General features: G+C 34.0%; 31 protein-coding genes and 4 pseudogenes (1 of these 35 only partly in view). 16 read left to right on the top strand and 19 right to left on the bottom strand.

All coding sequences use genetic code 11. The features are described 5' to 3' along the window. The 5 genes and pseudogenes from F6K23_RS22635 to F6K23_RS22615 form a co-directional block, all read left to right on the top strand. Positions 1–342: pseudogene (locus F6K23_RS22635) on the top strand (hybrid sensor histidine kinase/response regulator); the annotation flags it as partial. Positions 343–420: 78 nt separating this feature from the next. After that, a complete protein-coding gene (locus tag F6K23_RS22630; RefSeq protein WP_293160024.1) occupies positions 421–3,171 on the top strand; it encodes a hybrid sensor histidine kinase/response regulator in 2,751 nt (916 codons plus the stop codon). Positions 3,172–3,239: 68 nt separating this feature from the next. Then, positions 3,240–6,038: an ATP-binding protein gene (locus F6K23_RS22625; protein WP_293160023.1), complete on the top strand. Its 2,799-nt coding sequence runs from the start codon at positions 3,240–3,242 to the stop codon at positions 6,036–6,038. A gap of 229 nt (positions 6,039–6,267) precedes the next feature. Continuing rightward, complete coding sequence (locus tag F6K23_RS22620) at positions 6,268–7,896, top strand: response regulator (RefSeq protein ID WP_293160021.1); 1,629 nt, start codon at positions 6,268–6,270, stop codon at positions 7,894–7,896. 215 nt (positions 7,897–8,111) lie between these two features. Beyond that, a complete protein-coding gene (locus F6K23_RS22615) occupies positions 8,112–8,474 on the top strand; it encodes an STAS/SEC14 domain-containing protein (protein WP_293160019.1) in 363 nt (120 codons plus the stop codon). A gap of 465 nt (positions 8,475–8,939) precedes the next feature. Here the strand turns inward: F6K23_RS22615 and F6K23_RS22610 are convergent, their stop codons facing one another. The 10 genes and pseudogenes from F6K23_RS22610 to F6K23_RS22565 all read right to left on the bottom strand — a co-directional run bounded on the left by F6K23_RS22610 (position 8,940) and on the right by F6K23_RS22565 (position 20,615). Further along, complete coding sequence (locus tag F6K23_RS22610; RefSeq protein WP_293160034.1) at positions 8,940–9,212, bottom strand: hypothetical protein; 273 nt, start codon at positions 9,210–9,212, stop codon at positions 8,940–8,942. A 40-nt stretch (positions 9,213–9,252) separates the two neighbouring features. Further along, positions 9,253–9,628, bottom strand: a pseudogene (locus F6K23_RS22605) (Rpn family recombination-promoting nuclease/putative transposase); the annotation flags it as partial. Between the two features lie 154 nt (positions 9,629–9,782). Then, the gene (locus F6K23_RS22600; RefSeq protein WP_293160017.1) at positions 9,783–10,631 is read right to left on the bottom strand and encodes an ABC transporter permease; all 849 of its coding nucleotides are present in this window, start codon (positions 10,629–10,631) and stop codon (positions 9,783–9,785) included. A gap of 406 nt (positions 10,632–11,037) precedes the next feature. Continuing rightward, positions 11,038–11,952: an ABC transporter permease gene (locus tag F6K23_RS22595; protein WP_293160015.1), complete on the bottom strand. Its 915-nt coding sequence runs from the start codon at positions 11,950–11,952 to the stop codon at positions 11,038–11,040. A gap of 291 nt (positions 11,953–12,243) precedes the next feature. Next, positions 12,244–13,362 carry a PotD/PotF family extracellular solute-binding protein gene (locus F6K23_RS22590; RefSeq protein ID WP_293160032.1) on the bottom strand — a complete coding sequence of 373 codons (1,119 nt, stop codon included), beginning with the start codon at positions 13,360–13,362 and terminating at the stop codon, positions 12,244–12,246. A gap of 244 nt (positions 13,363–13,606) precedes the next feature. After that, positions 13,607–14,755 carry an ABC transporter ATP-binding protein gene (locus tag F6K23_RS22585; protein ID WP_293160013.1) on the bottom strand — a complete coding sequence of 383 codons (1,149 nt, stop codon included), beginning with the start codon at positions 14,753–14,755 and terminating at the stop codon, positions 13,607–13,609. Between the two features lie 240 nt (positions 14,756–14,995). Then, complete coding sequence (locus F6K23_RS42010) at positions 14,996–15,124, bottom strand: hypothetical protein (RefSeq protein WP_367267778.1); 129 nt, start codon at positions 15,122–15,124, stop codon at positions 14,996–14,998. 1,230 nt (positions 15,125–16,354) lie between these two features. Continuing rightward, positions 16,355–17,116: a DUF4340 domain-containing protein gene (locus F6K23_RS22575; protein ID WP_293160011.1), complete on the bottom strand. Its 762-nt coding sequence runs from the start codon at positions 17,114–17,116 to the stop codon at positions 16,355–16,357. Positions 17,117–17,483: 367 nt separating this feature from the next. Continuing rightward, complete coding sequence (locus tag F6K23_RS22570) at positions 17,484–19,226, bottom strand: Gldg family protein (protein WP_293160009.1); 1,743 nt, start codon at positions 19,224–19,226, stop codon at positions 17,484–17,486. 771 nt (positions 19,227–19,997) lie between these two features. Beyond that, positions 19,998–20,615 carry a hypothetical protein gene (locus F6K23_RS22565; RefSeq protein WP_293160007.1) on the bottom strand — a complete coding sequence of 206 codons (618 nt, stop codon included), beginning with the start codon at positions 20,613–20,615 and terminating at the stop codon, positions 19,998–20,000. 761 nt (positions 20,616–21,376) lie between these two features. Here F6K23_RS22565 and F6K23_RS22560 point away from each other — a divergent pair. Next, positions 21,377–23,548 (top strand): dynamin family protein, encoded by a 2,172-nt coding sequence (locus tag F6K23_RS22560; protein ID WP_293160005.1) that lies wholly within the window; start codon positions 21,377–21,379, stop codon positions 23,546–23,548. A 161-nt stretch (positions 23,549–23,709) separates the two neighbouring features. On the opposite strand, the gene F6K23_RS22555 is transcribed toward F6K23_RS22560, so the two are convergent. Beyond that, positions 23,710–23,931 (bottom strand): hypothetical protein, encoded by a 222-nt coding sequence (locus F6K23_RS22555; RefSeq protein ID WP_293160003.1) that lies wholly within the window; start codon positions 23,929–23,931, stop codon positions 23,710–23,712. Positions 23,932–24,016: 85 nt separating this feature from the next. Here F6K23_RS22555 and F6K23_RS22550 point away from each other — a divergent pair, with 85 nt between their 5' ends. The 6 genes from F6K23_RS22550 (at position 24,017) to F6K23_RS22525 (ending at position 31,699) form a co-directional block, all read left to right on the top strand. After that, a complete protein-coding gene (locus F6K23_RS22550) occupies positions 24,017–24,655 on the top strand; it encodes a hypothetical protein (RefSeq protein ID WP_293160001.1) in 639 nt (212 codons plus the stop codon). 23 nt (positions 24,656–24,678) lie between these two features. After that, the gene (locus F6K23_RS22545; RefSeq protein WP_293159999.1) at positions 24,679–25,158 is read left to right on the top strand and encodes a hypothetical protein; all 480 of its coding nucleotides are present in this window, start codon (positions 24,679–24,681) and stop codon (positions 25,156–25,158) included. A 30-nt stretch (positions 25,159–25,188) separates the two neighbouring features. Then, positions 25,189–27,981 carry a hypothetical protein gene (locus F6K23_RS22540; protein WP_293159997.1) on the top strand — a complete coding sequence of 931 codons (2,793 nt, stop codon included), beginning with the start codon at positions 25,189–25,191 and terminating at the stop codon, positions 27,979–27,981. Between the two features lie 228 nt (positions 27,982–28,209). Next, positions 28,210–28,386: a hypothetical protein gene (locus F6K23_RS22535; RefSeq protein ID WP_293159995.1), complete on the top strand. Its 177-nt coding sequence runs from the start codon at positions 28,210–28,212 to the stop codon at positions 28,384–28,386. Between the two features lie 29 nt (positions 28,387–28,415). Next, positions 28,416–30,068, top strand: a complete 1,653-nt coding sequence (locus tag F6K23_RS22530; RefSeq protein ID WP_293159993.1) for a hypothetical protein — start codon at positions 28,416–28,418, stop codon at positions 30,066–30,068. A gap of 128 nt (positions 30,069–30,196) precedes the next feature. Next, entirely contained in the window at positions 30,197–31,699 is a 1,503-nt protein-coding gene (locus F6K23_RS22525) for a hypothetical protein (protein ID WP_293159991.1), read from the top strand. A gap of 211 nt (positions 31,700–31,910) precedes the next feature. On the opposite strand, the gene F6K23_RS22520 is transcribed toward F6K23_RS22525, so the two are convergent. The 5 genes from F6K23_RS22520 to F6K23_RS22500 all read right to left on the bottom strand — a co-directional run bounded on the left by F6K23_RS22520 (position 31,911) and on the right by F6K23_RS22500 (position 35,797). After that, the gene (locus F6K23_RS22520) at positions 31,911–32,711 is read right to left on the bottom strand and encodes an ABC transporter permease (RefSeq protein ID WP_293159989.1); all 801 of its coding nucleotides are present in this window, start codon (positions 32,709–32,711) and stop codon (positions 31,911–31,913) included. Between the two features lie 398 nt (positions 32,712–33,109). Then, positions 33,110–34,189, bottom strand: a complete 1,080-nt coding sequence (locus F6K23_RS22515) for an ABC transporter ATP-binding protein (protein ID WP_293159988.1) — start codon at positions 34,187–34,189, stop codon at positions 33,110–33,112. Between the two features lie 182 nt (positions 34,190–34,371). Beyond that, complete coding sequence (locus F6K23_RS42005) at positions 34,372–34,512, bottom strand: zinc ribbon domain-containing protein (protein WP_367267777.1); 141 nt, start codon at positions 34,510–34,512, stop codon at positions 34,372–34,374. Between the two features lie 257 nt (positions 34,513–34,769). Then, complete coding sequence (locus F6K23_RS42000) at positions 34,770–34,982, bottom strand: transposase (RefSeq protein WP_367267776.1); 213 nt, start codon at positions 34,980–34,982, stop codon at positions 34,770–34,772. Positions 34,983–35,551: 569 nt separating this feature from the next. Next, complete coding sequence (locus F6K23_RS22500; RefSeq protein ID WP_367267775.1) at positions 35,552–35,797, bottom strand: helix-turn-helix domain-containing protein; 246 nt, start codon at positions 35,795–35,797, stop codon at positions 35,552–35,554. Between the two features lie 417 nt (positions 35,798–36,214). Between F6K23_RS22500 and F6K23_RS22495 the strand changes: the two genes are divergently transcribed. From F6K23_RS22495 to F6K23_RS22480, 4 genes are all read left to right on the top strand, one after another. Then, positions 36,215–37,231, top strand: coding sequence for a M48 family metallopeptidase (locus tag F6K23_RS22495; protein ID WP_293159986.1), 1,017 nt, complete (start codon positions 36,215–36,217; stop codon positions 37,229–37,231). Between the two features lie 653 nt (positions 37,232–37,884). Beyond that, the gene (gene psb28 / locus F6K23_RS22490) at positions 37,885–38,220 is read left to right on the top strand and encodes a photosystem II reaction center protein Psb28 (protein ID WP_293159984.1); all 336 of its coding nucleotides are present in this window, start codon (positions 37,885–37,887) and stop codon (positions 38,218–38,220) included. Between the two features lie 304 nt (positions 38,221–38,524). Continuing rightward, positions 38,525–39,220 carry a hypothetical protein gene (locus tag F6K23_RS22485; RefSeq protein ID WP_293159982.1) on the top strand — a complete coding sequence of 232 codons (696 nt, stop codon included), beginning with the start codon at positions 38,525–38,527 and terminating at the stop codon, positions 39,218–39,220. A 100-nt stretch (positions 39,221–39,320) separates the two neighbouring features. Beyond that, positions 39,321–39,842: a molybdenum cofactor biosynthesis protein B gene (locus F6K23_RS22480; protein ID WP_293159980.1), complete on the top strand. Its 522-nt coding sequence runs from the start codon at positions 39,321–39,323 to the stop codon at positions 39,840–39,842. A gap of 498 nt (positions 39,843–40,340) precedes the next feature. Here F6K23_RS22480 and F6K23_RS42895 read toward each other — a convergent pair. The 3 genes and pseudogenes from F6K23_RS42895 to ctpB all read right to left on the bottom strand — a co-directional run. Further along, positions 40,341–40,460: pseudogene (locus F6K23_RS42895) on the bottom strand (zinc ribbon domain-containing protein); the annotation flags it as partial. Positions 40,461–40,564: 104 nt separating this feature from the next. Beyond that, positions 40,565–41,526, bottom strand: a pseudogene (locus F6K23_RS22475) (RNA-guided endonuclease InsQ/TnpB family protein); the annotation flags it as partial. 394 nt (positions 41,527–41,920) lie between these two features. After that, positions 41,921–42,131: the end of a carboxyl-terminal processing protease CtpB gene (gene ctpB, locus F6K23_RS22470; RefSeq protein WP_293159978.1), read on the bottom strand. Its footprint extends 1,097 nt past the window's final position; only the last 211 of its 1,308 coding nucleotides appear in the window; the start codon falls outside the window, past its right edge; the stop codon is at positions 41,921–41,923.

Below are 42,131 nucleotides of genomic sequence, written 5' to 3'. Positions count from 1 at the left end.
GGATGTGATGATTTTGTCAGAAAACCATTTCGAGAATCAATAATTTTTGAGACAATGAAAAAGCATTTAGGAGTGGAATATATTTACGAACAAGAAACTCCAGCTCCAACTGCCAGTGAATTGCCAAATTTAACAGTAGAAGATTTGGAAAAAATGCCTAGTGAATGGTTAGAAAAACTGTATGATGGAGTTAAAGCTTTAGATGATGATACAGTCTTAGAATTAATAGAACAAATTCCGGTTGCACAATCTTTATTAGCGGAAAAGTTAAGTAATTTAGTCAATGATTTTCAATTTAAGACTATCAGACAACTAATTGAATCCATTTCTGAAAAAAAATAATTTCTAATAATCCTATTGCTGATGAAGAATAAATTTTTCAAAATACTTTGTCTCATTATATTGTTTAGCTTATGTTTATTGATTTCTGCATCTAAAATTTATGCTCAAAATAATCAGAACTTAAAGCATATCAATAATCCTGTTATTTTAACCGATGAAAATACCAAATATCCTTTAGGATTACATTTAGAAATATTTGAAGATCAAACTAGGGAATTAACTATTGAAGATGTTGTCAATCAAGAATTTACTCCTAGTAATCAAAATATCCCAAATTTAGGTGTAAAAACATCAGCAATCTGGGTTCGCTTTCGAGTTAAGAATCAAGCAAGTTTGACACAAAAATGGATATTAAGTTTAAACGATGCTCGTGTAGGTACAGTAGATTTTTATTATTCTCAAAGAAACAAAAAAGAATTTAAGATAATTAAAACAGGTAGATTTTTACCTTTTAAGACTAGAGAATTTAACCATCGTTTTTTTATCTTTAGTTTGCCTTTTACTGAAGATAATGAAAAAACTATTTATCTACGTTTAACTTCAAAAGCTGGTTTAGCTATTCCTTTAAATATTTATTCTCTAGAAACATTTTTCCAGGAAGATCAAAATAATATTTTATTTTTAGGAATAGGTTATGGAGCTATTTTAATAATGATTGGTTATAACTTATTTTTATTTATTTCTTTAAAAGACAAAAGTTATCTAGATTTTGTCTTGTTTCTTGCAGGTTATTTATGGTTTAAATTGTGTCTAGAGGGAATAGGACATCAATTCTTGTGGAATAATTTTCCTAACTATTATGAGATTCAAGTATTGGGATCATTATTACTTTTGTTTTTCTGGATAAAATTCACCCAATCTTTCTTAAAAACTAAAAAATATGTTCCTCAAATGGATAGATTTTTATTTATTATATCTTTATTTATAGTTATGACAATTATTATATCTACACCAACAAAATGGATTGGTTTTATGCTAAATTTTCATTCTATATTTATTCGTGTAATAGTATTAATAACTGCTTTGATAAGATGGAGACAAGGATATAAGCCAACTAAATATTTTTTATTAGCTATTTTTGTCCCTACTGTAGTAGAAATTCTTATTGGTTTTAGTATTTTGGGTTTTATACCTTATAATATCCATCTAAGTAAACTTTGGGATGTAAATTTTAATTTATTGGTATTATTATTTTCCTTTGCTTTAGCAGATAGAATTAATCTGATTCAAGATGAAAGAGAAAAAGCACAAAATCAAGCCTTGAAAAATGCCGAACTTAATCAAAAATTAATTCAAGAACAAAATATTGTTTTAGAAAAAAAAGTTGTAGAAAGAACAGAACAATTATCCATTGCCAAAGAAAAAGCGGAAGTAGCAAATCAAGCAAAAAGCAGTTTTATCGCCAATATGAGCCATGAATTACGCACTCCATTAAATGCCATTTTAGGCTTTTCGCAAATTATGATGCGTTCTCCAACCTTATCTCCAGAAGAAAAAGAAAATACAGCAATTATTAATAAAAGTGGCAACTATTTATTAACCTTGATTAATAATATTTTAGACTTATCTAAAATTGAAGCAGGGAAAATGACCCTCAATGCTAAAACCTTTGACTTTTATTCTTTTTTAAACGAACTGGAAGACTTATTACATATAACCGCAGAAAATAAAGGCTTAACATTAATATTTGACCATCAGAATGATGTACCTCAATATATCTATACCGATGAAACAAAACTCAGGCAAGTATTAATTAACTTAATTAATAATGGAATTAAATTTACATCTGAAGGAGGTGTGAGTGTCACAGTTGCTACTCAAAAAGAATCCCCTCTTAATTCCCCCTTAGCAAGAGGGGAAAGTTCTGGAAAAAATCCGTCATTTGAAAGGGGGAAAAGTCATCAAAAAGCAACTCTTATTTTTGAAGTCAGAGATACAGGAGCAGGAATAGCTGAAGATGAAACTCCTAAATTATTTGAAGCATTCACTCAAACAGAAACAGGTAAAAATAGTCAAGAAGGTACAGGATTAGGATTACCAATTAGTCGTAAATTTGTGCAGTTAATGGGAGGAGATATTACCGTTAACTCTCAAGTAGGCAAAGGTACAACCTTTAGATTTCAAATTCAAGTAAATGTTGCCAATAAAACAGATATAGAAATTGAACAAAACCCACGTCATGTCATAGCTTTAAAACCCCATCAACCTCGTTATAAAATATTAATAGTAGATGACCGCCCTACTAATCGTTTATTATTAATTAAGCTACTACAACCATTAGGATTTGAATTAAAAGAAGCAGAAAATGGAAAACAAGGAATAGAAATCTGGGAGAAATGGCAACCTCATTTAATTTGGATGGATATGAGAATGCCAGTAATGGATGGTTACGAAGCAACCCAAATAATCAAAGGCACAACCAAAGGAAATGCCACAGCAATAATTGCCTTAACAGCAAGTGTATTAGAAGAACAAAAAGCAATTATATTATCAGCAGGATGTGATGATTTTGTCAGAAAACCATTTCGAGAATCAATAATTTTTGAGACAATGAAAAAGCATTTAGGAGTGGAATATATTTACGAACAAGAAACTCCAGCTCCAACTGCCAGTGAATTGCCAAGTTTAACAGTAGAAGATTTGCAGGTAATGCCGAGTGAATGGTTAGAAGAACTGTATGATGCAACGAAAGCTTTAGATGACGATAGTATCTTAGAATTAATAGAAAAAATTCCGGTTGAACAATCTTTATTAGCGGAAAAATTAAGTAATTTAGTGGATGATTTTCAATTTAAGACTATTAGAAAATTATTAGAATATTTTTTATAAATTTTTGGCAAAATGAAATAAATTAACAAATTGAATTAAACTAATCTCGAACATTAATTATCTGTTTTATGAGAATTAATTTTTTCACCACCATTATTAATAAATTACCTTTACGAATAGTTTTGATTGTGCCATTCGTGTTTCAAATTTTCGGAACAGTAGGTTTGGTAGGTTATTTATCCTTTAAAAACGGACAAAAAGCTGTTAATAATTTAGCCAATCAATTAATAGCAGAAACAACAGATCGCATTGAAGAAAATTTAGATAATTATTTAACTATTCCTGAAAATATTAATTATAGTAACGCCGCAGCTGTAAAACTAGGTATTTTAAATCCAGATAATTTAGACCAGATTCAGCAATTTTTTTGGCAACAAATACAAATTTTTTCCCAAGCTAGTGATGTAATGATTACTACTGAAAATAAAGATTTTTTAGCAATTGCGCGTAGTAATGATAATTTAATTTTACGTATTTATAGCAAATCAACGGCAGGTATTCAGTATAACTATTTACTGGACGAAGAAGGGCAAAAAGTTAAAGTGATTGCGAGTCATACTTACGATCCTCACAACGATCCACAAGGAAATCCTTGGTACTTAGCTACTAAAAAAGCAGGTAAATCAATTTGGAAATCTGTAGTTTCAGTATCCGAAGGCCATAACAATCCCATAGTTATGTTAGCTAATTTAATGCCTTTTTACGATCGAGAAAATAACTTTGGTGGTGTAGTAGGTTCCACATTTTATCTTTCACAAATGGGTGATTTTTTAGAAGCCTTAGATATTGGCAAAACAGGAGAAGCTTATATTATAGATTCTCAGGGTTTTCTAATTGCAACTTCTACGGGAGAAACTCCTTTTCATAAACAAGTTAAATCCGATAAGATTCAAAATATCGACCCCAAAAAACGCAGAAAAAAAGCTCTAAATAGTGAAAACCTACTTACCAAAAATTCTGCTAAATTTATTCAAAATCAGTTTGCCGACTTCAAAAAAATTACCAATTATGAAAAGCTGATTTTTAGGCTTAATAACCAACGTTACTTTTTGCAAATTAAACCAATTCAATCTGAAAGAGAATTAAATTGGTTGGTAGTAATTGCTATTCCTGAATCAGATTTTATGGCAGAAATTAATGTGAATAATAGAAATACTATTTTACTATCAATCCTAACATTATTAATTGCTATTGTTTTAGGAATAATTACAGCTCGTTGGATTACACAACCGATATTAAAATTAAACCAAGCAGCAAAAAGTATGGGTCAAGGACAATGGCATCAACAGACAAAACTACAGAGCGATCGCTGTGATGAAGTAGGAGAGTTAGCTCAGTCTTTCAAACGTATGGCAACAGAATTACAAGCTTCCTTTGAAACCTTAGAACAACGAGTGGAAGAGCGAACAATTGAACTGATTGAGTCGAATCAACAATTAGTTGTTGCGAAACAAAAAGCGGAAGTTGCAAATCAAGCAAAAAGCAGTTTTATTGCTAATATGAGTCACGAACTACGCACTCCTTTAAATGCCATTTTAGGCTTTTCTCAAATTATGATGCGTTCTCAAACTTTATCTCCAGAAGAGAAAGAAAATACAACTATTATTAATAAAAGTGGCAACTACTTATTAACCTTAATTAACAATATTTTAGACCTATCTAAAATTGAAGCCGGAAAAATGACCCTCAATGCTAAAACCTTTGACTTTTATTCATTATTGAACGAACTGGAAGACTTATTACATATAACCGCAGAAAATAAAGGATTAGCATTAATATTTGACCATCAAGATGATGTACCTCGATATATCTATACTGACGAAACAAAACTCAGGCAAGTATTAATTAATTTAATCAATAACGGTATTAAATTTACATCTCAAGGAGGAGTAAGTGTCACAGTTGCCAGTAAAATTTTGCCAGAAAATGGAGGGAAAAAAGCTGCTAATGCCACTATTGTTTTTGAAGTGAGAGATACAGGATCAGGAATAGCTGAAGATGAAATGAGTAAATTATTTGAAGCATTTGCTCAAACTGAAACAGGTAAAAATAGTCAAGAAGGAACAGGATTAGGCTTACCCATTAGTCGTAAATTTGTCAACTTAATGGGAGGAGATATTACTGTTAAAAGTAAAGTGGGAATAGGTACAACTTTTCGATTTGATATCCAAGTTGATCTGGTCAATCAAGAAGATATAGAAACTCAAGAACATCCTCATCATGTTATTGCTTTAAAACCCAATCAACCCCGTTATAAAATCTTAATAGTGGATGACCGCCCCACAAATCGGTTATTATTAATTAAATTATTACAACCATTAGGATTTGAATTAAAAGAAGCAGAAAATGGAAAACAAGCAATAGAAATTTGGTCCGAATGGCAACCTCATTTAATTTGGATGGATATGAGAATGCCAGTAATGGATGGTTACGAAGCAACTCAAATAATTAAAGGCACAACCAAAGGAAATGCCACAGCAATAATTGCCTTAACAGCAAGTGTATTAGAAGAACAGAAAGCAATTATTTTATCAGCAGGATGTGATGATTTTGTCAGAAAACCCTTCCGAGAATCAATTATTTTTGAGACAATGAAAAAGCATTTAGGAGTGGAATATATTTACGAACAAGAAACTCCAGCTCAAACTCCCAGTGAATTAGCAAGTTTAACAGCAGAAGATTTGCAGGCAATGCCTACAGAATGGTTAGAAGAACTGTATGATGCAACCAAAGCTTTAGATGACGATCTAAGCTTAGAATTAATAGAACAAATTCCGGTTGAACAATCTTTATTAGCTGAAAAATTAACTAATTTAGTCAATGATTTTCAATTTAAGACTATTAGACAATTAATTGAATCTCTGTAAACATCCAGCTATTAGCGGTCAGCTCTTCCTACAGAATGCTGCGCAAACAGCTTTTTAATAAATGAAGCAAGCATTTACTTAACTTCTACGACATTTTTAAACAAAGAATTGAAGCACAAGAACAGCAAGCTTAAATTGTCCACTAAAATTAATAAAGCTGATAGCTGAATGCTGAATGCTGAATGCTGAATACTTACGAATCTCTTAAATCAGGATAAAACATAAAAATATGAATAATATATCAGAAAAAAAATCAGAAGGAACTATTTTAATCGTTGACGATCAACTTTCTAATTTGAAAATTTTAGCTACTCTTTTAAAAGATAATAATTATAAGGTAAAAAAAGCCATTGATGGAGAGAGTGCATTAATTTCTATAGAAACGGACAGTCCCGACCTAATTTTACTAGATATAAAAATGCCCGATATGAATGGCTATGAAGTTTGTGAACGTTTAAAAAATAATCCTAAAACTAAGGATCTTCCAGTGATTTTTATTAGCGCTTTAAATGAAGTTTTTGATAAAGTAAAAGCATTTGAAGTAGGGGGAATAGACTATATTACTAAGCCTTTTCAAGAAGAAGAAGTTTTAGCAAGAGTCAAAAGTCAGTTAACCATTCAAAAACAAAAAAAACTATTAGAAAAAGAAAGAGAAACTCTGAAACAAGAAATTAAACAACGCCAAGAAGCAGAAGCTATTTTATATCAATCTAGGGCATTGATTTCTGGTATTTTAAATTCTTCTCTTGATGGTATTGCAGCGATGGAAGCATTAAGAGACCGGAGAACAGGAAATATTATTGATTTTTCTTGTTTAGTTGTTAATCCAGTTATTGCTAGAGCTTTTAATCAAGAACCACAAGATTTAATTGGTAAATTAGTGCTGAAAAAGTTTTTACATAGAATTCATTATGATTTATTTACAGATTTAGTTAATGTGGTAGAAACTGGAAAATCTTTAGAGCAGGATATTTATTATAATGACCAAGAAGAAGGAAAATGGTATCATTTCATCGCCGTTAAATTAGGGGATGGTTTTGCTATTACAGTCAGAGATATTACAGAAAGGAAAAACTTAGAATTAACCCTTGAAGAAACCAATAAAGAATTAGAAACTTTTAGTTATAGTATAGCTCATGATTTCCGCAATCAATTAGAAACTATTGAGTCATTAACTCATTTTCTCAAAGAAGAATATGAAGATGATAATTCTACTACTAAAAATGCTCAAGATTATTTTGAATTGATGTTTCAATCAACTGCTCGGACGCAGCAGATTATTAAAGATTTACTCATGTTGTCAAAGATCAAAAAAAGTCCAATAACTCTTGAATTAGTGCATTTAAGTAATATAGTTCAAGAAATACTAATGAAACTTCAAATAAAAGAACCACAAAGAAAAGTTGAATTATTAATTCAGCCCAATGTTACAGCTCCAGCAGATCAAATATTTTTAACAATGGCTTTAGAGCATTTAATTGGTAATGCTTGGAAATATTCATCGAAAAAAGATGTTACTCATATTGAATTTGGGGTTTTATCCGCAGAAAAAACAAAATTAGATTCAATAATTAATCAATGCTCTTTATATTACAAAGACAAAAACTTATGTGTACAAAAATCAGATATAATTTATTTTATTAAAGATAATGGGGCTGGTTTTAATCTGGAAATCTTCAAAGAATTATTTACTCCTTTTAAGCGATTCCATTCAGATGATGAGTTTGAAGGAACTGGTATTGGTTTGTCAATTGTGAAAAGAATTATTAATTGTCACCAAGGTTTAATTTGGTGTACTTCTCAAGTGGAACAAGGCACAACTTTTTATTTTACTCTTAATAGCAGTAGAAAAATTTAAGCAGTCAGGAGTCAGGAGTCAGGAGTCAGGAGTCAGGAGGGAAGAAAGAAGAAGAAGGAAGAGGAGAAAGTGTTTTGTTTGCTGGCGCAAAACTGCGTTAACGCGGAGCGGAACGGATGTGCGTGAAGATCATTTTCAATTTCTATTGCTATAATAAAAGAAGAAAAAAACTCTACAAACTGCTCTGATATAGATTGAAATCTAGGAGGGCCATTATGATTGAAATCACTTCCAATCAACAGGATAACGTTCTTGCCTTTACTGCTCATGGTCGAGTCACTGGAGAGGACTACGAATCTGTTTTGATTCCCGCTATAGAGGCTAAGTTAAAAGAAAAACCCAAAATCCGCTTGCTTTATAATTTCGGCAGTGATTTTTCAGGGTTTGAAGCTAAAGCTTTATGGGATGATGCAAAAGTAGGTCTTCAACACCCAACTGCTTGGGAAAAAATTGCAGTTGTGTCCGATAATAAATGGGTTGTCGGAGCAACAAAAGTGTTTAGATTTATTATTCCTTGCCCTGTAAAAGTATTCGACACTCATCAATTAGTGGGAGCCACTGAATGGATTAATTCGTAGGTTGAACAAGTAGTAATTGGTATAGCAGAAAGAAGAAGGAACGACTCAGGGAGCGAAGTTAGAAAAATCTTGCGTTGTCGGAGTTTTAAGCTTTTGATATATCTGCGCCCTTTTCTTCTACTGCTATATATTTTTATATTCAACTTCTTGGGATTTGCTCAACTTAATCTTTATTTATGATTATTGGGTTGCGAGATACGCTTAACCCAAACTGGTAGCGCGTCTAGCTTTATAGATGTGGGAGAGGTCAGATTAAGGGAGCGATCGCTCTATTCCCTATCCCATTATTCCAACCAATTCAACAAATCCTCCAAACTACTAATATCAAATCCGGTAGCATCGGTGTAATTAGATGGGGAGATGGGGGGATGGGGGGATGGGGAGATGGGGAGATGGGGAGATGGGGAGATGGGAGGATGGGGGGATGGAGAAATATTTGGTAATCGTTGAAGATGGAACATTTTTTTATACCGAATTAAACGGATTTGATATAAAACTTAAAGTTGCTCCTCCTAAATCTTCTAACTCTTTGGGGAACTTCGGTAATTCTACAAATATCATTGCTACTTCTTCGTCTCTATAGTCAAATAATTGTTCTTTCTCTTTAAACACAAAATGACTAATATCATGTCCGGTAGCATCGGTCTTGTATAGTAAATAGGCAACAGGCAACAGCTCCGGAAGGCAACAGGCAACAGGCAAGAAAAAACTTAAATTTCCTGCAAATATCCACGCCAACTTTTACACAAATGATTGCCTTCGGACATGATATAATATATTTGGCGGTTTCTTCAAACATCTCAAAATCTTTAATCTTTAAAGCAATTACTGGTTTTAATTTCCGATATCCTTCCCCAGTTTTTAATTGATTGCCATAAGTTTTACACAAATTATAAAAAAGCCGGAACACTCAATACCTGCATTTCAATAATCACATTGGAGCCGTCATTTAAGATAGCTTTCACATCTAGATAACTATCTTTCAAACTAATCGTATCTCCTGGATTATATGGGTCAATTATTTCCCAATCTTGAATCATAGATTCACCACAATATATTAGAGCATTCAAGAAACTAATCAAAATATCTTTACCCTCAGTTGAGCCAAATATTTTTTTGAAAGCAAAATCTGTTTTAGGACTAATAAATCTCATGGTTTTACTCTATTGATAAACTCCAGTTATGGGAATTTAAACCCAAGCTTTTAGAGCGCTGAAAGCTGTTTGCAGAGCATTCCGGTACGGAAAATGCTGATAGCTAGTTAATTATTAATTGTTGAACCACAATTAATCTATTCTGATTCCTGAACTACTTAATACTTTTTTTCTCACTTCTAGTCCGCAAAAATTCTCCGACAATTGCAATCGATCCTGAGCCTAAAATTAAAATTACACTCAGGGCATTAATATCAGGTTTTACCCCTGTACGAATCCTACTAAAAATTTCCATTGGCAAAGTAGTTGCCCCACTTCCTGAAGTAAAACTAGCAATTAAAAAATCATCCATACTTAATACAAAAGCTAGCAAACATCCAGATATAATTCCTGGTATTAATTGAGGTAATAATACTTGTAAAAAAGCTTCTACTGGAGTTGCTCCCAAGTCCAGAGCAGCTTCCTCTAAATTAGGGTCTAAATCTGCTAATCTTGTAGAAACCACTAAACCCACATAAGCTAGACAAAAAACAATATGAGCTGCAATAATTGTCCATAAACTTAATCTAATTGCCAATGCTGCTAAAAAGACTAGAGTCGCAACAGCGATCGCTATATCAGGAATAATTAATGGTAAATAAGAAACACCTAAATATAAAGATTTGCCTCGAAATTTATATTTTGCTAAACCTACTGCCATTAAAGTACCAATAACTGCTGAAACAGCCACAGCACAAATAGCTACAGTTAAACTATTTTGTAAAGCATTTAAAACCCTAGTATCTTGAAAAAGCTTGACATACCATTGCAGGGTAAAACCTTCCCATCCTGCACTATATTTAGATTTATTGAAACTATAAAAAGTCAAGACAAAAATTGGCAAGTACATAAACAAGAACATTAAAATTGTAAATATTACCTGCCAAGAAATCTGAAATTTTGATTTAGATTTAGACATATCTATTGGGATATTATCTTCTGGATTTATCAAAGTATTTGTCATTTCAGTTATCAGTTATCAGTTATCAGTTATCAGTACCTCTACCTGTTTGCACAGCATGACCTAGGAAAGTCAGAGGCTTGAAATAATCGACCAAGAGAAGAAAAATTTTTCATGATTAGTCAATCCTATCCGTTTCCAAGGAGAGGTAATAATTAATAATTAATAATTAATAATTAATAATTAATAATTAATTGTTGAATCCTACCTCCTCCCTCATTCCCCGTTCCTCCTCCCTCCTGTCTTCCCCTCCTGGGAGGGGGAGGGGCGAGGGGTGGGTTGTCTTCTGTCTCCTGTTTCCTGTCTCCTGTCTCCTGTCTCCTGTCTCCTGTCTCCTGTCTCCTGTCTCCTGTCTCCTGTCTCCTGCCTCCTGTCTCCTCCCCTTACCAAAAGACTTTTTCAGCAAACCCTACTTAGAGGGTTTACCATCGCCAAATTTTAGTAAAAGAGCGATCGCTATACTTACTCCAAAAATCATAACCATACTCAAAGCAGAGCCAAACCCCCAATTTTGAGTAGCTCCTAAAAATTGATTATAAATTAATCGAGCAGCCGTCATACTAGAAGCACCACCCAATAATTCAGGGTCAACAAAATCTCCTAAAGAACTAATAAAAACTAATAAAGAACCTGCAGCAATACCAGGTAAACTTTGAGGAACAGTCACTTTCCAAAAAGTTTGTATAGGGGTTGCTCCTAAATCTGCCGATGCTTCTAATAATCTCCGGTCTAACTTTTCTAAAGAAGCATAAAGAATAGTCACAATATAAGGTAAATAACTATAGCTCATACCAATAAAAACAGCCGGAGTTCGATTCAATACTTCTAAAGGTGGTAATCCAATAATTCCAATAATTGAGTTTAATACGCCAGTGGGTCGTAAAATTGTAATCCAAGCATAAGAACGTAATAAAGATGAAGTCCAAAGTGGCAAGATAAAACCTAATAAAAGTAAATTTCGCCACCGTTTGGGTGACATTAAAGCAATCCAATAGGCTACGGGAAATCCTAACAATAAACATAAAATTGTTGTACCTGTAGCAAAATAGATTGAACGCCAAATTACTTTTAAATTAATCAGGTCAAATACTCGTAAATAGTTGCCAATACCATCAGGATTTACTAAATCTCCAGGTCGAATATTTTCTACTAAACTCAATTGGAAAATGACTAAAGTCGGCAACACTAATATCAACAGTAACCATAAACCTGCCGGACCTAATAAAACTAAAGGACCCAACAATTTAGAAAATGTTTGACTTATACCATGTTTGGACTGAGAATTAGGGAAAGCTGGAGCAGATGATTTAGTAGGTGTAGTCATTTCAGTTATCAGTTATCAGTTATCAGTTATCAGCTCAAGTCAAAACTATTGACTGTATAAGGGTTTCAATTTTATCAATGCCCTAACATTTTTTTGTAGCACTATAAGCACTATAGAAGTTAGAAAATTTATCAACTATTGGGTTCTATATTTTTAGGAACAAGGAATTTGATTAACCTTATACTTAGGCTTTAATAACTAAAAAAAGTTCGTAGAATCATCCCACCGAGAAACTTAGGAATTTTTCTTCTTCCTTCTTCCCTCTTCCTTCTTCCTTCTTCCTTCTTTCAATTATCCACTTCTTAATTTCGTCCAGTATTCATCATAAACTTCTTCATATTCACCCAGTGGAGCTAAACTTTCACACTTTTCAATAATTGACTCTGGGGGAAACAAAGTAGGATCTTCTTTTAGTTCTTCTGGTAATCTTTGATAAGCTACACGAGAAGGTGTCGCAAAACTGAGTCTCTCCACAATTTCAGCAGCTATATCTGGCTGTAACATAAAATTAATCCACTGATAGGCACCATCAGGGTTAGGAGCATTTTTGGGAATTACTAATGTATCTGTCCACAGGGAGGAACCACTGCGGGGAGTAATATATTCTAAGTCTTCATTTTCTGGTTTAATTTCTGCAGCATCGGAAGAATAACACATGGCAATCAACAAATCTTCTACCAAAATTTGAGACCGCCAACCATCTGTAGTAAAAGAAGCGATCGCTGGTCTAAGTATGAGTAACTCTTGGTAAGCTTCCCTGATACTTTCAACATTGGTAGAGTTGTAGGAATATCCCAGTTTCCGCAAAGCAGACCCCATGACCTCGCGCACGTCATTAACTAGGGTCAGGCGCTTCGATATTACATCTTGATTTTCCCAGAGATACTCCCAGTCTGTGGGTGCAGTGGGTAACAGTTTGCTATTGTAAATTAAACCAGTAGTACCCCAACTTATGGGTACACTATAGACATTACCACGGTCATATATAGGGTCTTGAAATTGAGGGAACAGATCGTCTAAACCAAGAATTAGAGAATGGTCTAACTCTGTCAACAAACCCAGGGATTCCATTTTTTGCACCATATAATCAGATGGATAGATGATGCTATATGCTCCACCTCCCCCAGCTTGCACTCTAGCTAGCATCGACTCATTAGAGTCAAACACATCGGCAACTACTTTGATTCCTGTTTCATCGTAGAAGCGGTCTAGTAAATCTTGATCTGTATAACCTGCCCAAGTATAGATATAGAGTAAATCTGAATCTCCCTGCATTCGGGGGTTAGATTTTACTTCCGCTAATCTCCAACCACAACTAGAAAGAGCTGAAGCTGCGATAGTAGCTGCTGACGTTTTGAGAAATTGACGTCTAGAAGTGCGAGCATCTTGCTTGTCAACAGATGCAGCAATAACATTTCCCCGATATTTCTCGAAATTAGTTGGAGGCACTTTTAACAATTAATAATTAATAATTAATAATTAACAATTACCTCTCCTGGAAAAGAAGAGGATTGACGCAAAAGGGAAAATTTTTTCTTCTCTTGGTCTCATGGATATGGCTTAGACCGCTTTTTTATCCCTTAAAGGAGAGACTTTTTACCTTAATTATTCGGTAATTTTTCAATCAATAGTGAAAATTTAGTTTACGTTTTTGTTATCTTGTCTCGCTGAGAGCTAAACAATTTTGTTTTGCCCAATAAATATAGATAGGAGTATCTGCACTAGGCAAAGTTCCTTCTGTATTCGGTTGTCTGATCGTCATGCGATCGCCTGACAACAGATTTACATGATAATACACATGAGTCCCCATATACATTACATTCATCAACCTGCCTTCAAAACAATTTTCTGATACATCTGGGGAATAAAGACTTAGCTCTATTTTCTCTGGCCGCACGCTGACTACTACGGAAGCACCTGTATAAATCTCTCCATTTTTCTGTTCTTCACTAACTGTTGATTGTTGTACAACAATTTTAATACCACGATCTGTCTGAACTACTATATTTGAACGATCGATAAATTCAACTCTACCCTGAAATAAATTCGTCTCTCCAATAAAATCTGCGACAAAAGGACTTTCAGGCCGCTCGTAAATTTCTTGAGGAGAACCTATCTGTTCTATTCTACCTTCGTGCATCACGGCAATACGGTCAGACATACTCATAGCTTCTTCTTGGTCGTGAGTTACCATCACAAATGTTACGCCTAAATCTCGATGTAAGCTAGACAATTCCATTTGCATTTGTTTGCGTAGTTTCAAGTCTAGGGCACCAAGAGGTTCATCTAATAATAATACTGCTGGACGATTTACCAACGCCCTTGCTAAAGCTACCCTTTGTTGTTGCCCACCAGATATTTGATTGGGATAGCGATCGGCAAATTTTTCCATTTTCACTAACCGTAAAGCTTGTGCCACTTTTTCTTCCGTTTCAGTTTTTCCTACACGTTTAATTCGTAGTCCAAAGGCAATATTATCTTTGACACTGAGATGATTAAACAGAGCGTAGCTTTGGAAAACAGTATTTACAGGACGACGGTAAGGAGGAGTTTGATTCATGGATACTCCCCTAATCATTATTTCACCTGCTGATGGGGATTCAAATCCAGCAATTAAGCGTAATGTTGTAGTCTTACCACAACCAGAAGGGCCAAGAATACTAAAAAATTCTCCTTGACGGATATTCAGGTCCACACCTCGTACTGCTGTATGGCCTTCAAACACTTTGAATACTTTACGCAGTTCAACGTCGTTTTGGGTGTCGGTTATTGTTGTCCCTAGATTAAGTGCAGTTTGAGTCATGGTTGCTATGTCATAATTGGGGAATTTACTCTGGAAATTTGGGTCTTAATTAATTTAAGTGTAATGTTTTTCAATATTTTAGCAGTTCTGGCTATTGCGCTTCATCTATTATTTGGGTCAGGACTTACGCATAATCACTAAATATAGTAGGGGTTAACGGCCGTTAACCCCTACAAATTTTGAATTGTTCTGCTTTTTAGTTGTTTGTCTAGGGAATGAAAAATCTTATTTTTCATATTTTTAATCTCCTATTGCAAAAATCTCTTGGGCGGTTAATTTAAGCTCTGGAAATGTAGGATAAATAATTTTTTCATCTCCTCGAAATTGTTGTTCTTGATATTCTCCGTCAATTAACTGATAAATTGACAAAGTAGATTGTTTTGGGTTGCCTATATAACGTTTTCCTCCTAAGCTTAAATAATCAACTATCCAATATTATGGTATTTCTAAACCCTCGTAATCAATTAATTTATGACCATAATCATTACGGGAATTTGTACTCACAACTTCCATAATTAGCTTGACTGTTTTTCCTTGAGTAATTGTGGAAAGTTTTTTCCATAAAGATTCATTTTTTCAAGCAAGTTTATCCAAAACAATTACATCGGGATTATAACCAGATTTATCTGTATCTATCGGTTTAACAATTGCTTGTCTGGGAATAATATAAGGAAGTTCAATACATTCGATTTGTACTCCTATTTTAAAGGCGAGAAAAGTTGAATTTCAAAAACAACTCCATTGTTTAATTCATAACGACCATAACCATCTGGATACCCATCTGAACATTCGTCTAAGGTCATGAATTATGGGGTAGTTTCTACAATCATATTAATCTCTTTTCTATAATTTTATATTAGTTCTATTCTACGATATTAATTTAGCGTTAAAATTTAGCTCTCATTTCTAGTAAATTTATCGAATAATTAAGGTTTAAAGCCTATCATTTTAAGGAGAGACAAGAAAAAAATACTTTTAGCCAATCCTATTATTTTAAGGATAGTTAATTAATGGATAATGGATAATGGATAATGGATAATTACCTCTCCCTTTTAGGGAGAGGATTGACCAACGCCGAAAAAATTTATTCTCTTGGTCGATGGTCGGACAGCGCAGGTTTCGGAGCCATCCCATCCTACGGAATGCTTTCCTTACCGAAAAATTGTGGGTATGCGCCTCCCCTTTTAAGGGGATAATAAAAAAAAATTTTCATGAATTTGTCAATCCTCTTCTTTTCAAGGAGAGGTAATTATTCATTATTAATTATTAATTATTAATTATTCATTATTCATTATTCATTGTTGAAGGAATGCTATCGCAAACGCAAACGACCGCTTTTTTCCCCTTGAAAGGGGAGGCTTCAAGGCGTGAATTATTTAATTATTTAATTATTTAATTATTGATTCTTCGGTAATGATTAATTATTACAGCAGTTTTCGAGTTGATAAGGTACAAAATTTTATGTTTTTAGGGAACACCGGATCTGTGTTCTGGGAACAAGGAATGAATAAAAATTATAGATTAGTCTTAAACTTTACCTCACTATTCTGAAATTTGCTGCAATTGTTAATTATTGGATAATTCCACCTATCAATTTAGTTATTCTGTCAGTAAATAATCATCAGTAGGTGAAGGAGATTCCTGCGGTTTAGGAGATGATTTTTCTATTTGCACATCATCTTTGTTCTCAGTAGATTCTTCTAATTGTTCGGGAGATTTTTCAGATGATGGTTTAGCTGTTTCCGGTTCATCTTTTTTCTCGGTAGATTCTTCTGTTTCAGCAGATGATTCTTCCGATTTTTCTTGTTTTTCCCATTCTGCAACTGGTTTAGTTAAAACATTTTTGAAATTGACAGATAATAACAAAACAGACACCTCTTTTGGCGGTTCTCCTTCAGCTTCTACTTGAGAATATATAGAAGTACCATCAAAATCTGCTTTTCCTAAAAACAATCTTCTAGTTCGCTCATCTTGAAGTTTAATTTCTACAGTAATTTTTGGCTTTTCTAAACCATATTCAGATAACTGAGAAACAGGAGTATTAATAGAGCGATCGCTTTTTAATCCTGTTATTTGGTCTAACAAAAATTCTACTGTTAGTAGATCGGCTTCTTTTTCTACAGGTGCAGTTATTTTCCAAGTAGTTTCTTCAGCATTTTCATCCTTTGTTAAAGTTAATATTTCTGATTCTTGTTTGATAGTAATAGCCTGAATTTCCTCTGACTCAAAATCAAATACCTGTTTTTGTTGTTCTTGCACTTCAGCTTGTTGCTGCTTACCTCTAATTTCATAAAAATAAACAAACCCACCTAAAGCAAGTGCTGCTAATATTAATATTAAAGTTGTTTTTTTGATTTTCATAATTTTAGGAAGTAGTTTAACAATTAATAATTAATAATTACCTCTCCTTGAAAAGAAGAGGATTGACGCTTAAGGAAAATGTAAGCATTTCCTAGGTCATGCTGCGCAAACAGCGGTCATCTATCAACTATCAGTTATGAGTTATTAAGTCACTATTTTGACAGCAATTCCCCTATATAACTTAAACAAAAAAAGCTTTTTAAGTCATTAATTGGATATTTTAATAACTCTGTTATAGTGACTTATAACTTCAGAAATCTCCGTTAAAAAAACAACTTCTGACTTCTGACTTCTAACTTCTGACTTCATTAGTAAATCTCCGTTAAAAAAACAACTTCTGACTTCTGACTTCTAACTTCTGACTTCATTATCGTCGCTTCCACCAAATAATTCCACCAATTGTAAACCCTAAAAGTGGCAAAATGACTATTGCCACCCAACTTAAAAATCTAGCTCGTACTAACTTCATTGCAATACGACGATTTGTGTTTTTTCTCGGACTAATAGAAAGAGCTTCTTGTTCTGATTTACCTAACCAAGAAACTGAATTAAGAAAAACATCTTTATTGAGTTGTTGTTGAAACCAACCATTGGTAGCAAATTGAGAATTTCCTAACACTACTAAACGCGCTTCTTCAGATGTATTGTCTGATTTTTCTACTATTTCTGTAGGGTCAAATTCATCTGGTGGTTGACCAGGAAGTGGGGGAATAACTTCTGCTGAAATTATCTCTTTTTGCTCTTCTAACTCTGAAGTAGAAGTTGCCACAGGTTCATTCGGTGGTTGACCAGGAAGTGGAGGAATGGGAGTAAGGTCTAATCCTGTTTCATTACTTTTTTCTACAGTGGAAGAACGAGTAAAAGCGACACCTATTGATAATGGTCCAAGGCGATCGCGACCCTCATTAAACTGTAACTGACCCCTTAAATCTGTTTCGGCCCAACTTTGGTCATTAGTCCAAATTAGAGGACTTTCTACTATTCCATCCACGGTTTCACTTTCTATAGGCCGTGCAAAAGGATACAATGAAATACCATTACTAAAATCATCAGTAATAGGATGTTCTCCATAGCTGCTAACTAATACCACCCAAGGGTCAAGACCTACTAACCGACCAACATTGGGGTCATCTATTGCCAGGCGATCGTCAACTAATACTCCCCACTCCTCAAATAAATTATCTAATTCTGGGTCGGTGCTTGGGTCTAACATGATAAACACACCACCACCTCCATCTAAATATTCTTTTAAAGCGGTAACTTCTGCCTCTAAAAATTCTCTTTGCGGACCGGCAATAATCACAACATCTGCATCTTCGGGTACTTGAGAAATACTTGCCAAGTTTATCGACTCTACTATATATTTTTTATTTTCAAGAGCTTTCAGAGCTTCGGAAAAGCCTCTTTGCCCTTCTTCTAATTCTCTTTCGCCGTGACCTTGAATAAAGTATATTTTTAAGATTCTGCCACCTAGTATTTCTTCTATATTGTTAGTTAGTTTAGATTCTGTTAGTGGTTCTAGTTTTCTACTAATAATAACTTCTTTTCTTTCTCCTGCTTCAAGATGAATTTCTCCTAGCTGTTGAACTCCAAATTCGTTAGCTTTTCCTGGTTGTTCCTGGGGGTCTACTAACTCAAAATTAAATTTACCATTTCCTTGTCTTTGATAGTTTTCTATTAGTTGAGTATATTGAGGATTTTCCCCTCGATCAAATATCCAAAGTTTGACTGGTTGTTCGAGATTTTTTAATACTTCAATTGTTTGAGGTGATAATGTAAATTTTTGGTTTTCAGTGAAGTCTATTCTAGTTTCGTAACGAACTGCTAGAAAGTTAATTAGTGCCAAAATAATCAATACTGAAATAGTAGCAAAAATTGCGTTTGTGCCTGCTTCGGTTGCTCGACCACTCCACCAAGTTGTAGTTGAGTTTTGTTCTACAGAATAAGCCTGATAAAAAATCCACAAACCAATTATTACTGCACCAGTAGTTATTAAACTTAATGGTATTGGTTCCCAAGTTCCGGAGACAAAACCTGCTGATACACCGATAATAGTTAAAATTGGTCCTAGCCAAAATAAATAATTCCAAGTACCTTTGATAATTTTCATATTATCTTTTTTTCAATCTCTAAATTGTTTTGAATAGGAAATCAGGAATAATACCGTTTTACGGAAGTTAAAATTCAAAAGCGAGTGCGTAATTCTGAGGTTTCCTCAGAATGTAAGACGCACTCAAGACAGTTAAAAGTCAAAAGTAATATTTTATAGGCTCAAAACTCTGATGCTACACTAATTTCAAGAAATTATTTCACATCTAAAGTTTGAAACTCTTTGTAACACTACTTTTTTCAAATTAGTATAACACAGAGTAAGCATTCAGCCGTCAGCTATCAGCGCTTCCCTGCGGGATGCTACGCAAACAGCTATTGCTTTTATCTAAAACTAAAAGCTTTACTAATTGAGGCAGAATTCATACTTACTACAAAAACTGGCTGAAACAGTCTATATTCATTTCAACCGCTTCCTTTTGCTGATAGCTGACAGCTAATAGCTGTTTGCGCAGCATGACCTAGGAAATGTTGACAACACAGAAACAATATTATAAATAAATTTAGGGATTTATGCAATGAATTATTTACCGAATAATTAATAATTAAATAATTAAAAAATTCGGGTTAAAAGTCTCCCCTTTCAAGGGGAAAAAAAATAAATTTTTTCCTTATTTGTCAATCCTCTCCCTTTTAGGGAGAGGAAATTATCAATTATCAATTATCCATTAATGAATTATTACCTTTGCTTTTCATTACATATCAGCATCAAGCAAATAAAATGTAAAAATATTCAGTAATTTAGTATAACTCTTATTTTTATTATAGTTTTTTAATTCTCTACTCCTTCCAAAATACCCACTAAAACTGCACCTAAATCTTTTATATCCTCTGGTATTCTAAATAAATTGATATCTTGTGTAATTTGTTGTTCGGCTTTATCTAATTTACCAAAACGCCAGATATCTCCCATTGTTACTGCGCCATATAAAATATTATTTTCTTCGACTTCAGCTAATGCAATTAACTCGGCAGCTAGCTGAGTAAAACCTCTAGTTAAATCGTCATTTTTAGCTTCAATAACTAATAAATTATTCTGAGAACGCAATAAGTAATCCAAATTGCCTTTCAACCAATCGTTGACTTTCAGAGGATATTCAATTCTTAACTGACAATGACAATAATGAACAATTTCCAATAAAATTGGAGAGACTAAAATTTCTCGTCTAGCAGTTTCATTACTTAAATTAACAAAGGGTAAAATATCCTCTAGTTTATTCTGTATTTCTGAGAAACTTTCTAATATTTTTGTTGTTTTTGGCAAAGATAAACGAGATTTAACTAATGAATAATTTAACTCTGCTAAGATTTCATCAGCTTCATAAGGTAAATCAAAGTAAGACCGAAAAGTATAAGATTCATCTTCTTGTAATATTTTTATTTTAGGCATCGCGATACTCCATTAACTAAGTTATCAGTTATCAGTACTTCCTAAAATAGGGAGGCTATTATCTTATTTATTGGTAAGAATAAGAAGACATCCCTTGTAAAGTCTTTTTCATCACATTTATTGTTCGTAACATTATTTTTTCACCTTTGGTATTATACCTAATTTCCCTACTCCCTATTCTCAAAAATTTCTATCCCCACTTTGGATTAATTCTACCTGGTATAGAAATATATAAGGGGATAAGTTGAAAAGATTTTTGTTGTTGAAGTGCATATTTCTGAATTTTTATCCTGATAAATAAGTAGGAGGGCAGAATTAATCTAACATTTTTGGGAGGGTAGGTATAGCTGAGGTCAGAAGTCAGAAGTTATACCAATTTGAAAAAAGAATGCTACAAAAAGGTAGATATCAATAGGATATTCTTAAAAATAGCTACTCCAGTTCATTTTAGATAGTTATTTATATCGTTTTCCCATTTTTTTTAATATTTATCCCTTCTTCCTTCTTCCCTCTTCCTTCTTTCTTACTTCTACCATTTGTAACAAACATTTATCAAATTGGTATTAAAAGTCAGAAGTTAAATTCTTGCTGTGATTAATTTTGAGAGTTTGAGAATGTTCGCCCTAGTAATGGCGGCTGCTACAAAAGGAATAGTCGGTTTAGTAAATACATAAAGCAAGTTAATTACTGCGACTTACACAAATGTTCAGCCTAAATACCCAAACTCTTGATACAACAAAAATCTCAATTAGTTAAAAATTATGCTTTTAGAAGACTTAATTAGTGAAATTATTCACAAGCGCAAAGCTACTGCAGATATTCCTAAAAAATCTGTAGATTATTTTAATTGCCTGGAATTAAAGATAAATAAACTTAAAGATTTACAGGAATCAATTATCAAATTATCGACTACTTCTTCCATGGGAGTTCAACAACTTTATCAAATTTATTTTCAGACAATACTAAACCGAATTGCTCAAGAACGTAAGGTCTGGAAAAATCTCTGGCAAAGACTTAATCGCGACACAATTAATATTGGTGTTGTGGGGTTAGTACGTCAAGGTAAAAGTACCTTTTTACAAAATGTTGCTGGACTAACAGATGAAGAAGATGAAGGAATTATTCCTAGTAGCGATCGCTTGCCTTGTACTACTGTTCAAAGTAATATTTATCATCACGAAGGGGAGACTTTTGCTAAGGTTTATTTTCATTCTGAATCTTCTTTTATTCAGGAGATTATTACGCCTTATTATCAAGAGTTAGGCTTTGAAAATATTCCGAAAAATCTTCATGAGTTTGCTAATTTGCCATTTCCTTCTCAACCAGTTAATCCTCAGCATCCTGCTAAAGCTGAGGCTATTTATGAACATTTACGGCAGGATTATTATGTTCATATAAATAGATATGCTAGTTTATTGCAGTCGAAAAAGCGTTTTATTGAGGTTCCAAAGGATGAAATAAGAGAGTATGTTTCTCAAAGTTATGATGCTAAAAGTAATCCACAGTTTTTCAATCATTTAGCTGTAGAAAAGGTGGAAATTTTTTGCCGTTTTCCTCAAGTAGGAGTGAAAAAATTGGCTTTAGTTGATATGCCTGGTTTGGGAGATACTAGACTGGGCGATACAGAAAGAATGATTAAAGCTTTGGCGGAAGATATTGATTTTATTTTGTTGATTCGGAGACCAGGAAAAAAAGGAACGGGGGATTTTTTACGGAAGGAAGATGTGAATTTATATGATGTAGCTTCTCAAGCTTTGAAGGAGAAACTTCCTTTGAAAGAATGGGTTTTTATGTTACTAAATCAGGATGGGGAAAATGAACAGTTATCTCTGGATTTTGAGAATACTATGCCAAGGAAAGGCATCCATGTTAAACAATGTTTGAAAGCTAATTGCAAAAATTCAGATGCAGCAAATCAAGTTATGGAAAAAGTGCTTGATTATCTGACAACAAATATGAAAAATTTAGACAAACAATATATGTCTGCTGCATCGAAAGATTTGAGGAATTTTCAAAGTTGGATAGAGGAAAAATTGGCAGAAGTAAGGCAGGCGATCGCTGGTTATGGGGATATTGATACTGAATATGTGAAATTGAGAGAACAATTTATGTCTAAACTCTACAACAGTATTGAAGATTTTAGAAAAGAACTACGAGCAGAACTTTCACAATCAAATGAGGAGTTTAAAGCTCAGGTTGATGCAGCAATTAATAGATGTCAAAAGCAAGGAAATATTCCTGATTTTAGGGATATTGAAACGTTGGTAAAGCGGAAAGGAAGTATTTATGGAGCTTATTGCCAAGAAATACACCAAATGCGACCTGGTATATTGAATAATTTCCATGGAATGGAGGATGGTTTGAAAAAGTCTCTCAATCAAACTAAGTCAGAGTTGGCAGATATATTTATCAACTTAGGAATAGGAGGTTTAGTAAAAGCAGAAAATCCAGATTTTTTGGAGGCTTTTGCGAAGTTATTAACTCAAACAAACGACTTGCCAAATTTAGCAAGAGGGTTTCAGTTCATTGCATCTTTTGAAATTATGTACAAAGGTTTTATGCAGTCCTATGTATGGCAAAAAATTAGTGAAGTTTTACCTCCAGATCCGATGAAACCTATTAACACACCAGATAATATAGATAATATTTTGACTAATCTCCAACAGCGCCATCAAAATGCTATTGAAGTGTGTCAAAAAACTTTAGATAAACTAGGGTTATCTGTTAACCGAACAAAAGTTTCAATGGTAGAAGAATTTGCAGACCATATTACTCGTGCTAAAGGAGTGGAACAAGAATGGGATATATTATTAAGTAAAAATCGCAGTCAAATTTGGTCACAATTTCAGGAGTTAGAGGAACAAAAGGAATTACAGAAACAATGGTTTGCTCTAGTAGATGAAGCTTTATCTTATAAAGAGCAACTATTATAAATATTATGGAGGTATTTGGGCGTTCTATTAACATCCATCCATAGTTTTTCTGTACTGTTAAATTAGCGGTAAATTTCGATTCAGATAAAGCTACTTCAGGAGTTAGAAGAACAAAAGGAATTACAGAAACAATGGTTTGCTCTAGTAGATGAAGCTTTATCTTATAAAGAGCAATTATAATAGAAGTATTTTGGCGCTCTATGAACATCCAATTTATTGTTTTTCTGTACTGTCAAATTTGCTGGAAATTTAGATTCAGGTAAAGCTACTTCAGGAGTTAGAGGAACAAAAGGAATTACAGAAACAATGGTTTGCTCTAGTAGATGAAGCTTTATCTTATAAAGAGCAATTATAATAGAAGTATTTTGGCGCTCTATGAACATCCAATTTATTGTTTTTCTGTACTGTTAAATTAGCGGTAAATTTCGATTCAGGTAAAGCTACTTATACACGAGGTTAATTTCGTCTATGTTTAATACAACAGCAAACGAAACTGTCAATGAATCAGTCAATGAACCGAGTTCAAAACTACGACCAATTCCTTCACCAATTCGTTTAGGAATTTGGGGTTTTCAAAGCGCTGGAAAATCTGTTTATATGCTCAGATTATATGAATATTTACTCAATGAAGGGAAAATTCAAATAACTGACGAGGATACAGAAGAATATATTAATAATGGTATAGAACTTTTGGATCGAGGAATATTTGTACCCGCTACAGAAACAGCAGGGGAAAAAAGCAAGTATTCCTACAGGATAAACAATGAGGATGGAAGTAATACTGAATTAACATTTTTCGACTTTTCTGGAAAAACTTTACAAGACCCTTACAATGATTTTTTGCACGAAAATAGTCAAGAGGGTACTGTGGTTGATTATCTCCTTCAATGTCATGGGATTATATTTTTACTAAGTCCGTTACAGGAGGATAAACAGACTAAACCATACCATACTTTACTAATGAAACTATTTAATGCAATGCAAAGGAAAAGTGGTCGAAAACCATTGGAGCAGTATGTCGCTTTTGGCATTACTAAAATAGATCATGCAGAAGTTAATCAAAAGTATCTTGAGAAAAATATAAGTATCCCGAACAGATGTTTCTAGAAATGTTAGGGAAAGGACCAAATGTGAATTTAAAATGGTTAAGCAACTTTTTTCATGTACAAATAGAAAAACCTAAAGATAAGTCTAAGGATAATCCTAGATTAAACATAAATCCTACTCCAGAAAATCGCTGTCAGTTATTTTATATTTCTGGTTTTGGAACCTACAAAGATAGTGATGGTAATGTAAAATCTCCTGTTATTCTCGACGAAGAAGAAAAACAAGAAGAAGAAAAACAAAAAAATACGGCATCAAAATTTGAATTTGAAGAAGATCCTATATTTTCAACATACGAGCAAGACGAGCAAGACGAGCAAGACCCATACGATTTTGGAAAGGAAAATATCAAGACAGAAGACATTAATCCCAACAAATATAAAATTAATACAGAAGCACCTTTCAACCCAATAAATATATTTACTCCTATTGATTGGTTAGTGAGAGGAATTAAGAGTTTTCCCCCAAATATTCCTAATACTTCTTCAGGAGATTCTAATACTTAAAAGCAATTTTAGTTATGGAGATATAACCTCATGTCGCAAGAGTCTAAATTTGACCAGTTTATATATGGTAAGTTTGTTGCAGAAAAGGATAGTGAGTACCGTCTAGTTTCTTGCAGTGAAAATTTAAACAATAATATTTCAGAGCTGGAAGATATACATGAAAAAAATTATTACTTTTGGGGAAGTCAAAGTAGCGACCTTAATCGTAAAGCTGTAGGAATTTGTAGGAATAAGACTTCGATTTTGCCCGAAAAAAAAATTCTACTTATTCAAGCTGCTCCTGCTTTTAATAAAGATAAAGGTATCTTTTCGAGAGGTGGCAGTCGCTCATTTTTCCAGCATCGTTATATTTTTGTATCTGAGGCAGAAATAGTTGGATTTAAAAATAAAATTTGTAGGTTGTTGGGATATCTAGGTAATATGTCAATACCAACCTTCAGTAGTCTTAATCAACTTGATGATTCTGAGCAAAAATCTTGGCTTTTGGGTCCGGAAGATTTTGAGTCTTTACTAGCAAAAGAAACTACAGATAAAAAAATAAGGGAGACCATAGAAAAGGTATGGAAAAAACTTAAAAATTCTGAGCAAAAGATTTTGCTTCAAGCACTAGATGTAATTTTGAATGGTAAAAGATTACTACTTACTGACCAAAGCAAAAAAAATACACGATCGCCATTATTACTTCTAGATAATCTTTTGCTTTTCCTACCTACTAATGAGCGTCACAAAATATCTTTAGCTATAGGTTCGGTTGACCCTGAATACTGCAAGTGGGCACAAATAATAGTTAAGTTAGATGGTTCTTCAATAGGTTCTTTACCTGAAAATATGGTGTGGTTAGATTTTAGTAAAGAGGAGTTTGATAAAGAGGAATATCTAGACCACGAATATGTGAAATCTTTTATTTATCCGAACAAGGATCAATCTGAAAATTTAATTACTATATGCGAGTACCTTGACAAGACTACTAAGGATGATTCTGATAATTTAACTTGGGAATTTCAGGAAGTAGATGGTTGGTTGAAGTTAAATCATTCATCACTAGATTTTATTTTTAAGTACCCAGTAGAGGAACGAGACAAAATTGAAATTTTGGGTAAGTACATTCCTCGAATGGAAGAGAAGGTGCAAAGTTTTCTGGATAAGTTTGGAGAAAATTCATCGACTCCAGATAGTGAAGATTTAAAACTTTTAGAGCTGTTATGGAAAGCATTGCCAATTTCTGAAAATAATGGAAGCTTAACGAAGACTATGTTATGTACAATCTATCGTTTTTTGCCAGATAAATTTTTAGATATAGTCAAAGCAGATAATAAGTTTTTTGATTCTTTAGAAATTCTCAGAGAAAATCAGTTTATAGAATTTTTTGTGGATGAAAATCTCAGGGATGATATTTTACAGGCATTACAAAATGCTTGTTTAAAACTGATAGAAAAAAATTCTCAAGGAAGCATTGAAGATTTGTATAACAAGTCTGGAGGTAGAAACACTCCATTACAGACAAAGTATCTACCACCTCCGCAACCCTCTACAAAAAATTATCCAGAACTGGAAGAACTAATAATATGTTGTGAAAAAATATTTCTTTCTGAAAAAGAGAAATTCCAACTATGGGATTTAGCATTAGTTGGAGAAATTACGAGTAGTGATTTTAAAAGATTGTTTATCGAACGACTTTTTCCTAATTTTCCTGTTCTAGATAGAGAAACTTTTGAAAAAAGTAATTTAAAGAAATTTTGGCAGAAAAATTTTACTGATACACTAGATTCTCTAGATTTCTTATTGGAAAAAGAGAAGGGTATTTCCCATGTTCCTAAGATTGCTAATGTTTTAGAACTTAGCAACGATCAAGCTAGTAAACTTTATATGACTTGTCTAACATCTGACTCAGCAACTTATGAACAAGGTTTGCTACTATTGGAATCTGCCATTAAAAAGAGTGTCAGTTTTCCAAAAAAGGAAGTGAAGTTTCAAGCACATGATTTTATGGCAGTTTATAAATGCTTTACAAACAAATTTACGGATAGGTTGTCAGGCAAATTTTCAGATAATTCTTCAGACAAAGTGGAATTGCTTTCAATCTTAAAAGACGAATTAACTATAGATAATAATTCTAATTACTGGATAAGTTGGGAAAAACTTTCAGAAGTTCTTTACAGGGACGATATAAAAGGACGAATGGTTTTTCTGGATAAGACTATAGGAGAAGCTTTTCCTGTTGAGATGCTAAAAGGATGGCTCAAATTATCGAATACTCCCCCGGAAAGTAATGATGTAGAGTACATATTTTTAAAGAGTAACTCTTGGTTATTTATAGATAATAAAACACTGAGAAATATGCGACAAGACCTAATAGGTACTTACGATAAATATGTAGGCAAGTTTATTCAGTGGGCAAATCAACAGGAGCGTTTGGAGTTAATTAGTGGAGAACTGATAGAGTACATCACTGAAATCTGGAGTCGGCAAAAATCAATTGATGAAAATTTGTGGAATTTGTTGACATCTGAAGTTGTATTATCAAAGTTGAGCAATAAAGACTGTCTGAAGTTAATAGATGTTCACTGGCGTTTAAGTGCAGATTTATTCTCATTATCGTTAACCGATTTTTATGAAAGAGTAGAAAAATTTTCTCAGGAAGAAAAAGAGTCTTTAATGAAATGTGCAAAAGAAATAGTCAGTCAGTTTAAAGACCTTCAAAGTCTGAAAAATTTTATTAAAAAATGTTGGCTTTTCTACCATAATTCAGAGCTAATAGAAATTATGCGTTACGTCGATAAGAATGTTAGGAGTGAGATTTCCTATGATGAGGTAATACGTTGAGGAATATCTTAAATATCCTACACAGAATTAACTGAACTCAGAAGTCATAAGTTAGAAGTCAGAAGTTATTTTTGTAACGGCGATTTTGAGCAACTCTCCAAAAATATTTCGCCTTAAAAGGCGGGGTTTTAAACCCAATTATTTTGATAAATTTCTACCTTTAACTTTATATTATGGAATGAATCTGCAATTTTTGAAACTACCATAAGTCAATGAAAACCTAGTTAAATGAATAGATTAACAGAGGAGTTTAAATTCAACAAGTATAAAAACAAATATAAAATTGATACAAAAACAAATTTCAACCCAATAAATATGCATTCACCTGTTGAATGGCTAATACAAGGAATTAAGGAATATCCACCAAATATTTCTGATAATTATTCTGCCAATTTCAATACTTAAATGCAATTTTAGTTACAGAGATACATATCATGTCCCAAGCATCTAAATTTGACCAGTTTATCTACGGTAAGTTTGTAGGAAAAGAGAAATTCCAACTATGGGATTTAGCATTAGTTGGAGAAATTACGAGTAGTGATTTTAAAAGATTGTTTATCGAACGACTTTTTCCTAAATTTCCTGTTCTAGATAGAGAAACTTTTGAACAAAGTAATTTAAAGCAATATTGGCAGAAAAATTTTCCTGATACACTCGGTTCTCTAAATTTCTATTTATTGGAAAAAGAGAAAGGTATTTTCCATGTTCCTGAGATTGCTAATGATTTAAAACTTGATAATGATGGAGCTAGTAAACTTTATGTGACTTGTCTAACATCTCAGTCACCAACTTATGAACAAAGCTTACCATTATTGGAATCTGCCATTGAAAAGAGCGTCAGTTTTACAGGAGAGAGAGTGAAGTTTCAGACAGATAATTTTATAGGAGTTTATAAATGGTTTAATTCCCAGTATTTTCAAGATAAATCTCCAAACACATCTGCGAATGAGTCTCCAGACAAATTTTCAGATAAATCTTCAGAAAGCGAAGTTCCAGATAGTAGTTTGCAAGATTCTCCAGATAAATCTTCAGATAAATCTCCAAACAAATTTACGGATGAGTCTCCAGACAAATTTTCAGATAAATCTTCAGAAAGCGAAATTTCAGATAGTAGCTTCCCAGATTCTCCAAATAAATCTCCAGACAAACCAGATAACTCTCCAGAGAAAGTTGAATTATTTTTAACCTTCAACGAAATTCCAGATAGTAGCTTCCCAGATTCTCCAAATAAATCTTCAGACAAACCAGATAACTCTCCAGACAAATTTTCATATCAATCTCCAGACAAACCAGATAAGTCTCCAGAGAAAGTTGAATTATTTTCAATATTAAGCAAGTTAGTTATAGATAGTAATTCTAATCGCTGGATAAATTGGGAAAAACTTTCAGCAGTTCTTTACAAGGATGATATAAAAGGAACGATTTTTCTAGATAAGACTATAGGAAAAGCTTTTCCTGTTCAAATGCTAGAAACATGGCTAAAATTATTGGATACTCACTCGGAAAGTGAAAAGCTAAAAGCAGAATTTTTGGTTAGTAAAGCTTGGCTATTGCTGAATCGTAAAACATTGAAAAAAATGCGAGAACATCTAACAGGTACTTACCAAAAATATGTAGGCAAATTTATTCAGTGGGCAAATGAACAGGAACATTTAGATTTAAGTAATGATACTCCTGTCGAGTTAATTAGTGGAGAACTGATAGAGTACACCACTGAAATCTGGATTCAGCAAAAATCAATCGATCAAAAACTATGGAACTTTTTAAAGTCGGAAGGAATATTACCAAAGTTGAGCGATAAAGACTGTCTGAATTTAATAGATGTTCACTGGCGTTTAAGTGCAGATTTATTGTCATTATCATTAACCAATTTGTATAAGAGAGCAGAAAAATTTTCTCAGGAAGAAAAAGAGTCTTTGATGAATAGTGCAAAAGAAATAGTTAGTCAGTTTAAAGACCGTCAAAATCTGAAATACTTTATTGATAAATGCAAGCTTTTATACAATAATTCAGACCTGTTAGAAATTATGCGTTACGCCGATAATAATCTTAAGAGCGAGCTATCATATAATGATGTAATGCCTTGAAAAATATCTTAAATATTTACAGAGAAATAAAACTAAAACTTGAACTTTATATTCTGGAGTTAATCTACCATTTTTGAAACTACTATAAGTCAATGAAAACCTAGTTAAATGAATAGATTATTTGTGTTATGAACAATCAAGAAAATGGATTCTGGGAATGCAGCGGAGATGAAAATAATCGCCATATCCTACTAATAATGTCGCCAGACGAAAATGAGTGTCGTGCACCTGGATGTAGCAGAAAAAAACCTCGCCCAAAAACTCGAATAAAGCCACCAAAACCAGAACCAGATGGTACAAAAAATGGTTCTTACTCGACAAATAATAATGGAAATAATGGAAATAATCCCAGCAATATACCAACTGATAAAAGAGACAATAAAATAAACACCGAGCCAAAACCCAAACGGGATATTAAACTGCTCATAGCGTTGACTATCCTTAATATTGGCAGTGGGTTTACAACTATGCGTGGAGCAGCACAAATTTTGCCTCGAATTGTAGGTTGGTCTAGTGGTGCTGCTATTCAAGCATTATTATTTCTTTTAACTTCAGGTTCCACTCTCAAACACGATCCTTTCTCAAAATGGATGGCTGTAGGTGCTTTTTCTATACTTAGTGTTTATACCAGTTTCTTTGCTTATTATGATTATTTAGTAGTAGAAACACGAGAAAAAGATGGCTTTAATCGAGCTATATCTGCTCATCAAAATTTAGTTAGAGAAATTTTTACTCCTATTGAAGAAAAAGCTCAACAATTAGAAAATGAAATTAAGAGCAAAGATGCAGAAATAGAACGTGAATTAAAGGGAGAAGGATTGACGGGAATAGTAGGTGATGGACCCAGGGTTGAACAACTAAGGAGAGAAAAAGACAAACTCCTAATTAGGTTCGATCAAGTTAAACCAGTAGCTAATGAATTAAGACCTTTATTTGATTATGATTTAGAAGGAAAAGAACCACAGGAAATTTTTAATGCAGACCGTAAAGCTTTAGCTCAAGTCAAACCAAAATGCTTACCGACAGAACCAGAATTTGTTTGTTTGCCAGAAAAATATAATGGTAGTTTAGACCCCCTAAATCCCAAATACAAAAAACTCCAAGAAAAGTATTTTGATAAGGAAGATAGAATCAGATTTATTGCACCTTTTCAAAAAATTAAAAATGGTGAAGAAGCTGCTATTGCAGCAGCTTTTTTCGCTCTACTTGTTGATGGTGTTATTATTTTCTTAGGAACAAAAATTGAAATTCCTCCCCCCCGCAAACCTGAAAAATTTTCTAAAACAATAACTTTACGGATAAAAGGAACAGGAACAGAATTTTTGGATAAATTATTAGAAGCCATTGATAATATGTCTGGACAGAGCTACCAGGAACTGTTTATTAATCAGGAACTACTTAAAGAAAATCAAACACAATACCAGAAGTTACTTCAAAGTCTCTCCAACGAAACAACATGGATAGAAAAAAATGAGAAAAAACAATGGGTTATATATGATGAAAAAAAATTTACAGATTGGGTTATCAAGGAAGGCGAAAGGCTAATCAAAAACGAAGATCAAAATAATAGTAATACTAAATCATCGAATATTGTTACATTTTATTTGCCTGATGATGATATCACTGAATGACAAAGAAGCTGAAAGATCAAGCAATTTATTACTTAATGAAGTAGATATATTTATGGTTTTAAAGAACAGTAGGGACGTTGCATGCAACGTCCCTACATATACTTGAAATATACTGTATATCATGCCCGGATAATTAGGGATAAAAAAACCTTCTCCCTTATGAATCTTTCTTTCCCTTCTTCCTTCTTCCCTCTTCCTTCTTCCTTCCTAATTAAGACCGCTGAAACCGTAAAGCATCAATTGATTGAGCTGTTAAAAATACTCCCAAAACAATATAACTCAACAACATAATTATACTGCTAGTATCCACAAGTCCCTGAATAATATTAGTATAATGTGTCAGCATTGATAAATGTCTTAATGCCTCTGCTAAAGGACCACTAACATTATTTGCTACTACATCAATTACCCACAAAAATAATACTAAAGCAAAGGTAAGAATGGCAGACAAAATTGTACTATCCGTCAAAGAAGAAATAAACATTCCTAATGATAATACTGCTCCAGCTAGTAAAATTAAACCTCCATGTCCCAACAAAAGTAAAACTGGCGAAACAGGTGGTTCAGCAGCACTAATAGCAATAGCTTCCAAGCCTAATAATGGCAATACCATAGAAGTATAAAATGTTAATACAGCTAATAATTTTCCTGTTGCTACTGCCCAGTTAGTTATAGGTGAGGTTGCTAATAATTCTAAAGTTCCTCGCTTTCTTTCCTCCGCATATAAACTCATAGATAACATCGGCAGTAAAAACAAAGAAAGAGAACCCATAATACCCAGATAAGCCTTCAAAAATTCGTATGGTGCATCCACTGGCGGTTCAGTAATTCCTAATTGGTCTCTAGTAGCAATTTGTTGAATAATTCCATCCGGTCCTAATAAAATAGCAACTAAAAAATATCCTGCCAATAGCCAAAATATTCCTGTAATTGCATAAGCTAATGGTGATGCAAAATATCCCTGTAATTCTTTTCGATAAATTGCCAAAATATTGCTAATTACTACTAGCATTGCTTAATTTCCTTGTAAATTATCTTCATTTACCTTGATCGGGAGTCAAATTCTCAGTTAAATATTAAGCATAAATATTTACTGAATCCTTGACTCCTATTGACGTAAGCATTTCCTGCGGAATGCTGCGCAAACAGCTATTAGCTGTCAGTTATCAGCAATAATATCCTCTCCTTAAAGACAGTGTTTAAATTAATATAGACTTTAATGGCAAAGGAGCCAACTTTTGTAGTAAGAGAATTAATAAAGCTTTTATCTTAAACTAAAAGCAATAGCTGATAGCTGATTGCTGACAGCTGAATACTTACCTATTGACAACTATAATTTTATTCCTATTTCTTACTTTTGACTTTTGACTTTTGACTTTTGACTTAATTTTGTGGTGGGGAATTTGGGTTTCAAGCATCTGTTTCTGTCACATCTTGCCAAGGATCGGGAAGAAGATTTTGATTTTTCTGAAGTTCAATATTTCGGTCATTATTAACTTTATCTATGACAGAATTTGCCGATGCTTCAATTGATGAATTTTGAGAAGTTTCACCTGTAGTTAACCCTAAGAAAACATCTTCTAAACTAGCACGAGTTCGGCGCAACTCGCATAAATTCAAACCATTTGTAACTATAGTATTAGCAATTTCTTTTCCTGGGTCCATATCTGGTTGAGATTTTATTTGTATTCTGAAGCGACTTTCATTATCTGACTTAACTTTTTCTAGAGATTGAACCCCCGGAACTTCAGCTAACAATTTTAATCCTGTTTCCATTGCCCGATTTTCTCCCTCAATTTCTACTTCATATCCCCACCCACTTGCTGATTTATTACTCATTTCTTCAGGACTACCTGTAGCGACAATTTCACCATAATTAATAATCGTCACTCGATTACAAGTCATACTAACTTCCGGCAAAATATGAGTAGATAAAATAATTGTATGGTCATTAGCAAGACTCTTAATCAAATTCCTAACTTCAATAATTTGTCTAGGGTCAAGACCAACAGTAGGTTCATCTAATATAATTACTTGCGGATCGTGTACCAAAGCTTGAGCAATACCAACCCTTTGTTTATACCCTTTCGATAACTTTCTAATCAAAACTTTCTGCTTATCTAATAATCCACATCTCTTCATTGCCAACTTAACTCTAGCAGAGCGATCGCCCGCAGGAACTCGTTTAATTCTTGTGACAAAAAATAAAAAACTTTCCACTGTCATTTCTGGATACAATGGCGGAATTTCTGGTAAATAACCAATCAATTGTCGTACTGCCATAGAATCTTCATGGACATCATAACCAGCAATTTTAGCCGTGCCACTCGTAGCAGGCAAATATCCAGCTAATATCCGCATTGTTGTAGTTTTTCCTGCACCATTAGGACCTAAAAATCCCAATATTTCTCCTTGTTGTACAGCAAAGGATACCTCCTTAATTGCTGAGGTTGAACCATAAATTTTGCTTAACTTCTCAACTTCAATCATTATGACCTTAAATAAGCGATTAAGTGTGACATACTCTCACACTATAGCGCCAGCTTAGTGTGAGCTTCTCGTTTCGTAGCCCTGCCATTGCATCGGGCAAGCGCGTGCTTTAAGGACGGAATGCCCTGCCGCCCTATTTTTTATATTTATCGCTGCATTTCCTACGGAATGCTACGCAAATGCTACGCAAACAAGTCGCGGTCTATTACAATACCGCAATGGGGACAAGAATGAGTTCGTATGTTTAATTCTTTGGGGACTTTTTCACCACAATTTGAGCAATCTTGGCTAGTATTTTTGGGGTTCACTACTATAGTTTTCACCTCCAGCATTTCCGGCTTTGACAGTTAAAATAGTTAGAAATTGTCCCCATCAAACATCGTTAATTGATCTACTCAAACGAGTCTTTGCTAGCCCTTTTTATTTAAGTTTGCCTCCGGCACGCCGCTCCGCGTCTACATGGGCGATAACTTCTGCTTTTGATAACAATTCATTGGCTGTTTTCAAATGAAAATCTTTACGTCGATCAGCTACCTTTTTATGTTGTTTAGCTACAGCTTTAACAGCCTTGAGCCTCCTTTTACTTCCTTTTTTTCTTTCGAGATAAACGTTTTTGCAAAGTCTTTAATCGCTTCTGAGATTTTCGATAGTATTGAGGGATGGGGACAGATTCTCCTTTACTTGTTACTAAGAATTCCTTCAACCCCATATCAATTCCCAGAGTGTTTTTTAATGTAGGTTCCACTTCACTTGTCGAAGCTGGAACTGATTTGTCTTCTAGGGATAAAGTCATTTCAGTTATCAGTTATCAGTACCTCTGCCTGAAGTAAAGTGAATTGAAATATTAAACTTTATTTTCTCTTGGTCTATTGGAGGACAGCGCAGGTTTCCTCGCCATCCCTCTACCGCTTTTTCATTCCCTTGAAAGGGGAGGCTACCCTCCTGATTTTTTGGTCACATAATAACTATCAGCTTTACGACTAATAGTCACAGTTTTTATTATAAACCCTTCTGGTATTTGACGATGCTGAATTAACTTTACCTTTGCAATTTTGGGCAAATTAATTTGATTTTCTTCAATGCAGTAAAGTTTTATTTGAGGATCAGTAAAACTGCGATAACGCCCTTTTCCTTTACCAAAAAATCGTGGGTATGCGCCTTCCCTTTTAAGGGGATGAAAAAAAGAGGATTCCGTATTTTCGTAGCCTCCTTATTGCATGAAGTACTGATAACTGATAACTGAAATGACACCTTGGTTTTCCTAATTTATGTCCATTTTTGTCTGCTTTCAACCATCTATCAAAGGCAAGTTTTACCCGTTTTATGCAATCCTGTAAAACCTGAGAATGAATGAGCTTGTACTCAGGAAACTTGTCCTTGGTATTGACCAAATCTTTTTTTTGAGAGTAATAATCTGGGTGATCTCTGAGTTGAGGAATTGGCATGCACCTTGGGGCAGGCGTTAACCGGACAGCGATTTTCTGACCACCACGAGAACCGCTCGCCTAACGGATAGTTGTACTGCCGACGCAACAATTCCAACCACAATTCTATGGTGGCTATTTGATATGAGTTGGGCCTTAATTTATATTGGTAAGCGGTTCGCATGGTGGAAAGTTTCCGGGATTATAGCAAGATAATAGTACAAGTTTTTCAACCAGGGCAAAAGCTTCTGCTGGGATAGCATGCAAATTTAATGGGCATCGAACCTATTCAATTTGCCGCCGATTCATCTGGTCGCCAAATCAAAGATTATGGCGTGAGGCTTCTCGGCGATTCAGCTAAATTTTTAATGCTAAACTATTTGTATGTGGATTGCTCCAAATCTTGGGAAAAGATATAACTTTGCTAACTAACTATAAATCCGATCAAATCATAATTTACCATTTTCTGCCAGTGAGTTTATTCTGAATTTTTCTAGATAAAACTAATCTATCAATATTGTCTTAATTTTATATACACCAACTTTCTTTAACTTTAGGCACAAAAAAAATAAGTTTAACTTGAACTTTGGGTTTAAATATCATGTTAAAAATTAAAACTATACTAGCCACATTAGCAGTAGCAACATTTCTACTACCCAACAATCAACTATCAGTTAAGGCCAACCCTACTGCCTCAGAAAATTCTACCCCAACAGAACAGACAAAAGACACCGAACAACCAAAAAATATATATGAACAGGCCAAACAAGAACTACCTGATGACCTTTACGCACTCTATCGAATCGTCGATCGTATTGCTAGAGCAAATGGACTAGACGAAAAACCTTGGCGAATCATCATATTTCCCAAATATGAAATCAATGCCTTTGCTACAGAAGTTAATCTGATTGCCATGTACAACGGTATCCTAGACCAACTTGTGGGGGATGCCTCTGCCATAGCTTGTGTAGTTGCTCACGAAATGGCACATCATACTGAAAGACACATAGCTTTGGCCCCACCAGAAAAACTTGCTTTGATCGAAAAAATTGAACAAGAGGCTCAACAAGAAGTTCTGGCAGAAAAACAGGACGCTCAAGCAGAGGCAAGTGGTATGTCTATTGGAGGTACTGCAGCTAGAGTATTTGGAGGCAGAGCAGGGAGAGTTGGTGGTGCTGTTTTAGGCAATGCTAGTCGTCAACGCATTAAAGCTAGCCAAGAAAAAATAAATGAAATTGTCGCTCAGAAAAAAGAAGAGTTAGAACAAACTTTGGCTGAAGAAAGCCGTAAAAGAGAATTGGAGGCTGACGAAAAGGGATATTTGTATTCGGCAAAGGCAGGTTTTGAGCCAGAGGGTTGTTTAAGAGCAATGAATGTTTTGCTGCAAACTCCAGGTGCTGAATTTGATACTACTCATCCCGCCGTACCTAAACGTATTGAAGCTCTAAAAGATTTAATGGTCAAATATCCAGCAACATCTCTAGCAGAAGAGGGTAAATCTCTTATTTCTCAAACTGAACCTTTGAGTTATGATTTGTCTAAAGATGGAAAATCTTTGAGAGTTAATTCTAACCGTGGTGGTTCTTCTGGAGATGATATAGAACGTTTATTTGATTAGTAAAAATTATCAAATTTAATAAGGTGTATATTTATAGATATTCATAGGTTTATTTGATGACAATTATGCCTATGAAATAATTGTATTTTAGTAGTATATCTTCCCTAGCAAATTTATTAAGTGAAAATATCTAAGTTTTGCAGAAAACCTGAAAAATCAATAGGTAAATAGGAATTTATACTCAAATTCAGCTGTAGATTATAGCAAGGAACAGGAAATAGTGGTAAAAGCTTTTCTCTGCCTCGGGTTCATCATCAATCTATGTCAAATACCAACTCGTGCCTTGCTATATGATTAAATTTAGATATTAATTGGCATCTTTTTATATATAAAATTGATGATTAATGTATCTGGAAAACACTATATTTAAAGTTAAATATCAAGATATTTATACCATTTATAGCTAACCTAGAATTGGGTAAATATTTAGAGCTATTCAATCCGAAGTTTATTCATACAAACTTACAGAAAAAGTGTCATAAATTCTTGAACTTAATAAGTGTTAAATAACCATCTAAAATTATTGTTATTTAAAATTTTTAGCCAAATCCATAGTTTGTCTTGACTTTTTTTATATACTGAGTTCGTGAAACTCGATCGGATTGTGTTTATAATAATGTTTTAACGATTTCTTAAGGATTAAAAAGATACTGATGAGTGCAATTCAATTTATTCAAGGTGTTGATGAAGAAGCTATACCAGAAGTACGTCTAACCCGTTCTCGTAGTGGTAATCAGGGGACGGCCACATTTATTTTTGAGAATCCCAAGGCTTTAGGTCAAGATGTTACTGAAGATATTACAGGAATGTATATGATTGATGAAGAAGGCCAAATTACCAGTCGCGAAGTTAAGGCAAAATTTATCAATGGTGAGCCGAAAGGACTAGAGGGACTTTATGTGATGAAATCTAAAGAAGATTGGGACCGTTTTATGCGGTTCATGGAGCGTTATGCTAAAGATCATGGTTTAGAATTTAATCAGGCTTGATTCGTTCCCCAGACCAGTAAGTAACTTTTGAGTCTGGGGCTAACTGCTAAAAGTTGAGTGCCCAAAAAAAATCTCTCAAAAAGGTGGTCTTATAACAATTTGATAAATGTTTACAACAAATCGCTAGATCATTATATTAGTCAGGTAGGACTCAGGTAGGGGAGCTGTCGAATTGGCAACGTACAGGAGTCAGAATTAATAGCTTTGATATCGTTATTTCAATCCTATATTATTTTTTAGTCTGTGTTGTTAATCTTTATAATTTGTAGACCTTTTCTTTAATTTTATTCAGGAGAAGCAGTTTATGTCTGTTGGTTTTTTACTTAGCTCAACAAACTTAGCAAGGCAGATGTTCCAGCAAAAAAAATTCATCCCTGTGCTTTCTTGTTTTGCTTTGATGATGTTCTCGGTTTTCTTGACAACTGGGCGTTCTCCTCTGGCAGCAGACTGTGAAAATACTGGTAACATTAAAGGTGGTGATGTTATTTTCTTAAGAAGTAACCAGAAGGAAGATGGCGAAGATATGTATATCTATATCGGAAGGTCTGACTCAGGGAATTATGAATACCCGACAATAACATTGGATTCCTCAATGGCTGTAAGATTTAAAGTTATTGTTTTTGGTAATATATTTGAAAATGACTATATTGGTCTTCAGACTATAGATAAAGAGACTATAGAACAAGAAAATTGGAAAGAAAGTAGGTTGACTCGCGATCAACTTGGAAAGTTTAGAGACAGAGACCGCCTTTACTACTGGAGGGATTCCGGTTATCGTTATGGCAGCAGGGATAAGGATTATCCTGATAGTACTAAATGGTTGATCGAACGAGCCTCCGATTTAAGTAAAGTTGGACCGATTCAATATAATGAGGAAGTTTACATTACTAATGGTCGTAATGGTAATATTCTAGCCCCATTTGAGCCTCCTTTTTTAACAGCAAACAAAGACAAAGAGGAGAATCCTTTTGCTTGGGAATTTGTTAAATCTTGCTCGTAGTCTAAAGTTTTGACGCTTCACTATATCATCTTCTGATGGTGAGGAATTCACTTTTAAAGTCATCAGAATAACCCTAAGGAGTATTATAACTATTGATAGAATGGAAACAAATACGGATAGACAAATTCCTCATCCTAATCCCCCAGATATTACTGTCCGTTGTGCTGTGATTACGGTTAGTGATACCCGCACAACAGAAACAGATAAAAGTGGTCAGTTACTTCAGGAAATGCTCAGAAGTACAGGTCATTCTATAACAGCATATCAGATTATCAAAGATGAAAAATTGGCAGTCATCGCAGAAATGGAATCTCTATGTCACCGAGAAGATATAGATGCTGTAATTTTTAATGGCGGAACAGGAATAGCTCCCAGAGATACTACTTATGATGCTATTGAACATTTATTGGAAAAAACTTTACCTGGTTTTGGGGAATTATTTAGATGGCTGAGTTATCAAGAAATCGGTTCCAGGGCGATCGCTTCTCGTGCTGTTGCAGGTACTTACCAAGGTAAATTAGTATTTTCACTTCCAGGTTCTAGCAATGCAGTCAGACTAGGGGTGGAAAAGCTAATTTTACCAGAATTAGTTCACTTAATATCGCAGTTGCGTGGAGTATGAACTATAGTCCGGTTGGATAGTTGGGAGTAGGGGAGTAGGGGAGTGGGGGAGTGGGGGAGATAAAATATTGAAGTAATTGTAGAATTATCAACATAATACTAATATAACCGGATTCTATATTAAAGCATAATTAGCGATAGTCTTAAATAATCTACAATTGGGCGTTGCTGAATAACAGTATGATTGTTAGTAGTCAGTAGTCAGATAGATAGTGAACTACCGAACGCTTTAATCTTTGATTAAAGCGTCGGCTTCTTACCCAGAAACTAGCGTAGTAGTAGATTTCTTACGTCCTCTACTGCTACGTCTTACAGTTTGGCGATAAGCTTGATCCCGTGTCCCACAGGAAATAATATCATGTCCGGTAGCATCGGTCTTGTATAGTAAATAGGCAACAGGCAACAGGCAACAGGCAACAGGCAACAGGCAAGAAAAAAACTTAAATTTCCTGCAAATATCCACGCCAACTTTTACACAAACGATTGCCTTCGGACATGATATAATTCGTAGTCCCTCGTCTCTGAGAGAAATAGCTGCGTTAATATCTCTGTCGTGTGTAGTATTACATGATTGACAAGTCCATCGTCTGATATCAAGGGGTAAGCTACCCACCTGATTTACAGCGGTTTTCCTGCACGGTAGACCACAGTAGGGACGTTCCATGGAACGTCCCTACAAAGTTTTGCTTGTGAAGATGTGGTTCATCAATTTGAAAAGCGCTGTAAGCAAACATGACAAGTCTTAGAACTAGGAAAGAACCTATCAACTTCAACATAGGTTTTACCATTTTGTTCTGCTTTATATTTCAGCATGAGGAGTAAACATTCCCCATCCTACTTGCCCTATTGCTTTAGCTAGACAATGGTTTTTCATCATACCTTTAACGTTTAGATTTTCTGTTACTGTGACTTGGTTTTCGTCAACTATTCTACGCGATAGTTTGTGTAGAAAATCCTCACGACAGTTAGTTATTTTGCAGTGGACTCTAGCAACTTTCTTTCTAGCTTTATTACGGTTATTAGACCCTTTTTCTTTTCTAGATAGTTGCTCTTGTTTTCGTTTTAAATTCTTTTCATGTTTAGTCAAAAATCTGGGATTATCATATTTTAAACCTGATGACGTTGTACAGAAGTGAGTTAACCCAACGTCAACCCCTACAGCTTTTCCTTCTGTTGATGATAATGGTTTCTCTTTACCATCTTCAAATAAAATTGAAGCCAAGTATTGAACGCAACAGTTTTTACTGATGGTTACAGTCTTAATTTTCCCCTCAATGGGACGATGAATAACAGCTTTTATATCTCCTATTTTGGGGATTATTAAGTAATCAGATAAAACCCTAACATTTTGAGGGTATTGAATTGACTGCTTTCCATGTTTTGATTTAAACCGAGGATATGCGCGTTCTACGTTCAAAGAAGTTATTGAAAGCTACACCGAGATTTAAACACACTTGTTGTAAGCAAGACGAATAAGCCAAGGATAACCATTCATACTCTTTTTTAAGTTGAGGTATTAGCTTCTTAATTTCATACCCTGACAATCCTTTTCCCGTTTCTTTATATGTTTGGTTCATCAAATTCAGACAGTAATTCCACAACCAGCGACAATTGCCAAAAGATTGACTTAAGGCTTCTTGTTGTTGGCTATTAGGGTAAAGTCTTACTTTGACTACTTTAAGCATAAGGAGAGAATTTGATTTGCTATAAAGCAGTATATCATAAAAACACTGGCATTCATCCGAACACCAAAACAAGTTTATGGTGTCGGGCTTCTGCCAGATTCAGCTAAACATCTGCTTGCTTCATACCAGATAGACTAAAGAGGTTGTACGATCCATATATTCTATATATTCTATTATTTATTATATAGATTAGTGACTATTAATTTACCGAAAAATTGTGGGTATGCGCCTCCCCTTTTAAGGGGATAATAAAGAAAAATGTTCATGATTAGTCAATCCTCTTCAATTCATGGAGAGGTAATTATTCATTATTCATTATTCATTATTAATTGTTGAATCTAGTTCCAGCTTTCATACCTATTTTCAGCAATACCTCAAATCATCATTCCTGACTTCAATTTTGTTGTTCCCGCAAGACTAACGGACGTAACAATATTTTATTTTTCAATAGATTTACCGCTCTAGAATAATAAGGATCTGATATTGTAGCGATTACGCCTGGTTGCCGATATAAGCGCCGTTTTTGAGAATCTGTCAAATTTATACTTACGTCAGGAGTAACACCTTTTTTACTAATATCAGTTCCTTTAGGAGTATAATAGTGA

Source organism: Okeania sp. SIO2C9 (assembly GCF_010672455.1).
Taxonomy (GTDB): Bacteria; Cyanobacteriota; Cyanobacteriia; order Cyanobacteriales; family Microcoleaceae; genus Okeania.
The sequence above is the reverse complement of the archived record's forward strand: the minus strand, read 5'-3'. Positions and strand labels throughout refer to the sequence as shown.

Excerpts from the sequence above, each read along its gene's own strand:
- F6K23_RS22525 (WP_293159991.1), top strand. The coding sequence starts at position 30,197 with ATGAACAATCAAGAAAATGGATTCTGGGAATGCAGCGGAGATGAAAAT.
- F6K23_RS22540 (WP_293159997.1), top strand. The coding sequence starts at position 25,189 with ATGTCGCAAGAGTCTAAATTTGACCAGTTTATATATGGTAAGTTTGTT.
- F6K23_RS22530 (WP_293159993.1), top strand. The coding sequence starts at position 28,416 with ATGTCCCAAGCATCTAAATTTGACCAGTTTATCTACGGTAAGTTTGTA.
- F6K23_RS22585 (WP_293160013.1), bottom strand. The coding sequence starts at position 14,755 with ATGACTCAAACTGCACTTAATCTAGGGACAACAATAACCGACACCCAA.
- F6K23_RS22500 (WP_367267775.1), bottom strand. The coding sequence starts at position 35,797 with ATGCGAACCGCTTACCAATATAAATTAAGGCCCAACTCATATCAAATA.
- F6K23_RS22550 (WP_293160001.1), top strand. The coding sequence starts at position 24,017 with ATGTTTAATACAACAGCAAACGAAACTGTCAATGAATCAGTCAATGAA.
- psb28 (WP_293159984.1), top strand. The coding sequence starts at position 37,885 with ATGAGTGCAATTCAATTTATTCAAGGTGTTGATGAAGAAGCTATACCA.
- F6K23_RS42000 (WP_367267776.1), bottom strand. The coding sequence starts at position 34,982 with ATGACTTTATCCCTAGAAGACAAATCAGTTCCAGCTTCGACAAGTGAA.
- F6K23_RS22555 (WP_293160003.1), bottom strand. The coding sequence starts at position 23,931 with ATGTTCATAGAGCGCCAAAATACTTCTATTATAATTGCTCTTTATAAG.
- F6K23_RS22615 (WP_293160019.1), top strand. The coding sequence starts at position 8,112 with ATGATTGAAATCACTTCCAATCAACAGGATAACGTTCTTGCCTTTACT.
- F6K23_RS22575 (WP_293160011.1), bottom strand. The coding sequence starts at position 17,116 with ATGAAAATCAAAAAAACAACTTTAATATTAATATTAGCAGCACTTGCT.
- F6K23_RS22560 (WP_293160005.1), top strand. The coding sequence starts at position 21,377 with ATGCTTTTAGAAGACTTAATTAGTGAAATTATTCACAAGCGCAAAGCT.
- F6K23_RS22535 (WP_293159995.1), top strand. The coding sequence starts at position 28,210 with ATGAATAGATTAACAGAGGAGTTTAAATTCAACAAGTATAAAAACAAA.
- F6K23_RS22620 (WP_293160021.1), top strand. The coding sequence starts at position 6,268 with ATGAATAATATATCAGAAAAAAAATCAGAAGGAACTATTTTAATCGTT.
- F6K23_RS22480 (WP_293159980.1), top strand. The coding sequence starts at position 39,321 with ATGGAAACAAATACGGATAGACAAATTCCTCATCCTAATCCCCCAGAT.
- F6K23_RS22520 (WP_293159989.1), bottom strand. The coding sequence starts at position 32,711 with ATGCTAGTAGTAATTAGCAATATTTTGGCAATTTATCGAAAAGAATTA.
- F6K23_RS22495 (WP_293159986.1), top strand. The coding sequence starts at position 36,215 with ATGTTAAAAATTAAAACTATACTAGCCACATTAGCAGTAGCAACATTT.
- F6K23_RS22515 (WP_293159988.1), bottom strand. The coding sequence starts at position 34,189 with ATGATTGAAGTTGAGAAGTTAAGCAAAATTTATGGTTCAACCTCAGCA.
- F6K23_RS22485 (WP_293159982.1), top strand. The coding sequence starts at position 38,525 with ATGTCTGTTGGTTTTTTACTTAGCTCAACAAACTTAGCAAGGCAGATG.
- F6K23_RS22595 (WP_293160015.1), bottom strand. The coding sequence starts at position 11,952 with ATGACTACACCTACTAAATCATCTGCTCCAGCTTTCCCTAATTCTCAG.
- F6K23_RS22625 (WP_293160023.1), top strand. The coding sequence starts at position 3,240 with ATGAGAATTAATTTTTTCACCACCATTATTAATAAATTACCTTTACGA.
- F6K23_RS22570 (WP_293160009.1), bottom strand. The coding sequence starts at position 19,226 with ATGAAAATTATCAAAGGTACTTGGAATTATTTATTTTGGCTAGGACCA.
- F6K23_RS22565 (WP_293160007.1), bottom strand. The coding sequence starts at position 20,615 with ATGCCTAAAATAAAAATATTACAAGAAGATGAATCTTATACTTTTCGG.
- F6K23_RS22600 (WP_293160017.1), bottom strand. The coding sequence starts at position 10,631 with ATGACAAATACTTTGATAAATCCAGAAGATAATATCCCAATAGATATG.